Source organism: Novosphingobium profundi, assembly GCF_018491765.1.
Taxonomy (GTDB): domain Bacteria; phylum Pseudomonadota; class Alphaproteobacteria; order Sphingomonadales; family Sphingomonadaceae; genus Novosphingobium; species Novosphingobium profundi.
This window is the reverse complement of the sequence record NZ_JABWCU010000024.1, coordinates 1-54,875: the sequence shown is the minus strand read 5'-3', so window position 1 is coordinate 54,875 and position 54,875 is coordinate 1. Positions and strand designations below refer to the sequence as shown.

At 66.5% G+C, this 54,875-nt stretch carries 56 protein-coding genes and 1 tRNA gene (1 of these 57 running past the window's edge); 28 read left to right on the top strand and 29 right to left on the bottom strand.

Annotation, left to right across the window (positions count from 1 at the left end; all coding sequences use genetic code 11):
* Window positions 1–1,179: the 5' portion of an MFS transporter gene (locus HT136_RS22795; RefSeq protein WP_214202136.1), read on the bottom strand. It extends 249 nt beyond the left edge of the window; 1,179 of the gene's 1,428 nt are visible here — the first part of the coding sequence; its start codon is at window positions 1,177–1,179; its stop codon lies beyond the left edge, outside the window.
* A 155-nt stretch (window positions 1,180–1,334) separates the two neighbouring features.
* On the opposite strand from HT136_RS22795, the gene HT136_RS22790 reads away from it, so the two are divergent.
* The 3 genes from HT136_RS22790 to HT136_RS22780 all read left to right on the top strand — a co-directional run bounded on the left by HT136_RS22790 (window position 1,335) and on the right by HT136_RS22780 (window position 3,680).
* Complete coding sequence (locus HT136_RS22790) at window positions 1,335–2,270, top strand: SDR family NAD(P)-dependent oxidoreductase (RefSeq protein WP_214202135.1); 936 nt, start codon at window positions 1,335–1,337, stop codon at window positions 2,268–2,270.
* 14 nt (window positions 2,271–2,284) lie between these two features.
* Window positions 2,285–3,187, top strand: a complete 903-nt coding sequence (locus tag HT136_RS22785) for an SDR family NAD(P)-dependent oxidoreductase (protein ID WP_214202134.1) — start codon at window positions 2,285–2,287, stop codon at window positions 3,185–3,187.
* Window positions 3,188–3,356: 169 nt separating this feature from the next.
* Window positions 3,357–3,680, top strand: a complete 324-nt coding sequence (locus HT136_RS22780; RefSeq protein ID WP_214202133.1) for a hypothetical protein — start codon at window positions 3,357–3,359, stop codon at window positions 3,678–3,680.
* Between the two features lie 54 nt (window positions 3,681–3,734).
* Here the strand turns inward: HT136_RS22780 and HT136_RS22775 are convergent.
* Together HT136_RS22775 and HT136_RS22770 are read right to left on the bottom strand one after the other, a co-directional pair.
* Window positions 3,735–3,808 (bottom strand) — tRNA-Cys (locus tag HT136_RS22775).
* A gap of 82 nt (window positions 3,809–3,890) precedes the next feature.
* Window positions 3,891–5,276, bottom strand: a complete 1,386-nt coding sequence (locus HT136_RS22770; protein ID WP_214202132.1) for an RNB domain-containing ribonuclease — start codon at window positions 5,274–5,276, stop codon at window positions 3,891–3,893.
* Between the two features lie 131 nt (window positions 5,277–5,407).
* Between HT136_RS22770 and HT136_RS22765 the strand changes: the two genes are divergently transcribed.
* Window positions 5,408–5,935, top strand: a complete 528-nt coding sequence (locus HT136_RS22765; protein ID WP_214202131.1) for a molybdenum cofactor guanylyltransferase — start codon at window positions 5,408–5,410, stop codon at window positions 5,933–5,935.
* A 72-nt stretch (window positions 5,936–6,007) separates the two neighbouring features.
* Here the strand turns inward: HT136_RS22765 and HT136_RS22760 are convergent, their stop codons facing one another.
* Together HT136_RS22760 and HT136_RS22755 are read right to left on the bottom strand one after the other, a co-directional pair.
* Window positions 6,008–6,790 carry a winged helix-turn-helix domain-containing protein gene (locus tag HT136_RS22760; RefSeq protein WP_246544201.1) on the bottom strand — a complete coding sequence of 261 codons (783 nt, stop codon included), beginning with the start codon at window positions 6,788–6,790 and terminating at the stop codon, window positions 6,008–6,010.
* A 124-nt stretch (window positions 6,791–6,914) separates the two neighbouring features.
* Complete coding sequence (locus HT136_RS22755; protein ID WP_214202130.1) at window positions 6,915–8,117, bottom strand: LL-diaminopimelate aminotransferase; 1,203 nt, start codon at window positions 8,115–8,117, stop codon at window positions 6,915–6,917.
* 249 nt (window positions 8,118–8,366) lie between these two features.
* On the opposite strand from HT136_RS22755, the gene HT136_RS22750 reads away from it, so the two are divergent.
* The 5 genes from HT136_RS22750 (at window position 8,367) to lptG (ending at window position 14,529) form a co-directional block, all read left to right on the top strand.
* Complete coding sequence (locus HT136_RS22750; RefSeq protein ID WP_214202129.1) at window positions 8,367–10,244, top strand: PHA/PHB synthase family protein; 1,878 nt, start codon at window positions 8,367–8,369, stop codon at window positions 10,242–10,244.
* Window positions 10,245–10,519: 275 nt separating this feature from the next.
* A complete protein-coding gene (locus tag HT136_RS22745) occupies window positions 10,520–11,431 on the top strand; it encodes a phasin family protein (protein ID WP_214202128.1) in 912 nt (303 codons plus the stop codon).
* 166 nt (window positions 11,432–11,597) lie between these two features.
* Entirely contained in the window at window positions 11,598–11,957 is a 360-nt protein-coding gene (gene clpS, locus HT136_RS22740; RefSeq protein WP_246544198.1) for an ATP-dependent Clp protease adapter ClpS, read from the top strand.
* A gap of 234 nt (window positions 11,958–12,191) precedes the next feature.
* On the top strand, window positions 12,192–13,430 hold the full coding sequence (gene lptF / locus HT136_RS22735) for an LPS export ABC transporter permease LptF (RefSeq protein WP_214202127.1): 1,239 nt from the start codon (window positions 12,192–12,194) through the stop codon (window positions 13,428–13,430).
* A gap of 1 nt (window position 13,431) precedes the next feature.
* Window positions 13,432–14,529 carry an LPS export ABC transporter permease LptG gene (lptG, locus tag HT136_RS22730; protein WP_214202126.1) on the top strand — a complete coding sequence of 366 codons (1,098 nt, stop codon included), beginning with the start codon at window positions 13,432–13,434 and terminating at the stop codon, window positions 14,527–14,529.
* A gap of 95 nt (window positions 14,530–14,624) precedes the next feature.
* Here lptG and HT136_RS22725 read toward each other — a convergent pair whose 3' ends face one another.
* The gene (locus HT136_RS22725; RefSeq protein ID WP_214202125.1) at window positions 14,625–15,749 is read right to left on the bottom strand and encodes a fatty acid desaturase family protein; all 1,125 of its coding nucleotides are present in this window, start codon (window positions 15,747–15,749) and stop codon (window positions 14,625–14,627) included.
* A 175-nt stretch (window positions 15,750–15,924) separates the two neighbouring features.
* Here HT136_RS22725 and HT136_RS22720 point away from each other — a divergent pair, with 175 nt between their 5' ends.
* Together HT136_RS22720 and HT136_RS22715 are read left to right on the top strand one after the other, a co-directional pair.
* The gene (locus tag HT136_RS22720; protein WP_214202124.1) at window positions 15,925–17,091 is read left to right on the top strand and encodes an N-acetyltransferase; all 1,167 of its coding nucleotides are present in this window, start codon (window positions 15,925–15,927) and stop codon (window positions 17,089–17,091) included.
* Window positions 17,092–17,221: 130 nt separating this feature from the next.
* On the top strand, window positions 17,222–18,160 hold the full coding sequence (locus tag HT136_RS22715) for an HpcH/HpaI aldolase/citrate lyase family protein (protein ID WP_214202123.1): 939 nt from the start codon (window positions 17,222–17,224) through the stop codon (window positions 18,158–18,160).
* Here HT136_RS22715 and HT136_RS22710 read toward each other — a convergent pair.
* Window positions 18,141–18,464 (bottom strand): hypothetical protein, encoded by a 324-nt coding sequence (locus HT136_RS22710; protein ID WP_214202122.1) that lies wholly within the window; start codon window positions 18,462–18,464, stop codon window positions 18,141–18,143. The genes HT136_RS22715 and HT136_RS22710 overlap by 20 nt on opposite strands.
* The gene (lipB, locus tag HT136_RS22705) at window positions 18,461–19,144 is read right to left on the bottom strand and encodes a lipoyl(octanoyl) transferase LipB (protein ID WP_214202121.1); all 684 of its coding nucleotides are present in this window, start codon (window positions 19,142–19,144) and stop codon (window positions 18,461–18,463) included. Before lipB ends, HT136_RS22710 begins: the two co-directional genes overlap by 4 nt.
* A 116-nt stretch (window positions 19,145–19,260) precedes the next feature.
* On the opposite strand from lipB, the gene HT136_RS22700 reads away from it, so the two are divergent.
* Window positions 19,261–20,109: a lipoyltransferase gene (locus HT136_RS22700; protein WP_214202120.1), complete on the top strand. Its 849-nt coding sequence runs from the start codon at window positions 19,261–19,263 to the stop codon at window positions 20,107–20,109.
* Window positions 20,110–20,223: 114 nt separating this feature from the next.
* On the opposite strand, the gene HT136_RS22695 is transcribed toward HT136_RS22700, so the two are convergent.
* The 3 genes from HT136_RS22695 to HT136_RS22685 all read right to left on the bottom strand — a co-directional run bounded on the left by HT136_RS22695 (window position 20,224) and on the right by HT136_RS22685 (window position 21,914).
* Window positions 20,224–20,856 carry a class I SAM-dependent methyltransferase gene (locus HT136_RS22695; RefSeq protein WP_214202119.1) on the bottom strand — a complete coding sequence of 211 codons (633 nt, stop codon included), beginning with the start codon at window positions 20,854–20,856 and terminating at the stop codon, window positions 20,224–20,226.
* A 114-nt stretch (window positions 20,857–20,970) separates the two neighbouring features.
* Window positions 20,971–21,315: an ArsC/Spx/MgsR family protein gene (locus HT136_RS22690; RefSeq protein ID WP_214202118.1), complete on the bottom strand. Its 345-nt coding sequence runs from the start codon at window positions 21,313–21,315 to the stop codon at window positions 20,971–20,973.
* A gap of 11 nt (window positions 21,316–21,326) precedes the next feature.
* Window positions 21,327–21,914: a (2Fe-2S)-binding protein gene (locus HT136_RS22685; RefSeq protein WP_214202117.1), complete on the bottom strand. Its 588-nt coding sequence runs from the start codon at window positions 21,912–21,914 to the stop codon at window positions 21,327–21,329.
* 177 nt (window positions 21,915–22,091) lie between these two features.
* On the opposite strand from HT136_RS22685, the gene HT136_RS22680 reads away from it, so the two are divergent.
* Window positions 22,092–22,613 carry a YqgE/AlgH family protein gene (locus HT136_RS22680; RefSeq protein ID WP_214202149.1) on the top strand — a complete coding sequence of 174 codons (522 nt, stop codon included), beginning with the start codon at window positions 22,092–22,094 and terminating at the stop codon, window positions 22,611–22,613.
* Window position 22,614: 1 nt separating this feature from the next.
* Here the strand turns inward: HT136_RS22680 and HT136_RS22675 are convergent, their stop codons facing one another.
* The 5 genes from HT136_RS22675 to HT136_RS22655 form a co-directional block, all read right to left on the bottom strand.
* Entirely contained in the window at window positions 22,615–23,211 is a 597-nt protein-coding gene (locus HT136_RS22675) for a nucleotidyltransferase family protein (protein ID WP_214202116.1), read from the bottom strand.
* 5 nt (window positions 23,212–23,216) lie between these two features.
* On the bottom strand, window positions 23,217–24,266 hold the full coding sequence (locus tag HT136_RS22670; protein ID WP_246544193.1) for an XdhC family protein: 1,050 nt from the start codon (window positions 24,264–24,266) through the stop codon (window positions 23,217–23,219).
* Window positions 24,267–24,303: 37 nt separating this feature from the next.
* Complete coding sequence (locus HT136_RS22665) at window positions 24,304–24,900, bottom strand: TetR/AcrR family transcriptional regulator (protein WP_214202115.1); 597 nt, start codon at window positions 24,898–24,900, stop codon at window positions 24,304–24,306.
* A gap of 145 nt (window positions 24,901–25,045) precedes the next feature.
* Window positions 25,046–25,711, bottom strand: a complete 666-nt coding sequence (locus HT136_RS22660; RefSeq protein ID WP_214202114.1) for a murein L,D-transpeptidase catalytic domain-containing protein — start codon at window positions 25,709–25,711, stop codon at window positions 25,046–25,048.
* A gap of 127 nt (window positions 25,712–25,838) precedes the next feature.
* Window positions 25,839–27,092: a polyhydroxyalkanoate depolymerase gene (locus HT136_RS22655; RefSeq protein WP_214202113.1), complete on the bottom strand. Its 1,254-nt coding sequence runs from the start codon at window positions 27,090–27,092 to the stop codon at window positions 25,839–25,841.
* 260 nt (window positions 27,093–27,352) lie between these two features.
* Here HT136_RS22655 and HT136_RS22650 point away from each other — a divergent pair, with 260 nt between their 5' ends.
* The 8 genes from HT136_RS22650 to ribA all read left to right on the top strand — a co-directional run bounded on the left by HT136_RS22650 (window position 27,353) and on the right by ribA (window position 36,502).
* Window positions 27,353–29,176 carry an ABC transporter transmembrane domain-containing protein gene (locus tag HT136_RS22650; protein WP_214202147.1) on the top strand — a complete coding sequence of 608 codons (1,824 nt, stop codon included), beginning with the start codon at window positions 27,353–27,355 and terminating at the stop codon, window positions 29,174–29,176.
* A gap of 106 nt (window positions 29,177–29,282) precedes the next feature.
* Window positions 29,283–31,460, top strand: coding sequence for a M13 family metallopeptidase (locus HT136_RS22645; protein ID WP_214202112.1), 2,178 nt, complete (start codon window positions 29,283–29,285; stop codon window positions 31,458–31,460).
* Window positions 31,461–31,550: 90 nt separating this feature from the next.
* On the top strand, window positions 31,551–32,363 hold the full coding sequence (locus HT136_RS22640; RefSeq protein ID WP_214202111.1) for an undecaprenyl-diphosphate phosphatase: 813 nt from the start codon (window positions 31,551–31,553) through the stop codon (window positions 32,361–32,363).
* Window positions 32,363–33,151 (top strand): polyphosphate kinase 2, encoded by a 789-nt coding sequence (gene ppk2, locus HT136_RS22635; protein WP_214202110.1) that lies wholly within the window; start codon window positions 32,363–32,365, stop codon window positions 33,149–33,151. Before HT136_RS22640 ends, ppk2 begins: the two co-directional genes overlap by 1 nt.
* A gap of 144 nt (window positions 33,152–33,295) precedes the next feature.
* A complete protein-coding gene (rpmG, locus tag HT136_RS22630; protein WP_039391223.1) occupies window positions 33,296–33,463 on the top strand; it encodes a 50S ribosomal protein L33 in 168 nt (55 codons plus the stop codon).
* Window positions 33,464–33,505: 42 nt separating this feature from the next.
* Window positions 33,506–34,183 (top strand): LolA family protein, encoded by a 678-nt coding sequence (locus HT136_RS22625; protein ID WP_214202109.1) that lies wholly within the window; start codon window positions 33,506–33,508, stop codon window positions 34,181–34,183.
* A gap of 436 nt (window positions 34,184–34,619) precedes the next feature.
* Window positions 34,620–35,408, top strand: a complete 789-nt coding sequence (gene xth, locus HT136_RS22620; RefSeq protein WP_214202108.1) for an exodeoxyribonuclease III — start codon at window positions 34,620–34,622, stop codon at window positions 35,406–35,408.
* 47 nt (window positions 35,409–35,455) lie between these two features.
* Window positions 35,456–36,502, top strand: coding sequence for a GTP cyclohydrolase II (ribA, locus tag HT136_RS22615; protein ID WP_343222289.1), 1,047 nt, complete (start codon window positions 35,456–35,458; stop codon window positions 36,500–36,502).
* A gap of 97 nt (window positions 36,503–36,599) precedes the next feature.
* Here ribA and HT136_RS22610 read toward each other — a convergent pair whose 3' ends face one another.
* The 5 genes from HT136_RS22610 to HT136_RS22590 form a co-directional block, all read right to left on the bottom strand.
* Window positions 36,600–36,902 (bottom strand): hypothetical protein, encoded by a 303-nt coding sequence (locus HT136_RS22610; protein WP_214202107.1) that lies wholly within the window; start codon window positions 36,900–36,902, stop codon window positions 36,600–36,602.
* 66 nt (window positions 36,903–36,968) lie between these two features.
* Window positions 36,969–37,325: a hypothetical protein gene (locus HT136_RS22605; RefSeq protein ID WP_214202106.1), complete on the bottom strand. Its 357-nt coding sequence runs from the start codon at window positions 37,323–37,325 to the stop codon at window positions 36,969–36,971.
* An 84-nt stretch (window positions 37,326–37,409) separates the two neighbouring features.
* On the bottom strand, window positions 37,410–38,390 hold the full coding sequence (locus HT136_RS22600; protein ID WP_246544190.1) for a right-handed parallel beta-helix repeat-containing protein: 981 nt from the start codon (window positions 38,388–38,390) through the stop codon (window positions 37,410–37,412).
* 77 nt (window positions 38,391–38,467) lie between these two features.
* Window positions 38,468–38,689: a type II toxin-antitoxin system antitoxin gene (locus HT136_RS22595; protein ID WP_214202105.1), complete on the bottom strand. Its 222-nt coding sequence runs from the start codon at window positions 38,687–38,689 to the stop codon at window positions 38,468–38,470.
* A gap of 24 nt (window positions 38,690–38,713) precedes the next feature.
* The gene (locus HT136_RS22590) at window positions 38,714–39,601 is read right to left on the bottom strand and encodes an SPFH domain-containing protein (protein ID WP_425516912.1); all 888 of its coding nucleotides are present in this window, start codon (window positions 39,599–39,601) and stop codon (window positions 38,714–38,716) included.
* 373 nt (window positions 39,602–39,974) lie between these two features.
* On the opposite strand from HT136_RS22590, the gene HT136_RS22585 reads away from it, so the two are divergent.
* The gene (locus HT136_RS22585) at window positions 39,975–40,148 is read left to right on the top strand and encodes a DUF465 domain-containing protein (protein WP_214202103.1); all 174 of its coding nucleotides are present in this window, start codon (window positions 39,975–39,977) and stop codon (window positions 40,146–40,148) included.
* An 83-nt stretch (window positions 40,149–40,231) separates the two neighbouring features.
* Window positions 40,232–41,239 carry a TerC family protein gene (locus tag HT136_RS22580; RefSeq protein WP_214202102.1) on the top strand — a complete coding sequence of 336 codons (1,008 nt, stop codon included), beginning with the start codon at window positions 40,232–40,234 and terminating at the stop codon, window positions 41,237–41,239.
* Window positions 41,240–41,249: 10 nt separating this feature from the next.
* On the opposite strand, the gene HT136_RS22575 is transcribed toward HT136_RS22580, so the two are convergent.
* Entirely contained in the window at window positions 41,250–42,530 is a 1,281-nt protein-coding gene (locus tag HT136_RS22575) for a DUF2254 domain-containing protein (RefSeq protein WP_214202101.1), read from the bottom strand.
* A gap of 87 nt (window positions 42,531–42,617) precedes the next feature.
* On the opposite strand from HT136_RS22575, the gene HT136_RS22570 reads away from it, so the two are divergent.
* Together HT136_RS22570 and HT136_RS22565 are read left to right on the top strand one after the other, a co-directional pair.
* Window positions 42,618–43,160: a pseudouridine synthase gene (locus HT136_RS22570; protein WP_214202100.1), complete on the top strand. Its 543-nt coding sequence runs from the start codon at window positions 42,618–42,620 to the stop codon at window positions 43,158–43,160.
* Complete coding sequence (locus HT136_RS22565; RefSeq protein ID WP_214202099.1) at window positions 43,157–44,032, top strand: MBL fold metallo-hydrolase; 876 nt, start codon at window positions 43,157–43,159, stop codon at window positions 44,030–44,032. The genes HT136_RS22570 and HT136_RS22565 overlap by 4 nt, the downstream gene beginning before the upstream one ends.
* A 42-nt stretch (window positions 44,033–44,074) precedes the next feature.
* On the opposite strand, the gene HT136_RS22560 is transcribed toward HT136_RS22565, so the two are convergent.
* From HT136_RS22560 to HT136_RS22530, 7 genes are all read right to left on the bottom strand, one after another.
* A complete protein-coding gene (locus tag HT136_RS22560; RefSeq protein WP_214202098.1) occupies window positions 44,075–46,195 on the bottom strand; it encodes a prolyl oligopeptidase family serine peptidase in 2,121 nt (706 codons plus the stop codon).
* Between the two features lie 74 nt (window positions 46,196–46,269).
* Window positions 46,270–47,460 (bottom strand): nitrilase-related carbon-nitrogen hydrolase, encoded by a 1,191-nt coding sequence (locus HT136_RS22555; RefSeq protein ID WP_214202097.1) that lies wholly within the window; start codon window positions 47,458–47,460, stop codon window positions 46,270–46,272.
* Window positions 47,461–47,462: 2 nt separating this feature from the next.
* On the bottom strand, window positions 47,463–48,449 hold the full coding sequence (nadA, locus tag HT136_RS22550; protein ID WP_214202096.1) for a quinolinate synthase NadA: 987 nt from the start codon (window positions 48,447–48,449) through the stop codon (window positions 47,463–47,465).
* Window positions 48,450–48,620: 171 nt separating this feature from the next.
* Entirely contained in the window at window positions 48,621–49,286 is a 666-nt protein-coding gene (locus HT136_RS22545) for a hypothetical protein (RefSeq protein WP_214202095.1), read from the bottom strand.
* A 160-nt stretch (window positions 49,287–49,446) separates the two neighbouring features.
* Window positions 49,447–50,322 (bottom strand): MBL fold metallo-hydrolase, encoded by an 876-nt coding sequence (locus tag HT136_RS22540; protein WP_425516911.1) that lies wholly within the window; start codon window positions 50,320–50,322, stop codon window positions 49,447–49,449.
* A gap of 83 nt (window positions 50,323–50,405) precedes the next feature.
* The gene (locus tag HT136_RS22535; protein ID WP_214202093.1) at window positions 50,406–50,903 is read right to left on the bottom strand and encodes a DUF1465 family protein; all 498 of its coding nucleotides are present in this window, start codon (window positions 50,901–50,903) and stop codon (window positions 50,406–50,408) included.
* 216 nt (window positions 50,904–51,119) lie between these two features.
* Window positions 51,120–51,317, bottom strand: a complete 198-nt coding sequence (locus tag HT136_RS22530; RefSeq protein ID WP_214202092.1) for a YdcH family protein — start codon at window positions 51,315–51,317, stop codon at window positions 51,120–51,122.
* Between the two features lie 223 nt (window positions 51,318–51,540).
* Here HT136_RS22530 and HT136_RS22525 point away from each other — a divergent pair, with 223 nt between their 5' ends.
* From HT136_RS22525 to HT136_RS22515, 3 genes are all read left to right on the top strand, one after another.
* On the top strand, window positions 51,541–51,696 hold the full coding sequence (locus HT136_RS22525; RefSeq protein ID WP_214202091.1) for a YdcH family protein: 156 nt from the start codon (window positions 51,541–51,543) through the stop codon (window positions 51,694–51,696).
* A gap of 133 nt (window positions 51,697–51,829) precedes the next feature.
* Window positions 51,830–54,106, top strand: a complete 2,277-nt coding sequence (ptsP, locus tag HT136_RS22520) for a phosphoenolpyruvate--protein phosphotransferase (RefSeq protein ID WP_214202090.1) — start codon at window positions 51,830–51,832, stop codon at window positions 54,104–54,106.
* A 236-nt stretch (window positions 54,107–54,342) separates the two neighbouring features.
* On the top strand, window positions 54,343–54,875 hold a 533-nt coding region (locus HT136_RS22515), incomplete at its 3' end, for a helix-turn-helix domain-containing protein (RefSeq protein WP_214202089.1).

Here is a 54,875-nt window from a genome sequence, read left to right as displayed (position 1 = left end):
CTGGATCGCGGCGTTCTGGGGCACCGCGCCGGCGATCCCGAACATCGCGCCGACCGAGGCGACCGCCATCGAGGCGTAGCCGTTGGGCATGATCGGCGAGAGGATCGAACACACCGTCACCGCACAGAAGCAGATGAACGCGGCGCGCACGTTGGCGTCCTTGTAGCGCTTGGCGAGCCATTCGACGAAAGTGCCGCCCAGCACGAGGCCGAGCAACGAGGCGACAAGGATCATGCCGCCGGTGACGGCGCCGATCTGCGCCTCGCTCCAGCCGTAAGTGCGAATCATGAAGGGCACCCGCCAGAAGCCGAGCCCGGTGCTTTCGAGCGCGCTCAGCGCCAGTCCGAAGAACAGCGGATAGTAGACCTTCCCATTGGCACGGATCGCCTTGGCCGCGTCGAGCCCGGTGAAGGTGAGGATGCGGCGTCCCAGCGAGGCGCCTTCAGGCACCATGCTCTGTGCGCCCGGCACGACCTGGCGACTTGGCTCGCGGATGGTGAGGAACAGCAGCGCGAACAGAAAGGCGGGAAGGCCGGTCCAGATCAGGATCCACTGCCAGGAGAAAATCCGCAAGGGGCCGATCACGGTGGGCCCCCAGTGCGAGGTCATCGCGATCAACTGCCCTCCGATCAGCGGCCCCAGCGTCGAGCCGCCGATGAAACCCAGCTGCAGGATCGCGAAGGCGCGGGTGATCTTCTTGGGCGGGAACATGTCGGCGATCAGCGAATAGGAGGCGGGCGCATGCGCCGAGCCGCCCGCGGCGAGGAACACGCGGCTGCCCACGAATTGCACGAAGGTCTGCGCCACGCCGCCCGCCATGGTGACGAGGCCGATCACGGTGACGCCGCCTGCGAGCACGAACTTGCGCGGCCAGATGTCGGCCAGGCGCGCAAGCGGGATGCCCACGAAAAGATAGCAGATGATGCTGGCGGGCCCGGCAAGGAAGCCGAGCTGCGAGTCGGTCAGCCCGAAGTCGGCCTTGATGCGTTCGGCCATCATGCCGAACACGACCTGGTCGAAGAAGGTCAGGAAGGTGGCCAGGACGATCACCGCCAGCGTCCAGTAGGCCGCTGCAGGGCGCGGCCACTGGCGGGTTTGTGCCGCGTCGGGCCCGGCGTTGTTGCCTGCCGACACGCCGGTCGGCTCGAACGGTTCGATGCCGGCACTCGCTATTGCCATCGCGTCTCTCTTCCCATCTCTCGGGGCATCTTGTGTGGACGCCCACTTTCGTTATTGTTAGCCTTGCATACAATCTCTTGTTCCGGAAAAAAAGACAGGAGATTCGGCTCGAGGCCGAAAAAAGATACGAATACGATGGAGAGGAGTGAGGTATTATGCAGGATCTACCGGGCAAGACGGCCTTTGTTACAGGCGGCGCCAGCGGGATCGGCCTGGGAATTGCCAAGGCGCTTCTCGGCGCGGGCATGAACGTTGTCATCGCTGACATTCGCCAGGACCATCTCGACGCCGCGCGCGACGAGCTCGACGGGGGCGAACGGGTCCTTGCGCTGCAGCTCGACGTGACCGATCGCGCCGCCTTCGCCGCCGCCGCCGATGCGACCGAGGCGAAATTCGGCAAGATCCACATCTTGTGCAACAACGCAGGTGTCGCCGTCGTCGGGCCAACCGATCTGGCCACTTTCGCCGACTGGGACTGGGTCATGGGCGTCAACGTGGGCGGCACCATCAACGGCATCGTCACCATGCTCCCGCGCATGCTCGCGCACGGTGAGGGCGGTCACATCGTCAACACCGCCTCGATGTCCGCGCTCGTACCCGCACCCGGCACGACGATCTATTCCTCGGGCAAGGCGGCGGTCACCTCGATGATGGAATGCATGCGTCCCGAACTGGAATCGCGCGGGATCATCTGCTCGGCGTTCTGTCCGGGTGCGGTGCAGTCGAACATCGCCGAGGCCGGGCGCACGCGCCCTGCCGAACTCGCCGAAACCGGCTACGCCGAGGCCGACAAGGGGCGTCAGGCCGGAGGCAGCCTGTTCCATCTCTATCAGACCAAGGAGGAAGTCGGCCAGCGCGTGCTGACCGGCATTCTCAACGACGAGCTCTACATCCTCACCCACGCCGAATTCCTCGTTGGCGTGAAGGAGCGCGGCGAGGCGACCACCGCCGCGGTGCAGGTCCAGCTTCCCGAGAACGAGGAGTACAAGCAGACGTTCGCGATCCTGTTCCGCAATCCGGCGATAACCCAGGAACTCGGCCGTCAGAACGCCCTGCGCGCGGCGCAGATGGCCGAGACGGGCGTGGCCTGAGGGGAGAAGAGATCATGACCGAACTAGCCGGACGCACCGCCTTCGTGACCGGGGGCGCCAATGGCGTGGGCCTGGGAATTGCCCGTGCGCTGCTTGCCGAAGGGTGCAAGGTGGCGATCGCCGACGTGCGCGAGGATTCGATCGAGGCCGCACTCAAGCTGCTCGAGAACCAGCACGTGATGGGCGTGAAGCTCGACGTCTCCTCGCGCGAGGCCTACGCCGAGGCGGCCGACCGGGTGGAAGCCGAACTCGGTCCCGTCAGCCTGCTGTTCAACAACGCAGGCGTGAACCTCTTTCAGACCATAGACGACAGTTCCTACGACGATTGGGACTGGCTGCTGGGAGTCAACCTGCACGGGGTGATCAACGGGGTGACCACGTTCGTGCCGCGCATGAAGGCGCACGGGCTGGGCGGGCACGTGTGCAACACTGCCTCGATGGCCGCGTTCCTGTGCAACGGCGCGCCGGGGATCTACAACACCACCAAGTTCGCGGTGCGCGGTCTCAGCGAATCCTTGCGCTATAGTCTTGCGCCCCACGGGATCGGGGTCTCGATGCTCTGCCCGGGGCTGGTGAAGACCTATATCTACGCCAGCGATGCGATCCGTCCCGATGCGCTCAAGGGCACGGCGAAAGACGTGAACACCGAGTTCGTGAGCAACCTGGAAAAGCTGCACGAGGCGGGGATGGAGCCGGAAGTGATCGCGGCGCGAACGCTCGAGGCGATCAGGCAGAACCGCTTCTACATTTTCTCGCATCCCGAATTCCGCGACGAACTGCGCGAGGTCTTCGACGAGGTCCTCGACGAGTTTCGCGACTATCCCGAGGATCCGGGACTCGCCGACCGCCTCAAGATCGAGGCCGGACGGCGGGCCAGCTACAAACAGGCCCGCGAGGTCGCCCGCGCGCTCGGATAGCGGCGGGCCTGCATCCTGGACTATGACGGGGCCGGTCCCGGCTGGGGCCGGCCCTTGTCGTGAAACTCTCGCGCGGCGCGCCTTCAGTCCACGTCGAAAATGGCATGATCCGGCGTCTATGGGACTCTAAAGGGCTTTCGTGATGCGAAATATGCCGTCAGATCGCGCGATGCATAGACGATTCCTCACCGTGAGCCTTGCCTGCCTGATATCGCTGGCGACAAGCGCCTGCCTCGACAAACAGGGACGCATCGAGCAGAAATTGCTCGAATTCGGCCTCCCCGCGGCCACCGCGCAGTGCATGGCGAGACCACTCGCCTCCGATCTCTCGGTCGGCCAGCTCAAGCAGCTCGGCGCGCTGGTGAGTGCGGTCGGCAAGCGCAACGGGCCGGGCGGAATGGATGTTCTGCTGCATCAGCTGGGGCGCATGGACGACCCCGAGATACCTCTCGTCGTGGGCCGCGCGGCGCTCAAGTGCACTTTCGCGCGCTGACCCATCACGGATCTGATGACCGCGCATGCGGAAAGATGCAAAGCTGTAGGGAGATGGAGGCCCGAGCCGGAATCGAACCGGCGTAAACGGATTTGCAGTCCGGTGCGTAACCACTCCGCCATCGGGCCTTCGGTGTGGAGGAAGCGCCAGTAACAACGGATCGCGGCTTGCGCAATGGGATTCGCGCGCAAAATGGCACCTGGGGCCGATTTAATCGACAGCTTCGAATTCGAGCCGCTGTTCGAGCGGGTAGGCGGCGCGCAGGCGAACGCGCACCGGATCTCCGGGCATTGCCCCGGGCAGCGCCAGGCGCGCGATGACCGGCAAGGTGTTGAGCTGGATCTGCGCTCGCTCGCCCTGTCGGTCGGTCACGGTCGCCGCGAAGGTGCAGCCGGCGAGGGGTTCGAGCATCGTCGCTTCGGCCAGGTCGATGACCGCGCGCTCTATCTGGGCGTCGCGGGCGCCCGCGCGGGCCATGACCGGGGGGAGTGTCTCAAAGGCATCGCGCACGAAGGCAGGTATCGGCTTTCCCTGCGCGAGCGCGTGGACGGTGCGCAGAACATAGCGATCGGCGAGCCGCCGCAACGGCGCTGTCGCATGCGCATAAGGCGCGCCGATCGCCGCGTGCCAGGGCAATTCGTCGGTGTGGTAGCCGCTGTAGCTTGCGCCGTGGCCGGCGCGGCGAATTGCCATCATCAAGGCCGCGTGCGACGCATCTCGTGGATCGAGCCGGCGCTCGAGCTGGGCGAGCGGCATGGTCTCGGGCCAGGGAACGCCAAAGGCCTGGGCCGTGGCGCGCAGTTCCTGCTCGGCCTTGGCGTCGGGCGCAGGCATCGTGCGGAACAATCCGGTCTGCGCTGCGAGCATGGCCTGGGCCACGGCGAGGTTCGCGGCCAGCGAAAGCGCGGCATTGCCCTCTTCGGCGGGGCCGGAAAGGCGATATCCGAGCCGGAAGGTCCCGCTCCCGTCCTTTTCGAGCTGCTGTTCGGGCGGGTCGATGCGCGAGGCGCCGCGCGCCTGCTCGGCCTGGGTCAGGCGCCGGACGATGGCGTCGAAGCCTGGGGGCAAGTCGTCCGGGCGCACGGTTTCGTAGCCGAGCTTGGCGCGGCTGCGGATCAGTGCGCGTTCGACGCCGTCGAGGCGGCAGCGGCCATCGGGTGCGATGCGGACGCTGAGGATCAGCGCGGGCCGATCTCCGTCGGGCAGAAGGCTGGCGCAACGCTCGCTGAGCAGGGGTGGATAGAGGTTCGCCTTGCCATCGGGCAGGTAGCAGGTCGTGCCGCGTTTCCACGCTTCCTGGTCGAGCGGATCGCCGTCGGTCACGAACCAGGCGACGTCGGCTATCGCGTAGTGAAGCAACCAGTCCGAGCCGGCCGCCTCGATCGCGAAGGCCTGGTCGAGATCGGTCGAGCTCGCCGGATCGAGCGTGACGAAGGGGCGCGCGGTGCGATCGATGTGTTCGCTCGGCGCGCGGCGGGCGGCCACTTCGGCGGCCGCGAGAACCGCCTTGGGGAAGCTGGTGGGAACCGCGTATCGCTCGCGGATGATCGAAAGGCCGTTGGCGAGCCATCCCGCCGGGTCGTGCAGCGCGCGCATCGCCGGTGTGTGCCTGCAAGGCTCTGGATCGACAAGCGCTTTTACGCGAGGGGCAGGTCTTGCAGGTGCACGGTCCGTCGGGCATCGTGTCCAGCAGGTTCAGAGGGTGAAACCTGAATGGAGGCCTGACGATGATACTCGGTGCGGTTCTGGCCGGAGGCCTCTCGCAGCGCTTCGGGCGCGACAAGGCGCTCGTCGAAGTGGAGGGTCAGACGCTGCTCGCCCGTTCGGTGGACCGACTTGCCGGCTGGTGCGAGCAGGTGGTGGTGGTGGGGCGCGCCGAAGCTCCTGCGCCCACCTTGCCCGATTGGCCGCGTGAGGGGATGGGGCCGCTCGGCGGGCTGGCGGCCGCCCTAAGGCATGCGGCGGACGCAGATTTCAGCCTGGTGTTGACGATTCCGGTCGACAGCCCAAGTCTCCCCGAGGATTTGCTCGCGCGGTTGTCACCGGCCCCGGCCTTCCTGCGCGATCAGCCCGTCATCGGTCTGTGGCCGGTTTCGGCCACGGCGGCCGTCGAGGAGATCCTGCGCGAGGATACGCGCCATGCCATGCGGACCCTGACCGACCGGATTGGCGCGCGCAGCGTGGAACTGGATGGGCCCCTGGCCAACATCAACACGCCCGAGGACTGGCAAGCCTTCGTCGGCCGGGCGGATTGAGTGATCGCCAGCCGGGCGCGGAGCCCGGGGAGTGTGCGCTCCCCAGGCTCCGGCCCCGCCCCCGAATGCCTCTCAGGTCATTGGCGTAGCGGTGTGAGCTACGCTTTTGACGGTCCGGATTACCCCAGCGGGTGTTTCGGTCCGGTGCCGCGAGCGTGGGTCGTTCTGCCGGGCGCTACGCGATTCCGGCGTGCGCAGCGCATAGCCGCCCGCGGGAATCGTTTCGATCAGGTCCTTGGCTCCGACCAGATCGAGCTTGCGGCGCAGACGCGACATGTGCACCGCGATGCTGTTCGTTTCCGGAATGAAGCCCATGCGCCAGACGTCCTGGATCAGCGTAGACTTGCTGACCGGGCGATTCAGCGTCTCCGAGAGGCGCCAGATGAGCGCGAACTCGCGCGGATTGAGGTTGAGTGACCGGCTCTCGACATAGGCTTCGCGTTCGAGCAGGTCGAGCGTGAGCTGGCCGATACGGCGTACACGCGGCAGGCTTTGCAGGCCATTCATGATTTGGCGTGCGCGGGCATCGAGCTCGTCGAGGAAGATGTCGGGTGCCACCGCATCGCCGATCCCCGCGCGCAGCAATTGCGCACGTGCCCGACTGCAGGATACGTCGATCACGATCAGGGCGCGGTCGCGTTCCGCGGGATCGCAGTCGAGCCCCTCGGCCCAATGGCCCTGTTCATAGCTGGCCCGGTCAATCAGGCCGATCAGCCGGTGTATCTCGGGCATGTCCTTGTCGAAGGCGACAAGTTCCCACCCCCTCTGTCGCAGATCCAGGCTGGCCGGCAACGCCTGCGAAGCCAGCCAGCAGAAAATCGGTGCGCTGCCCCCAGCGCTGATTGCTTCCCCCATTCCCATCCCCAAGTCGTTGCCTGAAAGTGCTCTCTCGACATCGACGCTGACCGGGAATGAGGGGCGTTACAACTCCAAAAATCTTACAGGCGTTTACTTAGTATTATCTGCAAAATATTGATATTCAGGAAGAATTTCCAGTATTCACGCCCTTTGAATTAAGGAATCGCTTGATGTTGCGCGCGGCCTGGCGCAGGCGCTGTTCGTTCTCGACCATGGCGATGCGCACGAATCCCTCGCCGTCCTCGCCGTAGCCCACGCCCGGTGCCACCGCGACTTGTGCCTCGGTGAGGAGCTGCTTGGAGAATTCGAGGCTGCCCATGTCCTTGAGCGCGGGCGGCAGCGGCGCCCAGGCGAACATCGAGGCCTTGGGGCTGGGGATTTCCCATCCCGCGCGCCCGAATGCCTCCACCATCACGTCACGGCGCTTCTGGTAGAGTTCGCGATTCTTCGCGACGATGTCCTGCGGGCCGTTGAGCGCGGCGCAGGCCGCGGCCTGGATCGGAGTGAAGGCGCCGTAGTCGAGATAGGACTTCACGCGCTTCAAGGCTGCGATCAACTTGGCGTTGCCCACCGCGAAGCCGACGCGCCAGCCTGCCATCGAGAACGTCTTCGACATCGAGGTGAACTCGACCGCGACGTCCTTGGCGCCGGGCACCTCGAGGATCGAGCGGGTCGGGTTGCCGTCGAAGTAGAGTTCGGAATACGCGAGGTCGGACAGGATCCAGACCTTGTTCTCCTTCGCCCAGGCAACGAGGCGCTCGTAGAAGGCGAGGTCCACCGTCTCGGCGGTCGGGTTCGAGGGGTAGTTGACGATGAGGATCGAGGGGCGCGGTACGGTGAAGGCCATCGCCCGATCAAGCGATTCCCAGTAGCGCTCGTCGGGCGTCGTCGGTACCGAGCGGATCGTCGCGCCCGCGATGATGAAGCCGAAGGTGTGGATCGGGTAGCTGGGGTTGGGCGCAAGCACGACGTCGCCGGGCGCGGTGATCGCCGTGGCGAGGCTGGCGAGGCCTTCCTTCGAACCCATCGTCATCACCACTTCGGTCTCGGGATCTAGATCAACGTTGAAGCGGCGGCCGTAGTAGTTGGCCTGGGCGCGGCGGATGCCGGGAATGCCAGAGGAGGCCGAATAGCCGTGCGCATCTTCCTTGCGCGCGACTTCACACAGCTTGTCGATGACGTGCTGGGGCGGGGGCAGGTCGGGGTTGCCCATGCCCAGGTCGATGATGTCCTGTCCCGCTCGCCGGGCCGCGTGACGCATCGCGTTGACTTCGGCGATGACGTAGGGCGGCAGGCGCTTGATGCGGTAGAACTCGTCTTCCATGACCTATCTTCTAAATTCCATGTCTGTGCGGGGCGGAAATGCCCTCGCGCTCCTCTAGTGGATAACGAAGCTCACGCAAATGGGTGTTCTGCGCAAATTTTCTTTCGTGCAGCGCCGATCGATGGCTTGGGCGCAAGGGTGCAAAGCCCCTCGACAGGGCTCGAGCATTGGGCCAGACAAGGCGGGTCGGAGCCTTCGCGTGCCCACGGCGCGGGCGTGCGGGCGAACGAGAGGGAAGGAGTGGGCCGCATGGCGCAGGACGCCGCAGAATATCTGACCGAGATCCTCCGAGGCCAGGCCCAGGGCATGAACGAGCTGTTCGGCCGGCTCACCCCCGAGGAGGGCAGTCCCGAGGCCGAGGTCGCAGTGCACTGGGCGGAAATCGCGGGGCGCATGCATTCGATCTGGACCGACTACCAGGTCGAGCAGCTCAGCCGTGGGTCCGAGGGCAAGCCGGCGCATTTCGCCGATCCGATCAAGTGGATCGGGACGTTGGAATCGGTGCTGCGCCTGCTCCCGCTCTCGCGCCCCGAGGTGCAGCAGCGGCTTTGGAGCGAAGGGCTCGAACTGGTCCAGACCGTTCTGGGCCAATACGGTGTCGGCGAGGCCGCGACCTTCGGCACCGACGACGGGGCGGCGCCGGACCCGGTTCTGCCATTGTCGGATTCGCGCTTCGCGGCGCAGGAATGGCGTTCGACCCCGTTCTTCGCGCTGCTCCACCAGCTCTACCTGTTGTTCCGCCGCGAGGTGGTCGAGCTTGCCGAGGGCACCGAGGGGATGGAGCCGGCGCGCAAGGCGCAGTTGCTCTTCGCCACGCGCGCGCTGACCGACGCGCTCAGCCCGGCCAACTTCCCGCTGACCAATCCGGTCGCGCTGACCGAGGCGAACCGGACCGGGGGCGAGAGCCTCGTACGCGGTTTCCAGAATTTCGTGCAGGACTTGCGCAAGGGGCAGGTCACCCACACCAGCCCCGGTGCCTTCCGTCTCGGCGAGAACATCGCGGTGACGCCGGGCAAGGTGGTCTTCGAGACCCCGCTGTTTCAGCTCATCCAGTACACGCCGACCACTGACAAGGTGCTCAAGACCCCGCTGGTCATCTTCCCGCCGTGGATCAACCGCTTCTACATCCTCGATCTCAACGCCCGGAAGAGCTTCGTGCGCTGGGCGGTCGAGCAGGGTGTGAGCGTATTCATGGTCTCGTGGAAGTCGGCCGACGCGACGATGGCCGAACTGGCCTGGGACGACTACGTGGCCGCGCAAATCGAGGCGATCGAGCACGTGCGCGCCCGCCTCAAGGTGCCTTCGGTCCACACCATCGGCTATTGCGTGGCGGGAACCACGCTGGCGGCCACTCTTGCGGTCCTCGCGCGCAAGGGGCTGGCCGAGGCGGTCGCGAGCGCGACCTTCTTCACCGCGCAAGTCGATTTCGAGGAGGCGGGCGACCTCAAGAATTTCGTCGACAGCCAGCAGATCGACAATCTCGCGTTGCTCGCGCCCGAGGGCTACATCGATGGACGCTACCTCGCGGCTTCGTTCAACCTGCTGCGCGGCAACGACCTGATCTGGAATTACGTCGAGAAGAACTACCTGAAGGGCGAGGAGCATCCCGCCTTCGACCTTCTCCACTGGAACGGGGACGTCACCAACCTGCCGGCGCGCTGGCATCGCGACTATTTGCGCGACCTCTATCGCGACAACCGGCTGGTGGTGCCGGATTCGCTCAAGGCGCTGGGCGTGCCGATCGACCTGCACCGTATCGCGACGCCCTGCTACATTCAGGCCGGACGCGAGGATCATATCGCGCCGCCGCAGAGCGTGTGGAAGTTGACCCGCTATCTCGCCGGCCCCTGGACCTACCTCCTGGCGGGATCGGGGCATATCGCGGGCGTCGTCAATCCGCCGTCCACCGGCAAGTACCAGTACTGGACCAACGACGGCGATCCGCAGGACCTTGCGGCCTTCGTCGAGGGTGCGAAGGAGACCAAGGGCAGCTGGTGGCCGCATTGGGCGGATTGGCTGCGCGCGATCGACGCAGAGACGGTTTCGGCGCGCGGCAAGCGGCGACCCGGGGGGCGCGGCGATGCCGTGATCGAGGATGCGCCCGGGCGTTATGTGATGATGCGCTGAGCGCGCGGGCGCGCGGGCGCCTTTCCGACACGCGCAACGGGGCGAAGCGTGCCTTGAGCACGGTGTGCGCATTAACTTTCTGTCACATTGCGTAAAGCGTGCTGCAATGCGACGCATTCCGTCGGGTTTCGATGCAGCTGACCTTGACTTTATGCGGCACAATCCATATTGTGCACTGCAACAAAGGTTCGCTCGAGCGCCTGGGTCGGGAGAGAATTCCGAAAGGTTTGAGCACCTTCCGTAAGTGAATGCTGCAACCAAGCTGGATTCGTGGAATGGCTGACGACGAAACTCCGAAAAGTTCTGTTACGCCCAAGCCCGCGTCGCGAAAGGCGACGCGCAAGCCTGCGCTGACCAAGGCTCCGGCCAAGAAACCGGGTCCGCGCAAGGCAGCGGTTACGAAGCCTGTGGCGGCTAAGGCCGCCGTGGCCAAGCCTGCCGTGGCCAAGGTGGCCGCTCCGATCAAGGCTCCCGAGCCTGCGCCTTCCGAACCTGCTGCCGAAGCGGTCGCGTCGGCCGAGCCGGTGGCGGCGCCCGAACCCGCAGTGGAAGGCGTGGCCACCGCGATGGAAACCCCGGCTGCGCCCAGCGCACCGACACCGATTGTTACCAGGGCTGAAGAGAAGCCGGCCAAGGCCGGGGCGAGCCCGAAGGTGGCGAAACCGAAGGCGGCGCCCAAGACCGCTTCCAAACCTACTGCTCCCGCGTTTGCCGGGCTACTCACCAACTTCATGCTCGAGGATACGACAATGGACATGAGCGCTAACTTCACCAGCTTCCAGGACGCGATTGCCGAGGCACAGACCAAGGCCAAGGAAGCTTTCGAAAAGGGTACGACCATGATGGGCGAAGCTTCGGATTTCACCAAGGGTAACGTCGAGGCCATGATGGAATCGGGCAAGATCTTCGCCGAAGGCATGCAGAGCTTCGGTTCGGAACTGGTGAGCGAAGGGCGCACCGCCTTCGAAGCCATGTCGGGTGACATCAAGGAACTGGCCGCGGCCAAGTCGCCGACCGATTTCTTCAAGCTGCAGGGCGACATGGTCCGCAAGAACTTCGACAGCGCGGTCGCGACCGGCTCGAAGAACAGCGAAGCCATGCTCAAGCTCATGAGCGATGCCTTCGCGCCGCTGTCGGGCCGCGTCAGCATGGCGATGGAAAAGGCGCGCAGCGCCAGCGCGTTCTGATCGCACGAAAAAAGCGGCTCGATCGATCCGGCGGGGTGGCGCGTTGAGCCGCTTCCCCGCTCGTTTCGCCGCTTAATTCGGGATACCTTGCAAGGGAGCGTCTTGTAGAAAGGGGCTCCCTTTGCGATATTCAGAAGCTATGGCTTACCCCTTCGACGATTCCTCTATGACCCTCGTTTCCCCGTTTTTGCCACTAGGGGCGGGCGATGGCGACTCCGGCGCAGGGGACGACGACCAGCTCGGCATTGCCACGAAGACCCGCGCCAAGCCGAAGAAACCGAGCCAGTTCAAGGTGCTGATGCTCAACGACGACTACACGCCGATGGAATTCGTGGTGATGGTCCTCAAGCGCTTCTTCCACATGGATCTCGAACAGGCGACGCGGGTCATGCTGCACGTCCACCAGAAGGGCGTCGGCGTCTGTGGCATCTTTCCCTACGAAATCGCGGAAACCAAGGTGAACCAGGTGATGGACTTCGCCCGGCAGAACCAGCATCCGCTCCAGTGCACGCTCGAAAAGGCCTGACGTTTCCAGGTCGCGGGCAAGGGCGCGGGTGATCGCGGATCGGCCAGCCAAGAGGGCACTGCACGTGCGCTTGGCGCGCGCGCGCGGCTTGCCCGGCGGGCAAGGCCATGTTCTCTCTCGGACCTCGTCGACGAATGATGGCGTGCCGCCGCCGGGCGGAGCGACAATTCGCTTTGCCATGGCGCGGCGAGCCGTTAAGGCCCGATGCGAACCCGGCTCTGTGATGACGACTACGTGAAATTTTTGAACGCCATAGACCGCTATATCCTGCGCCTCGTGCTGATGCCGATGCTGGGCATTTTCGTGCTCGCGGCCTCGTTGCTCGTGCTCGACAAGATGCTTCGGCTGTTCGACTTCGTTGCGACCGAGGGCGGTCCGGTTGGCGTCGTCTTCAAGCTGCTCGCCAACATGTTGCCCGAGTACGCCAGCCTCGCCATTCCGCTCGGGCTGATGCTGGGCATTCTGCTGGCCTTCCGCAAGCTGGCGACGACGAGCGAGCTCGACGTGATGCGCGCGGTGGGCCTCAGCTACACGCGCATGCTGCGCGTGCCCTACATCATCACCTTGATTCTGGTGGGCGTGAACTTCGCGATCGTGGGCTATCTTCAGCCGCTTTCGCGCTACTACTACGAGCAGCTCAACTACGAGCTGAAGTCGGGCGCGCTGGGTGCCTCGATCAAGGTGGGCGAGTTTACCACGCTCAAGGATCGCATCGCGCTGCGCATCGACGAGAGCCAGGACGAGGGCCGCCGCCTGATCGGCATCTTCGCGCGCGTCGCCAACACCAAGGGCCAGGTGCTTTCGATTTCCGCGCGGGAGGGACGTTTCCTCGCACTCAAGGGCTCGCCCGACACGATTATCCTGCGCCTTGAGCAGGGCCAGATCATCCAGGACATGCCAGGCGATGCGCCGCGCGTGCTTTCCTTCACGCGCCACGACCTGCCGATCGAATTGCCTGCGATCGAGAAGTTCCGCCAGCGCGGCGGCGAGAGCCGCGAGTATCTCCTGCCCGAACTCATGAAGCTGGGCTGGAACAAGGACACGCCCCAGACCGCGGAAGAGCGCGCCTCGAGCCAGGCCAACTTCAACTACCGCATGGTCGAAGTGGTGATGATGCTGCTCCTGCCCTTGCTGGCGGTGGCGCTGGCGATCCCGCCCAAGCGCTCGACGTCCTCGCTCGGCCTGTTCGTCTCGATCGTGATCATCGTCGCCTACCACAAGGTCAACCAGTACGCGAACGACGTCGCTGCGCTCGGCCGGATAGATCCGATTCTGGGCCTTTGGGGACCTTTCGTGGTGCTCGCTGCCCTGATCCTGTGGATGTACTACCGCGTGGCCTACGTGCCGGGCGGCCAGGCGATCGGCTGGCTCGAGAAGGGCTTTGAGAAGGTCTCCAAGCGCTTCAAGTCGCTCTTGCGGCGTCGGCGCCGCAGCCACGGCCCGGTCCTGCCCGAGCCGCAGGACCTCATCTGATATGATCTTCGAATTCTTTCCCTCGCGCACGCTCACCGGATACCTCGCGCGCCTGTTCGTCACCCGCATCGCGGCCATGCTGATCATGCTGGTGATGGTCCTCCAGGTGCTCGATCTCCTGGGTACGAGCGGCGACATCCTCGCTTACAAGGGCAATGGCGAAGCGCAGCTTCTCTATTACGTCTCGCTGCGCATCCCGCAGCTGGTTGCGCGTTTCCTGCCCTATTCGGTGCTGCTGGCGACGATCATCACGCTGGCCACGCTCAACCAGAACAGCGAAGTGATCTCGATGAAGGCCTCGGGCCTTTCGGCGCACCAGATCCTTGCCCCGTTGCTGCTGAGCGCGACCGTGATCGCGGGCCTCAGCTTCGCGTTCAACGAACGCGTGGTGACGCGCGCTTCGGCTGCGCTCGACGCCTGGGAGGCGGTGGACTACGGGCCCGTGCCCGCGGCCTCGAGCGTGCGCAGCAACATATACCTCGCCGACGGGGCCGATCTGATGACGGCGCGCACGATGACGGGCGAGGGCGCCGGGATCGTTCTCACCGGCGTCACCTTCTACGAGCGCGACGAACACGACATGATCACCCGCCAGATCCGTTCGGACAAGGCGACGTACGCCAATCCGGGCTGGAAGCTCGCCGGGGCCACCGTGTTCGACGTGGCGGGCACCACCACCTCGAAAATTCCTTCGCTGGTCATCGCGCGGGGTGTGACACCCGCCAAGCTCAGCCTTTCCAAGGTCGATGCCGACGGCGAGGACATCGTGACGCTGGCGCACTCGATCAATGCGCTGCGCATCGCCGGGCGGCGCACGAGCACTTACGAGGCCGCCTGGTGGCACAAGATCTCGGGGCCCATGGCCTCGATCCTGATGCCGCTTTTGGGAGCGGTGGCGGGTTTCGGCCTTGCCCGCTCGGGCCAGCTGCTGATCCGCTCGATCGCAGGCATGGCGCTGGGTTTCGCGTACTTCGTGCTCGACAATGCGGCGCTCGCGATGGGCAATTTCGGCGGCTACCCTCCGCTGGTGGCGGCCTGGGCGCCGTTCGTGCTCTTTGCACTGATCGGTGAGGCGGTGCTGATCCGGACCGAGGAATAGAGCCCGCAAGTTCGCACCCTTAAAAACAGAGGCCGGGGTGGCATTCGCCACCCCGGCCTCTGTTTTTTTTTATGTCGCGTTGGGGAAGGCGGGGCTCAGCGCGCCTTGAGCGTGCCGCGCACGAGTCGTCCCAGCAGCGGAACCAGGCCGGAATAGTTGGCCCGCTCGTAAGTCGAGTCCACGCCCAGATGCGCGGCGAGGCGGCGGTGGCACTCGTTGAGCGAATGGTAGGGCATCGAGGGCAACAGGTGGTGCAGCGCGTGGTAGCGCAGGCCGACCGGGGCCCAGAGCGGCGAAAGCAGCGCCGGGGGCGGCACGTTCACCGAATCGAGGTACTGCGCGGTCAGCGTCATTTCGGCGCCGTCGTTTTCCCACAAGTGCGCGACGAGCGTGCGAACCTGGTTGAGGAAGGCGGTGAGAGAGACGATCGCGAGCGCGATCAGCAGCGGGCGCCAGCCGTAGCTGTAGCTCGCGGCGAGGACCGCGATGGCCCAAACCGAGCAACCCAGCTCCTGCCAGAACACCATGCGCGCAAAGGCACCCCTGGGCTTCTCGCGGCGGTAGCGCGGGTTGATTGCGAGCGCCGAGGCGCGCTCCCACACCAGCGTGCGCAAGGGCGGGACGATCAGGCCGAGCGGCACCAGCAGCGCCGAGCGGATCAGCAGCGCGGGCGGCAGCAGGATCGCGGTGAGCGCGAAGACCGGCAGGCTCCACGGCTTCATCAGGGCAAGCGGCAGGTACTCGGGGTCCTCGATCGTGCCATAGCGCTTGCGCGAGTGGTGTTGCGCGTGGACGCCCTCGTACATGAAGGAAGGAATCAGCATCGGGATGCCGACCAGGAGGTTCCAGGCGAAGCGGAAGCCGGGCAGCGCGTCGCGGTGCATGTGGGTCAGCTCATGGATGAACAGCAGCGCGCGGTAGAGCGCGAGCGCGGCGAACAGGCCGAGCGCCACCGCCAGCACGGTGCTGTGGACCAGGATCGCGCCCGCCACCGCGCCGTAGCCGAGCGCGGCCGAGACGAGCATGTCGGGCCAGTAGATCTCGGGCCGCGCGCGGGCGATGTCGCGGGTGAGCTTGGCGGCAGCGCGCAGCATCTCGCGATCCTCGGGGATCTGGGCGTGCCACGAAGTCGTATCGACCGGGCGCAAGGGGGTCCTTGCGGGCGACGCGGGCTGGCCCTCCACGGGCGGGTTCAGTTCGACGGCTTCTCGAGCAATCATGCAATCAATTCCAGTTCAGACCCTTGGCAGGGCATGCGATCCACGTTGGCGCAAGCAGGCGTGGCGCCTTGTCCCTTGCACAGACATGCGTTTCTCGCCGCTTGACAAAGTGCCGCTTGCGGCCGCAGTTCGCCTTCGTTCATCCGTATTCCTACTTTCAAACAAAGGCAGCATCGTGGCCAACGCCGAACTAGTCATCACTCCGGTTTCCGGCAAGGCCGACCTCGCTGCCTTTGTCGATTGCAGTTATCGGCTCAATGCGTCAGATCAAAACTGGGTGGCGAATTATCGTTCGGAAGAGATCGCCAAGTTTTCGCCGGGCAAGAACCCCTTCTTCGACCATGCCCGCCACCAGTTCTTTCTCGCCCGCCGCGAGGGCCGTGTCGTGGGTCGCATATCGGCGCATGTCGATGAACTGGCGCTGAAACAGCCGCTTGCACAGGGGATGGGGCCCGGCACCGGAAACTGGGGCGCGATCGAGGCCGAGGACGCCGAAGTCGCCAGGGCGCTGATCGCGGCCGCCGAGGACTGGCTGCGCAAGGAAGGCATGCACCGCGTGCTTGCGCCGATGAACCTCTCGGTCTGGGAAGAGCCCGGGCTGCTGGTCAAGGGCCACGATCATGCGCCGATGGTGATGATGGGGCACCATAACGCGGCCTATCAGGGCTGGATCGAGGGCGAGGGCTACGCGCCCGCCAAGACGCTCTATACCTACGATCTCGATGTGACCAAGCCGTTCCCCCCGCTCATCCAGCGCATCGTCGCCTCGGGCGAGAAGAACGCGCGCATCACCATTCGCAACGCCGACCTCAAGCACTTCGACCGCGATGCCGCGATCCTGTGCGAGATCCTCAACGATGCCTGGTCGGACAACTGGGGCTTCGTCCCCTTCACCGACGAGGAGATCGAACATACCGGCAAGGCGCTCAAGCCGCTGGTCCACCCCGAATTGATCCGATTTGCCGAATACGATGGCGAGCCGGTCGCCTTCATGATGACGCTGCCCGACCTCAACGGCATCCAGAAGCGCGTCAACGGCGCCAAGGGCAAGCCCTCGCTGATCGGCCTCGCCAAGCTGCTGTTCTGGCTCAAGCGCCCCAAGCCGGCCGACATGCGCGTGCCGCTGATGGGGGTGCGCAAGAAGCTGCAGTCCTCGCGTCTCGCCAGCCAGTTGGCCTTCATGATGATCGAGTACATTCGCCGTTCGGCGATCGCCAAGTTTGATGCCCGGCGCGCCGAGATCGGCTGGATTCTCGAGGACAACCAGGGAATGGTCGCCATCGCGGACGCCATCGACAGCAAGGTGAACCGCGAATACGTGATCTACGAAAAGGCGCTCTGACGCCCATCGAGTTTCGCGCAGGCCTGCCAAGGGCCACGAGTCGCAGATTTTCTTAACGGCCCTCGCCTAGACTGGCCCTGGGCGGGCGCGTGGTTGCGCCTTCGCCTTGGGGAACAGGGACGGAGCGTCGATGCGATCGAGATCATGGCTGATCGTGCCGGGACACGAGGAGGAGCGGCTGGGGGCCGCGATCGGGACGGGGGCGGACATCGTCGTCGTCGACCTCGAGGATACCGTGCCCCTGAGCGAAAAGCCCCGCGCCCGCGCCTTTGCCGGGCAGTGGCTTGCAGCCCATCGCCATCATGTGCTCGAACAGGAGCGGCTCGGGCGCTGGGTGCGTTTGAACAGCCTTGAATCCGGCTACACGCGCGAGGATCTGGCGGCGGTCATGGCCCACGCGCCGGACGGGTTGATCCTGCCCAAGGCCTCGGGTCCCGAAGCGGTGCGCCAGCTGGCAAGCGAAGTCTACGAGTTCGAGGAAAGGTTCGGCCTTGCGGTCCATTCCACGCGGATCGTGCCGGTTGCCGGCGAAACGCCGCGCGCGGCCTTGCACATAGCCGATTTTGCCGAGGCCGCGCACCAGCGCCTGTATGGCCTGACCTGGAGCCGTGCGTGCCTGTGCGCCTCGCTTGGCGGCCCGCAGCCTCGCCCCGTCGAAGCCGGATTGCCTGATGCCGTGCGGTTCGTGCGCGCACAGGCCCTGCTCAGCGCCCATGCCGGGGAGGTCCTGGCGATCGACGCCGCGCCGGAGGATTTCGCCGACGAGGCCGCGATGAACCGCGCCGCGCAGGCCGCACGGCGCGACGGCTTCTCGGGCATGTTCGCGCTTCATCCCGCGCAGGTGCGCGCGATCAACCTGGCCTTCACGCCCAGCGCGGAGGAACTGACCGAGGCGCGTGGCCTGGTCGAGGCTTTCGAGAGCAGCGCCCACGCCGGGTCCCTGGCCTGGGGCGGGCGGATGGTCGATCGTTCGCATCTCGCGCTGGCGCGGCGCACCCTGGCGATGTCCGAACGCGAAGCCCGGGCCAGCGCGGACCCGCGCCGCCAGACTATCCTGCGTCCGGCGTAGCGCTGGGGCTCTCGGTTGGCGCAGGCGAGGCTTCCTCGCTCGCGGAAGGTGTCTCGCTCTGCGTCGCGGAGCGCGCGCGCGGCGATGCACCGGACGAAGGTTGCTGCTCGGGTTCCATCAGCGGCGCCTTCGAGCGCTTGGTGTCGTAGGCGGGCATCGCATCGTCGACCGAGCGGGGCAGCAGCTTGGCACCCTCGGCGGCATCGGCCTTGGGCGATCCGCTCTTGTCCTGGCAAGCGGCGAGGCCCGCGGCGAGTGCGGCGCAGAGCGCGAGAGAGGCGAGCGGACGCGACAGGCGGATCATTCAGTGGTCTCCCGCGGGCACTTGGTTTCGAGGGCGGCGAGGAAGCGGGGCGCACGTGCGAGCAGCGCTGTATCCCAGACCTCGAATTGCGCATCCTTGCCGAGACGTGCGAGGCTGGTAACGCCGAATTCCTCGATCCCGCAGGGCACGATGCCGGTGAAGTGGGCGAGGTCGGGGTGGATGTTGACCGCGAAGCCGTGCATCGTCACCCACTTGCGGATGCGTACCCCGATCGCACCGATCTTGGCCTCGCGCCCGTCGACGTCCTGGGTCCAGATGCCGATGCGGCCCTCGCTGCGGAAGCCCTCGACGCCGAAATCGGTGAGCGTGTCGATTACCCAGCCTTCCAGCGCGTGGACGAAACCGCGCGCATCGCGCGCGCGCTTCTTGAGGTCGAGCAGCACGTAGACCACGCGCTGGCCGGGGCCGTGGTACGTGTAGCGGCCGCCGCGACCGGCCTCGACTACGTCGAAGCGCGGATCGAGCAGGTCGGACGTCGCGGCGCTGGTGCCGGCGGTGTAGACGGGCGGATGCTCGAGGAACCAGATCAGTTCGCGCGCTTCGCCTGCGGCAATGGCGGTGTTGCGCTCGGTCATCTCGGCCAGCGCCTCGCGGTAGGGGACGGGGCTTGCGGAGATGCGCAGCTCGATGTCCCCGGGCAGTGTCTGGGCAGTGTTCATGTCCCGCTGCGTGGCCGCTATCGGGTCGCTTATCAAGTGGATTCGCGGGACAAGTGCTCCTAAGACCGCGTTTTCGAGACGACGCGCCGAGCTTGCGGCGCGAACAGGAGATGGCAATGCGATTCGACAGCAACCTGGCCTGGACCGAGGCCGTTGCGCGGGTGCGGAGCAACCGGGACGTGCTCATGGCGCTGGCGGGCGTGTTCTTCATGCTGCCGACGCTGCTCTCCACGGTCTTCCTCGCCGACATCCAGGAGAAGATGATCGCGCTCGCCCAGAACAGCGCCGCGCTCGAGGCGCTGGTGCGCGACAATCTGGGGCTGATCCTGGGCTTCGGCATCGGCGGCGCGCTGGTGCAGTTCGTGGGCTACCTCGCCTGCACCGTGATCCTGGGCGTGGGAGGCCGGCCGAGCGTGGGCGAGGCGCTTTCGATCGCGCTTCGTGCGTTGCCCACGCTTCTGGGCGCGACGCTGCTCTATATGCTGGGGCTGCTGCTGGCCTCGTTCGTGCTGGGGCTTCCCGTCGGGCTCGGCGCGGCGCTGGCGGGCTCGGCCGGAGCTTCGATCGGCGGGCTGGTGATGGTCGTCGCGCTCGTCATGCTGGTGGTGCACACCAGCGTTGCCTTTTCGCTGCTGATCCCGGTCATCGTGCGCGAAGGGATCGCCAGCCCGGTCGCGGCCTTGCAGCGTTCCTGGCGTCTCACGCGCGGGCACGGGCCGCGTCTTCTGGGCTTCTATGCCTTGCTGGTGGTCGTCTATTTTCTCATCAGCTTCCTGATCTCGCTGCTGCTGGTCACGCCGCTGACGCTGGTGGTCGGGACAGGCGATGCGGCGAGCTTCCTGGCCGGCGTGGTCGCAGGCCTGGTGGGGGCCGTGGCCAACGTGCTGCTGATCGCGGTGCTGACCCGCATCCACGCCCAGCTTTGCGACGCGCTGCCCGAGGGGCAGGCGAACATCTTCGAATAGGCACCGCGCGCCGCTCTCGGCCCTGAAACCAAAAAAGACCCGCCGGACCGGATGGTCGGGCGGGTCTTTTTTGGTGGGCGCTCCCGAAAGGGGAAAGGGCCGTGCCGCGAAGGCTCAGTCCTCGTCCTTCCAGCCCCAGTACATGAAGCAGGGGGGAACGTTGATCATTTCCATCTTGTGGTCGATGCGCAGGAAGTGGCGCGCCATGAAGTCGCGCGCACGCGGCGTGAACTGGTAGACCAGGAACGCGCCGCCCTTGCGGATCACCCGGTAGGTGGCCGAGGCGATCGCGGGGCCCACGCCGTCGGGCAAGGTGGAGAAGGGCAGGCCCGAAAGCACGTAGTCGGCCTTTTCATGGCCGTGGGCGCGCACGATGTCTTCGACGTCGGCGGCCGAGCCGAGCACCGCGATGAAGCGGCTGTCGGTGATCGTGCGGCGCAAGTAGTCGATGAAGTCGGGGTTGGTGTCGATCACGATCAGCGTGCCGTCACGGCGCAGGCGATCGAGAACCGGCTGGCAGAACGTGCCGACGCCCGGGCCGTATTCGACGAAGAGCTTGCAGTTGTCCCAGTCGACGGGGGCAAGCATCTTGCGGATCGTGAAGCGCGAGGAAGGAACGATCGAACCCACCATGACCGGGTGGCGGATGAAGCCTTCAAGGAAGACGCCCCAAGGACCTAGGGCGTTCTTGACTTTGCGCTTGATCCTTTGGGGCAGGGCCTCCCGGGCAAGCTCAGTGCTGGACATGCTGGCGCGTAACCTCGCGGTTCTTATTGTATCATGGAAGTGCCATGCGGTGGCAGATTAGCCGATCGTTTGCAAGGCGGCGGTGGATGAAGCGTGCCGATATCCGGCGCCCATTCAAAGGATTTCGTGAACTTTTTCCTGCGGGCGGCACAGCGCCACGCCCTTGTCGGTCTCGACCAGGGGGCGCTCGATCAGAATCGGCTCTGCGGCCATCGCGGCGAGAACTTCGGCAGCATCCGCATCGGGGAGCCCGCGTTCGATCGCGTCGGTGCCGCGCGTGCGCAGGCCCGCCTGCGGCGTGATCCCGGCGTCCTTGTAGAGCTGGGCGAGCTTCTCGACGCTCGGCGGCGTCTTGAGGTATTCGATCACTTCGACCTCGAGACCGGGCGTCTCCTCGAGGATGGCGAGGGTCTTGCGCGAGGTTCCGCACTTGGGGTTGTGCCAGATGGTGGCCTTCATGATCGGTGTCCTCAGTTCTTGGGGGGCGCAGAGCCGGCGCCGGACGGCGCGGGCGCGGAAGTCGGGGCGGGGGCGAGCGCGGGGACCTTGCGGGCGGCGGCGCTGGCGGGGATGCCGGGGGCGGGTGCGGCGCTGATCGTCTCTTCGCGCCGGGCGACGCGCGCGGCGCGGTCGATCGCGCGAACGAGCCGGGGATAGACCCCGCAGCGGCACAAGTTGGGAATGGCGACCTTGATCTCGGCCTCGCCGGGCGAGGGGTTGGCCTTGAGCAGGGCGGCGGCGGCGATGACGATGCCAGGCGTGCAGAACCCGCACTGGATTGCCTGTTCGGCGACCATGGCCTGCTGCACCGGGTGCGAGCGATCGCGCGAAAGCCCCTCGATCGTGGTCACGTAGCGCCCCTCGCATTCGGCAAGCGTGATCAGGCAGGCGCGCAGCGCAGCGCCGTCGACGAGCACCATGCAGGCGCCGCAATCGCCGTTGCCGCAGCCATATTTGGTGCCGGTCAGGTTGGCGCCATCGCGCAGCGCCCACAGCAACGGGGTCTGCGGGTCCATGTCGAATTCGACCGGGCGGTCGTTGACGGTGAGGCGAGCCATGCCCGCGTTATTAGGGATGCCGGCGCGCTCTTGCCAGTGGTGCGTGTCCGCTCTGCTGCGAATTCGCGGGCAAAACTTCGCGCGCCGTGGGTTGCCGTGCCGGAGCAGTCGCGTAGAGTCGGCCTGGTGATCGAAGGCCATTATCTTTCGGGGCGCCTGCTGCTGGCGATGCCCGGCATGTTCGATGAACGCTTCGCGCGTTCGGTCAATGTGATGTGCGTGCACGACGAGAACGGCGCGCTCGCCATAAATGTCGGTGAAGTGCGCGAGGGTGTGCGTTTCCACGCGATTCTCGAGGACCTGGGCATCGACCCGGGCGACACGCCCGACTGCGCGATCCTGAACGGCGGCCCGGTCGAGCAGGGGCGCGGCTTCGTGCTTCATTCGCTCGACTGGGGCGGGGGCGATTCGATCGAGGTCCAGGCGCAGGACGGACCGCTTTGCGCGCTTTCCGCCTCGCTCGACGTGCTGCGCGCGATCGCGGCGGGCAAGGGACCCAAGCACTGGGTCATGGCGCTGGGCTACGCCGGCTGGGCGCCGGGCCAGCTCGAGGAAGAGATGCGCCACCACGGCTGGTACGCCGCGCAAGGTCGGCCCCAGGTGCTGTTCGACACCCCTCCGGCCGAGCGCTGGAAGGCCGCGTGGAAAGCCGAAGGCATCGATCCGGCGCTGCTTGCGAGCCAGACCGGGCGCGCCTGAACTAGTTCAGCCGGGGCTGGGCGATCGCGGCGAGATCGGCGGGAACGTCGACATCGAGGAGCACGGCGGGATCGTCGGTTTCGACGTGCGCGATGTCGGTCCGGTCGCGCAGCAGACCTCCCGCGCCGGCATCGCCGCGCAAATCGGCGATCATCGAAAAGGCACGGGCGGAAAGCAGCACCGGATGGCCGCTGCGTCCGGCGTGGCGGGGCAGGGCAGCGAAGTTGTCTGCGAGCGCGTGGGCAAGCTCGCCCGCGATCGTGTGGGGCACGCGCGGCATGTCGCCGAGGAACACGAAGGCGCCGCGGGCACCTCCCGCCGCCGCGATCCCGGCGCGCAGCGAGGTGGAAAGGGCATCGCTGGAAAGGCGCAGCGTCTCGACCTCGGGCGCGCCTTCGCGGGTCTCCCAGATGCCGGTGGCGAGATCCGGATGGGCGACAACGAACACGCGCGCGACCGGCGCGGCGCGCGCGGCGCGGATCGCGTGGAACACCAGCGGCTCTGCGTCGAGCGGTGCGCTCAGCTTGTCGCTTCCGAAACGGCGCGCCGACCCGGCGGCGAGGACGAGGGCGACGAAGTGGGGGCTGGGCGCCGTCATCGCGCTCAGGCGCGTTCGGCGGCGGGGTTGAGCGCTTGCATGATCTCGGCGAGAATGCCGGTCGCCACTTCCCAGGGCGACTTGCCGAGGCCGGTGATGCCCGGCGAGAGGCGCAGGCGCTCGAGTTGTTCGGGGGTGGCTCCCGCGGCGCGCAGCGCGGCGAGGCGGGCGGGGGCGCGCGACTTCGCCCCGATCATCGCGACGTAGCCGGCCTCGGCGCGCAGCGCGGCGAGGCAGCCGGGCAAATCAAGATGGTCTTCGTGCGTCGCGCCGAGAAACGCGGTCCAGCGGTCGGCCCCGAGCCGCTCGATGGTGGTGGCGGGATCCTCGCGGCGGTACTGCGAAACGGGGATGGGGGCTGCGCCGTGCGGGCCGTCGGGGCGCACCAGCACCGTCTCGAAGCGCGAGAGCGCGGCAAGCTGCGCGGCGGCGAGAGCGCCCGGGTCGCCGCCCGAGACGATCAGCCGACGCGGCGGGTCGTAGCGGCGCGCAAGGCGGAAGGGCTCGGGCGTGCAATCCAGCAGCGGCCCGTATCCGGCCTCTACGCGCCGGGTCTGCCCATCGCTGATCCAGCGGCAAACGGTGCGCGTGCGGGCGTTCTCGAGCAGCGCGGCGCTGGCCGGGCAATCGGGCGCGACGCGCTCGAGCAGGATATGGAGCGCGCCGCCGCAGCGCAGGCGAATGTCGATCCACGGGCTTCCCGCGCCGTAGTGCAAGTGGCGCGGATGTCCTTCGGCGAGGACGTGCGCGGCGTGGCGGGCGACGTCACCCTCGATGCAGTCGCCCGAGAAATAGCCTTCGGCCGCAAGCGTGCCCTCGGGGCCCGGCACGAAGAGCATCTGCGATCCCGGGCCGCGCGGAGCGCTCCCTTCCACCGCGTAGAGCGTGGCGAGGACGCAGGGCGTGTTCGCGTCGCGGGCGCGGGCAAGGCCGGCGCGTACATCGTCGATCCAGCCGAACAGCGGCCAATCGGCCTGGGCGATGTCGAAGGGCGCCATTTCCGGCGGTGGCGCCGTCTCGTCTTGTGGTTGGGCCGCGATCTCGGCAGGTGTCATCTGGTCAGTGCGCCCATAGCCATGCGGCCGCCCTGGATCAGGAAAGCTGCACGTCGATTGTCTCTTGCGTGAGCGGGGCGATTACCATGCGATGGAGGATCGTGGCAACCTGGCCGAGCGAGACGTCACCGTGGTGGCGCAGCCACCAGGTCAGCACGTCGAGCGTGGAACTGACACCATGGACGAGCGCGAGTTCGGCGGGCAGCCAATCGTTGCCGGTGTCGAGGTCGTGCGACAGGTTTCGGGCCCTCTGGATGAATTCGGCGCGGATGATGGATGCCGCGCCTCCGGTGAGCAGCGCTGACCACAAGGCCAGCTCCTCCTCGATGAGACGGCACAGCTGAAGCGGGCTGAGCGCGTCGCGGCGGCCCTCGAACAGCGGAACGATCTGCGCGGCGAGACGCTCGATCGGTTCGCTCACGAGATCGGAGAGCAGGGCCTCCTTGGTTGCGAAATGGCGGAAGAAGGTGGCGTAGCCGGTGCCAGCTCGGGCGGAGATTTCGCGAATGGTCAATTCGTCGAAAGCCCGCTCGCCAAGCAGGGCGAGAAGGGCCGAATTCAGCGCATTGCGCGAGCGTACCTGGCGCGCGTCCGTGGGCCTGTCCTGCTTGAGAGCCGTGAGATTCTTGTCCATGGACGGGGGGCGTAACATCGCCGCATCCACCTGTCCAAGAAAGGAAGGTGTTATATTTCGAAATGGCCGCTAAGCGGTTTTCAAATGTTTGCAGGGCGCGCTTTGAGAGCTAATTTGCTTGCTGAAAAGGTTGCGCAGCCGCCGTTCAGCCGTCGCCGATACGGTCGGCGTAGAGGAGGCGCCCGCCCGAGAGGTGCCACAGCGCCTGCTTGAAGTTGTCATCGCTCATTGCAAAGCAGCCTTCGCTGCGCCCGAGCTTTCCGTATTTGTCGAGCATCGCCTCGCCCACATACCAGGCCGGATGGATCACGATGAGACGCTCCAGCGCGAGCGAATTGTCGGGGTCGAGACCGACGAGGCGGATCGACGTGCCGTACTTGCCCTTGTACCACTCGCAGGTGAGAAACGCCCCACGCGACGTGGCGTAGGAGCCGGGCAGGTTCGAGAACGACTGCAACCAGCCGCTATGCTCGGGATCCGAACCGCGGCCGTGCGCCAGGAGGAACGAGCGGACGGTCCCGTCGTGCAGGTTGGCGAAGTGCATGCGCGGCTTCCACGAGGGCAGCGCGAAGTCGGCGATGCCCACGATGTCCTTGCGCCACACTGCATTGCCCACGCGCTGCGCCTGAAGCGCGGCGGATTCGAGGATACGGCGTTCGTAAGGCGTGGCGGCGGCGGGAACGGCGGGCGTCGTCAGCAGGCCGAAGGTGGTGGTGACCTCGGCGGCGAACGCGCGTGCGGGCAGCGTGAGCGCCAGCCCGGCACCCAGGCTGCCATGAAGAAAGTGTCGTCGGCCCAGCTTTGAATTCATGGCAGTATTTATATCACGATCGGCGCGCCTGCGCCAAGGGGGCGCGCACGCCGATCGGCTGATTTGACAGCCGCTCCGTCGCCGGAAGATGGCCCGGCGATGATGCGTGCGATGTCAGGTCCCGGTGTCAGGCTTGGGCGTTGCGGGCACCGTTTTCGACCCCGGGGTGCTGGCGGATCCAGTCCTCGAGCACCGGGGCGATGCGCATGCGCCACTTCGAACCGTTGAAGATGCCGTAGTGGCCGACGCGTTCGGCGAGGTAGTACTTCTTGTGCGTTTCGGGGAGGTCGTGGGCAAGGTGCAGCGCGGCACGTGTCTGGCCGATGCCCGAGATGTCGTCCTTCTCGCCCTCGACCGCCAGCAGCGCGGTGTCGCGGATGCCGCCAAGGTCGATCACTTCGCCGCGATGGACGAATTCGCCCTTGGGCAGCGAATGGCGCTGGAACACGTGCTCGACCGTCTGGAGGTAAAAGTCGGCGGTCATGTCGCAGACCGCGCGGTATTCGTCGTAGAAGGCCTTGGTCGCGCCCGCGCTCTCGCCGTCGCCTTCGACGAGGTGCTTGAACATGCCATAGTGGCTCATCATGTGATTGCCCAGGTTCATCGCCATGAAGCCCGCAAGCTGCAGGAAGCCGGGATAGACCTCGCGCCCGGCGCCGGGGTAGGTCATCGGCACCGTGGCGACCACATTGTGCTTGAACCATGAGAGCGGCTGATTCATCGCCACGTCGTTGACGCTGGTGGGCGCCTCGCGGGTGTCGATCGGTCCGCCCATCATGGTCAGCGTGGCGGGACGGCAGGGGTGCTGGTGCTTGCCCATGACCGCCGCCGCCGCGAAGGCCGGGACCGAGGGCTGGCACACCGCCAGCATATGGGTGTTGGGGCCGATGAATTCGAGGAAGCCGATCAGGTAGTCGATGTAGTCGTCGAGGTCGAAACGGCCTTCCGAAGCGGGGACCATCTTCGCGTCGGCCCAGTCGGTGATGTAGACCACGTTGGTCTCGAGCATGCGCGCCACGGTGCCGCGCAGGAGCGTGGCGTAGTGGCCGCTCATCGGCGCCGCGATCAGCAGGCGCGGGGCGTCCTCGGGCAGGCCGGGATGCTCGAAACGCAGGAGATTGCCGAAGGGGCGGTGGAGCACGATCGATTCGGTGACCGGATATTCCTCGCCCTGCGCCACCACGGTCTCGATCCCGAATTCGGGTTTTCCGCGCGGAGCGGCGGCGTGCGCGAAGACGTCGAGCGCCGAGGCCATGACCGGGCCGAAGCCCATGTAACCCATGGGAAGGGCGGGATTTGTCAGCAGCTCGGCGCTGACCGAAGCCCAGGCGGCGGCACCGCTCATCATGGTGCGCTGCAGTTCGTAAGCGTTGTAGAGCAAGGGATATCTCCTGGCCGCGCCGGGCGACCGCAATCGTTCATTAGGCGCTATCTGGTCGCTAAAGCGTGGCCGCGCAATGCGTCATTGCCGAATAGTACGAGGTGAAAGGGCGATAAGCATGATCGGAAAAGCTGCCCGGTGGGCGGGTTTTGGCCTGTTTGCATCGCCTTGCCCTTCCTTTGGTCCGGCCAAGATTGTAAGGGGCCCTCATGGAAGCCCCCGACCGCCTGGATGAAACCAGTGAGCCCCATGCCCCGGGCATGGCCCCGCCGCCTGCCGACAAGGCCGGTCAGGCCGAGGGGGAGGGCAGCGGCAAGTCGCCCCGCCGTTCACTGAAGCCGCTGGCGATGGTCTGGCGCGAACTGTTCAACTACCCCGGCCGTGTGGCGCTGGCAGGAACCGCGCTGGTGACCGCGGCGCTCGCCACGCTCGCCATTCCCTACGGCTTTCGCAGCGTGATCGACCAGGGCTTTGCGCAAGGCGCCGACCATGGGGCGATCCGCAACTGGTTCCTCATGCTGCTGGGCGTGGTGGTCGTGCTCGCGCTGTCTTCGGCCTTGCGCTTCTACAGTGTCTCGTGGCTGGGCGAGCGCGTGGTCGCCGACATTCGCCTGCGTGTGCAGCGCCACCTGCTGGCGCTTGCGCCGGGCTTCTTCGAGGAAAACAGCCCCAAGGAGATCGCCTCGCGCATGACTGCGGACACCGCGATCATCGAGCAGGTGGTGGGCACCACCGTTTCGGTGGCGCTGCGCAACCTGATCATGGCGACCGGCGGGGTGATCTTCCTGTTCATGCTGGCGCCCGGCCTGACCGCAGGACTGCTGGTCGCGATCCCGTTGGTGATCCTGCCGATCACCATCTTCGGACGACGCCTGCGCGCCGTTGCGCGCACCAGCCAGGACCGGGTCGCGGATATCGGCGCGATGACCGCCGAGGTGCTCGGCGCCTTGCGCGTGGTCCAGGCGTTCAACCAGCAGGAACGCGAGGCTGCACGGTTCAGCGGCGCGGTGGAGCGGACCTTCGAGACCGCCAAGCTGCGCATCCGCATCCGTTCGATCATGACCGGTGTGCTCATGTTCCTGATCTTCGGCGCGATCACCATCATCATGTGGCGCGGCGCGATCGGTGTCGCCGAAGGTACGATCACCGGGGGGACGATCGCGGCCTTCGTGGTGACCGCGGGTATCGTCGCGGGTGCCTTCGGCTCGCTGACCGAAGTCTACGGGGATCTCGTGCGCGGGGCGGGGGCCGCAAGCCGCCTTGCCGAACTGCTGTCCGAGGAACCGGCGATTGCCGCCCCGCCGCGCCCGCAAGCCTTGCCGGTGCCCCCGCGTGGCAAGATCGCCTTCGAGAAGGTGTCCTTCCGCTATCCCACGCGCCCCGACAGCGCGGCGCTCATCGACTTCAACCTGACCGTCGAGCCGGGCGAGACGGTGGCGATCGTCGGGCCCTCGGGTGCGGGCAAGTCGACGCTGTTCCAGCTTGCCGAACGCTTTTACGACCCGCATGGCGGCGTCATCAAGATCGACGGCGTACCACTGTCCTCGGCCGATCCATCGGACGTGCGCGCGCGCATCGCGCTGGTCCCGCAGGAGGGCGTGCTTTTCGCCGCCTCGGCGCGCGACAACTTGCGTTACGGCCGACCCGATGCCGACGACGCGGCCATCTGGGAGGCGGCGCGCGCGGCCAACGCCGAGGGTTTTCTGCGCGAGCTGCCCGAGGGTCTCGACACGTTCCTGGGCGAAGACGGCGCGCGGCTTTCGGGCGGGCAGCGCCAGCGCATCGCGATCGCGCGCGCGCTGCTGCGCGACACCCCGATCCTGCTGCTCGACGAGGCGACGAGCGCGCTCGATGCCGAAAGCGAGCGGCTCGTGCAGGACGCGCTCGAGACGCTCATGCAGAGCCGTACCACGCTTGTCATCGCGCACCGCCTCGCCACCGTGCGCGAGGCCGATCGCATCGTTGTCATGGATGGCGGGCGAATCGTCGAGGAGGGCACGCACGCCCGCCTCGCGCAGGCCGGCGGCCTTTATGCACGTCTCGCCTCGTTGCAGTTCGACGAACGGGCAACCTCGTTCGGCTAACGACATTTGGGCGCTGGCATTGCGCGCGTTTGCAATTATCGTTCACGGCAATGGTCGATCCTGCGGGGTCGACGCAACCGGGTCGAACCCAACCGAAGGGTATTGCATGCGCACGTCCAAGGGGCGCGCCCTCGCTTTTGCAGCGAGCGCGGCCGCCATTTTCTTTGCCACCACAACCTCCATCTCCGCACAGACGGCCGACGCACCGGCCGCATCGGACAAGGCGTCAGCCGCCACTGCGGCACCCGCGCTCACCCCGTCCACCGACTGGGGTTCGTTCGGCATCCAGACCCAGTGGATGGACACCTCGACCAAGCCGGGCGACGATTTCGATCGCTACGTCAATGGCAAGTGGAACGACAGCGTCGAGCTGCCCGCCGACCGCACCCGCTGGGGCTCGTTCCTCGAGCTGAACGAACTTTCGCAGCAGCGCATGCACGCGATCATGGACGACATGCTCACGTCCGACGCGCCGGCGGGCAGCGACGCGGCGCGCGTCGCGGCGGCCTACCGCGCGTTCATGGACGTCGATGCGATCAACGCGGCGGGTCTTGCGCCGATCAAGCCCTATATCGCGCAGATCTTCGCCGCGAAGACACCGCAGGATCTCGCGGTGCTCTTCGCCAAGCCCGGCTTCGCCTCGCCGATCGGGGTCTATGTCGGCGCCGACGCCAAACAGAGCGACATCTACGCGCTGCAGAGCTACGTCGCCGGGCTCGGCCTGCCCGACCGCAACTACTACCTCAAGACCGACGAGCGCTCGCAGAAGATCCGCGCGGCCTATCTCGACTACCTGACCTTCCTGCTCGGCAAGGTCGGCTACCAGGATCCGGGTGCGGCGGCCAAGGCGGTGCTCGCGCTCGAGACGCGCATTGCGCAGGCCGACTGGGACCGCGTCGCCGCGCGCAACGACGATCTCACCTACAACAAGCTCTCGCGCAGCGAATTCGACGCGCTGGGCGCGCCGGGCGTGATCGACACCTTCCTCAAGACCCTGGGCGCCGACAAGGCGCAGTACGTGATCGCGAGCGAGATCCCCGCGACGGCGGATGAACTGAAGGCTGCGCATATCGACGCCGCGCAGGCCGGGGCGCTGATGGGTGGTGGTCTGCCCGAAGTCGCCAGGCTGATCAGCGACGTGCCGGTTTCCACCTGGCAGGCCTGGCTCGCCGCGCGCTTCGTCAGCGGCCATGCCGCAATCCTGCCCAGTGACATCGACGAGGCCTCCTTCGCCTTCTACGGCACGCTGCTCTCGGGACAGCCCGAGCAGCGCCCGCGCTGGAAGCGCGGCGTCAGCGCGCTCGAGGGCATGGCCGGCGAACTCGTCGGCAAGATCTACGCCGAGCGCTACTATCCGCCCGAGCAGAAGGCCAAGATGGCCGCGCTGGTCGCCAACTTGCGCAAGGCGATGGCCGCCAACCTGCAGGACCTCGACTGGATGGGCCCGCAGACGCGCAAGGAGGCCGAGGCCAAGCTCGACGCCTTTACCCCCAAGATCGGTGCGCCCGACACGTTCAAGACTTACCAGGGTCTGGAATTCGCGGCGAATGATCCGCTCGGCAATTCTCTGGCGGCCAACGCCTGGGCCAATGGCTTCGAGATGAACCGCATCGGCCAGCCGGTCGATCGCGGGGAGTGGGGCATGCTGCCCGAGACGGTCAACGCCTACTACAATTCGACGATGAACGAGATCGTCTTTCCGGCCGCGATCCTTCAGCCCCCGTTCTTCAACCTCACCGCCGACCCGGCCGTCAACTATGGCGCGATCGGTGCGGTGATCGGTCACGAGATGGGCCACGGCTTCGACGACCAGGGCGCGAAGTCGGATGGCACGGGCAACATGCGCGACTGGTGGACCCCGGCCGACAAGGCCAACTTCCAGAAGCTGCAGGACAAGCTCGAGGCGCAGTACAACAGCTTCTGCCCGTTCGACGAGGGCAAGACCTGCGTCAACGGCAAGCTGACGATGGGCGAGAACATCGGTGACCTGGGTGGCCTGAGCGTCGCGTACCGTGCCTACAAGATGTCGCTGAACGGCAAGGAGGCCCCGGTCATCGACGGCTTCACCGGCGACCAGCGCTTCTTCATGGGCTGGGCGCAGGTCTGGCGCAGCAAGACCCGCGAGGCGCAGGCGCGCCAGCAGCTCATGACCGATCCGCACTCGCCGCCGCACTACCGGATCGACGGGATCGTGCGCAACTTCGACGAGTGGTACAAGGCCTTCGACGTGAAGCCGGGCGATGCGCTCTACCTCCCGCCCGACAAGCGCGTGCGCATCTGGTAAGAGTTCCAGGGCTTTTCATCGTTTTTCATTGCAGTGCAGCACGCAGCGGGTTGACTTGACCGGTGCGTGCTGCATGACCTTGTGTCCACGATGACCCTCACAATCACAGCCATTCTCCTCGGTATCGTCGAGGGCCTCACCGAGTTCCTCCCCGTCTCCTCGACGGGGCATCTCATCCTTGCAACCCAGCTCTTCGGCTACGATTCCGAGCTTTGGGCCACGTTCAACGTGGTCATCCAGCTCGGCGCGATCCTGGCCGTGATCGCCCACTTCTGGCGCACTTTCTGGGCGGTCGGAATGGGCCTCCTGAAGCTCAATCCCACCTCGATCCGCTTCGTGCGCAACGTGCTCGTCGCGTTCCTGCCCTCGGCGGTCCTGGGCCTGCTGCTCAACGACTGGATCGAGGAGCTGCTCGGCGATCCGGGCGTCGTGGCCTGGGCCCTGATCATCGGCGGCATCGCGATCCTGGGCATCGAGAAGGTTGCCAAGCCGGGCCCGCTGACCGGTGTCGCCGAACTGCCGATCTCCAAGTGCGTGGGCGTCGGCTTTGCCCAGTGCCTCGCCATGATCCCGGGCACGAGCCGCTCGGGCGCGACCATCATGGGCGCGCTCGCCATGGGTATCGAGCGGCGCACCGCCGCCGAGTTCAGCTTCTTCCTTGCCGTTCCCACCATGGTGGGCGCCACCGCGCTCTCGCTGGTCAAGCACCGCGAGGAACTGATGGCGGGCACGGGCCCCGTGGGCTGGGGCGAGATCGGGATCGGCTTCGCGGTCTCGTTCGTCGTCGCGCTGGTGGTGATCAAGGCGTTCATGGCCTTCGTCAGCCGCTCGGGCTTCTCGCCTTTCGCCTGGTACCGCATCGCGGCCGGCCTGCTCGCTCTCTACCTCCTCGCCGGAGCCTGATGCAGGTGGCCGAGGGGCTGAAGAAGAAGGAATACGAAGCGGCGCTCGAGCCGCTGCAGGAAGAACTGGTCGGAATGGCCCGCTGGGCCAAGGCGACGGGCGCGCGGATCGTGGTCCTGTTCGAAGGGCGCGACACCGCAGGCAAGGGCGGCGCGATCCGCGCGGTCTCCTCCTATCTCAATCCACGTCAGTGCCGCACCGTCGCGCTTGGCCCTCCGAGCGCGCGCGAGCAGGGCGAGTGGTACTTCCAGCGCTACGTCCAGCACCTGCCGAGCACGGGCGAGATCGTCCTGTTCGATCGTTCCTGGTACAACCGGGCCGGGGTCGAGAAGGTCATGGGCTATGCGAGCCCGGCGCAAGTCGAGCAGTTCCTCGCGCAAGTCCCGGCCTTCGAGCGGCTGCTCGTCAACGACGGCATCCTGCTCTTCAAGTACTGGCTCACCTGCGACCAGGAGCGACAGGAGGAGCGCCTGCGCGAGCGGCTGGAAGATCCGCTCAAGCGCTGGAAGCTGTCTCCCGTCGATCTGGCCGCGCGCGAGCAGTACGAGGCCTATACTCACGCGCGCAGGGCCATGCTCGAGGCTTCGCACACCAACCATGCGCCCTGGACGCTGGTTGACTTCAACGACCAGAAGCTCGGCCGTCTGACACTGATTCGCAATCTGCTCGACCGGCTCCCCGACACCCGAGTCGATCCGCCCGAAATCGCGATCACGCCGCTCAAGCACGCGCCCGCAGTGGAAGAATTCACGCTTCTTGCGCCGATTCCGCCCTACCCGCTGCCCTGAGGGGCTTGCCCGCCTTGACTTTTGGCCCCTCATGACGCAAGGGGCGCAACCTTGAAGGGCGGTACGCGATTACCACCCATCGCATTTTCAACGCAGATGCCGGCCTGCCAGGGCGGCTGAAACGAGAGATTACAGGAAACCGCCATGGCGAAGCCCGCAACCGTCAAGATCCGTCTGGTCTCGACCGCTGACACCGGATTTTTCTACGTCACCAAGAAGAATCCCCGGAACACGACCGAGAAGATGAACTTCCGTAAGTACGATCCCGTCGTGCGCAAGCACGTCGAGTTCAAGGAAGCCAAGATCAAGTAAGGTTCACAGTCGGTTCAAGGCTGTGGGCCCAAGGACCCAGCCATGACGAAACTGACGACGATCCTTCACGCGATTACCAGAGCGGCTGCCCCCATTGCCATGGGAGCGGCCGCTCTTGGTGTCTGCGCCACGCTGCCCGCGCTTTCGGCGAGTGCCGCGACGGGTACCAGCGATGCCGCCAAGCTTGACCAGGCGGTCAAGGCCTTGCGCGCGATCAGCACGCTCAAGGCCGACTTCGTGCAGCGCGACCGCAATGGCAGCGAGGTCACCGGCGAACTGACCCTCAAGCGCCCGGGCAAGATCCGCTTCCAGTACGCCAAGAACGTGCCCATGCTCATCGTGGGTGACGGCAAGGCGCTGACCATGATCGACTACGAGGTCAACCAGGTCCAGCGCTGGCCGATCAAGAACAGCCCGCTTGGTGCGCTGCTCGATCCCAATCGCGACGTGGCCAGGTACGGCACCGTGCGTGAGACGGGCAATCCGAACGTGATCTCGATCGAGGTGCGCGACACCAGCCATCCCGAATACGGGATCATCACGCTGATCTTCACGCGCAAGGCTTCGGCGCCCGGCGGGCTCGAACTGAGCTACTGGGTCGCGCTCGACGCGCAGAACACGCGCACCACCATCCAGCTCAGCAACCAGCGCTACGGCGTCGCGGTGGCCGACAGCGCCTTCACCTGGAAGGACCCGCGCCGCAGCGTGCGGCGCCATTGAGCGGGCTGCATGGGCGCTGAAGAATCGTGGGGGTTCGGCTGTCGCCGGGCCCCTTTTTCGATCCAGCGAGTCGCTTGGTGTCCGGCGAGTCGGTCATTCGCCAAGCCGGAATGTCATTCGTCGATGGATATGGGGTGTTTGTCGCCGAAACCCCGAAAACTGCGACAAAGCGCGACAGTTTTCGGACTCTCGTTCACTTAACAGACAGCCTCCGCGTCCTACATAGGACTAGTCAGAACGATCCGAGGCGGGTTTCCCCCCTGTTGCCCAAGCCTCAATAAAGATCGACTGACAAGCGTGACGAACGCTGACAGGACCCTCGAGCCCTTGCCCCCGGCTCGAGGGTTTTGTCGCGTCTGGGGCAGGCGCGGCGGGTGGGCGCTTGCGGATGCGCGGCCTCTGGCCTTTCGCGCGCAGGGTGCCTAAAGCGGGCGCCATGAAGATTGCCACCTGGAACATCAATTCCGTCCGCCTGCGCATCGACCAGGTCGAGCGCTTCCTGACCGAGAACGCGCCCGATGTCCTGTGCCTGCAGGAAATCAAGGTCGCCGAGCATCTTTTCCCGCACGAGATGTTCGAGCGCCTGGGCTACACGCACCGCGCGATCCACGGCCAGAAGGGCTACCACGGCGTCGCCACCGTCTCGAAGGTGCCCTTCGTCGAATTCAGCCGGCACGACTGGCAGGACAACGGCGAGGCGCGCCACGTCGGGGTGGAACTGCAGGGCGAGGGGAAGGGGATGATCCTCGAGAACGTCTATATCCCCGCGGGTGGTGACGTCGCCGATCGCGAGGTCAATCCCAAGTTCGGGCAGAAACTCGACTTCCTCGAGCGCATGACGCGCTGGGCCGACGGGATCGATCGCCCGACGCTGATCGTGGGTGATTTCAACATCGCCCCGCTCGACTGCGACGTCTACGACCACAAGGCGCTGCTCAAGGTCGTCAGCCACACGCCGATCGAGGTCGAGACGCTCAAGCGCTTCCAGGACGCACACGGTTTCGTGGACCTCGGCCGCACGTTCATCCCTGCGCCCGAGCGCAACTACTCCTGGTGGTCCTACCGCAGCTACTGGCGCCAGAAGGACCAGGGCCGACGCCTCGACCACATGTGGGCTTCGCCCGATCTCGCCGCGCAGGCGACCGGGCACCATTTCGTCGAGGAAACGCGCCGCTGGGAGCAGCCGAGCGACCACATCCCGCTCGTCACGGAGTTCGCGCTCTGAGCACTTCGCCCGATTCTCCGGGCGGCTTTTCCGCCGAGGCGCGTCGCGTGGCGCTGGCGCTTGATGCGCTGCGCCACGGCTGGCCGGTCCGCATCGGGCAAGGTCCGGCGCTGCTTCCGGCCGAAACCGGCTTTGCGCCGGGCGAGGATGGCCCCCGGACGGGCCACATGCTGATCTCTTCGGCGCGCGCGGTCACGCTCAAGCTGGCCAACCAGCGCGAGGCCGCCGTGCCCGAAGCGCCGGTGCGGATCCGCGCGGCCGAGCCCTTCACGCTCGACCTCGCGCGTGCGATCGCCGATCCCGCACTCGATCTCGAGTACCCGATGAAGGGGCCCTTTGCCGCACAGCCGCTGGAGGATCCCGAGGCGGCGCGCACGGCCATGGAACTGGCGCGCCTTGCCGGGATCCTGCCCGCCTTCCTCGTCGGCCTGGACCTCGACGAAGGCGCGGTGCAGCGCGTCGAAGTTGCTGATCTGGCGGTCTGGAAGGATACCCGGCGGCTTGCCGTGGCCTCACGCGCGCGGCTGCCGGTGGAAGTCTGCGAGAACGCCGAGATCGTCGCCTTCCGCTCGCTCGACGACATGCGCGAGCACGTCGCGCTCGTGGTCGGCACGCAAAGCGGCGAGCGCGTTCCGCTGGTACGCCTGCATTCCGAATGCCTGACGGGCGATATCCTGGGCTCGCTCAAGTGCGATTGCGGCCCGCAATTGCAGGCGGCCCTCGCCGAGATGGCCCGCGAGGCGCGCGAGGGCGGGTGGGGCGTTCTGCTCTACATGCGCCAGGAAGGGCGCGGGATCGGCCTCATCAACAAGCTGCGCGCCTATCGCCTGCAGGACCAGGGGCTCGACACGGTCGATGCCAACAACCGTCTCGGGCTGCCGACCGAGGCGCGCGACTTTCCGGTCGCCGCGCGCATGCTCGAACTGCTGGGTGTTCCCGCGATCCGGCTGATGACGAACAACCCCTCGAAGGTCGCCGCGCTGCAAGGTGTGGGCGTGGATGTCCGCGAACGGGTGCCGCACCAGCTGCCGGCCAACCCGCACAACGCGCGCTATCTCGAGACCAAGCGCGACCGCACCGGTCATATCCTCTGACGCGTCGCCTGCATCGTTCGGGCGGAAGTTGGAAAGAGTGTGAAGCCGGGGCGCGCGCGGGATGCTGGGGGGCAGGGACGCGCCCCGGCTTCGTCCGTCATGGGGCCAGGAGGGACAGGGCACCCACGACGGTTGTAACCAGTGCCAGGACGAGCACCGTGCGCACAAGACGCGGCGGTCCCGAGCGGTGAACCCTGGCAGCCCGGAACGCCTCGTAGCGTTCGGCAAGCGCGGGATCGGCGATCAAGGCGCGCACGTCGGCCGGGCTGGCGATGCGGTCGAACCAGTTGGCGACGTCGGCCTCCTCGTGCGGCGAGAGGCGCTCGGGATAGCGGCGGAGGAGATGGGCGACGTAGGCGCGCTCTTCGGCGGCGACGACACCCGCATTCTGGGTCTGCATGGCAATAGCGTCCTGAAACGGAAAGAACGGCGGACGCGCGAAGGCGCGCGCCCGGTCGGAGGCGTTTCAGGCGCGTGGGGGTGCGGTTGCGTCGGGTGGCCGCGCCGGGTGCGCGTGCGGGGGCGGGGCCTGCGCGCGCGGGAGGGCATGCGGCTCGCGGGCGAGGGCGAAGACGGCCTCGACGGGGGCGAGCGGGGATGTGCGGACAAGCCGCGGCTGGGGCAGCGGGCTGGCCTCGGAGGAGGCATCCTCGCTGCGCCGGTTGCTCAGCAGCGCGAGGTCCTTGGTGGCCGAACTCCAGGCCGAACCTTCGCTGCGTTCGAGCGGCGCACGAATGGGTTCCGCCGCCTGCAAGCCGATCGCGGCGAGCAGGAGCAGGGCCCATATGCGCATGCGCAAGAGGAGCGTCAGGCCGCCTGTCATAAAAGGGTGCTTACACAATGTTACACCGTAACGCAACGAAGCTGCGGCGAGCGGTGCGGCCCTGGCGGCCCCGGCGTGGCTGTTTCAGCGCTTCTCGAAGCGCACCAGCCCTGCGCCCAGCGTGTTGCCCTCGATCCGGATCGGTGCTCCTGACCAGTCGGCGACGAACGCGCTGCGGCGATCGAGGCCAGGTGCGAAGCGGGCGTTGTTGCCGGTGACGGAGAGGCCCGCCGAGGAATGTATGCGGTGTTCGGCGGCGACCGCGATGAAGGCCGAGTAGTTTTCCTTGTCGCGTCCCTGCACGAACCAGTTGCCCGAAATCTCGCCACTGGCGCCGTCGGGCAGGTCGATCATGTAATTGGTGGCGCGCCCGGAGGTGTCGTCGAAACTGTCGTTCAGCACCGCGATGCGCGATGCGCGGGCCTTGAGGTAATGCCCGCCGGTACCGGCTTCGAAGCGGCTACGGGTCACGGTGAGCGAACCGTAGTTGCCGATATAGAGCGAATGCGCGCAGCCCGGCCCCTCGCAGCTTCCCAGCCGCGTGAAGGTGGACTTGTCGATGGCGATGCTGCCGGCCGGATCGTCGCCCGAGAGGATGCCCTGTTCGCTGTCGCGAAACCAGCTTTGCGATACCGTGAGGTTGCCCTGTTCGAGCCTTATTCCGGCGCCGTTCTTCTCGGGAACGTGCATGTTGGCGAAGACCATCCCCTCGATGTGCGCCGCGCGTCCGCGCAGGACGAGCGCGGCCTTGCCCTCGCAGGTGACGCCGTCGAGGATCGCCTGGCCCGGAATCTCGGCCTGGTAGGTCACTTCGCCGCGGGCCTGCACGCCGCAATCGGAATAGCGCAAGGGCGCGAAGCGGATCGTGCCTTGGCCATCGCCTATCGCATCGATCGCATCCTGCAGGCGCGTGAAGCTGCGCCCGCTCTCGACTACGGTGTAGGGGGCCTCGCCGGCCTCGGCGGAACGGGCCTGGGGCAGCGCGAGGGCGGCCAGCGCCAGCGCGGAAGCGAGGACGGCGGTCGCGGGGACCTTGGCGGCGTTGGCGAGTCGGATCGGGCGCATGATGCCCCGTCTTAGGCCGTGCGCACGACCAAGGGGTAAACGCGAAACACCCCGTCCCGCTTCGGGACGCTGCGTGATCAGTTCTCGTCGTCTTCGGGCGCGGATAGGGCCGCCGGTCGGCCGCGCCGCGCGGGCTTGCTGACTTCCACCTTGATGCCGCGCCCCGCGAGGGCCTCGCGCAGGAGCACCTCGATTTCGGCGTTCACCGAGCGGAAATCGCTTGCCGCGAGACGCTCCAGCGCGGCGTGGAGCGCCGGATCGAGGCGGAGGGGAAAGGCCTTCTTGGCGGGACTCGGCATCAGTTCAGCGCGCCATCGCGCCGCTCACGTGTAGAGCGAGCCGGCGTTGACCACCGGCTGGGTGTCGCGCTCGCCGCACAGCACGACCATGAGGTTCGAGACCATCGCCGCGCGGCGCTCGTCGTCGAGTTCGACGACCTGCTTGGTCGAGAGTTCGTCGAGCGCCATCTCGACCATCGACACCGCGCCCTCGACGAGCTTGCGCCGCGCGGCGATCACCGCTTCGGCCTGCTGGCGGCGCAGCATGGCCCCGGCGATTTCGGGCGCGTAGGCAAGGTGGGTGAGGCCGCATTCGTCGACGGTGATCCCCGCGACCTTGAGTCGGTCGATCAGTTCGCGGCGCAGCTCGGTGTTCACCTCTTCGTGGCTGCCGCGCAGGGTCATGTCCTCGTCCTCGCCGTCGTAGGGGTAGCGCGAGCCGATGGTGCGCACGGCCGCCTCGACCTGCACGTCGACGAAGGCGCGGTAGTCGTCGACGTCGTAAAGCGCCTGGGCGGTGTCGGAAATGCGCCAGACGACGTTCGCGGCGATCTCGATCGGATTGCCGCGCAAGTCGTTCACCTTGAGCTTTTCCGAGACGATGTTGTTTGTGCGCACCGAAACCTTGGCCTTGCCCATCCAGGGCCAGATCCAGCGCAGCCCGGTGGCGCGGTCGGTCCCCCGGTAGCTGCCGAAGAGCGTGATCGCGCTGCCCTGGTTGGGCTGGATCATGTAGAAGCCGGACAGGATCAGCACTTCGATCACGATCGCGGGCAGCACGAAGGCGAGCGTGGCCGCCACTTCGCCGCCGCTAGGATCCGAACCGGCAAGGCTGGCGATCGCGGCGATCACGCCGAGCAGGACAACGAACCAGATCCCGAGCATGAGATAGCCGCTGGTGCTCGTGGCGGAAAATTCCTGGCTGGAATTCATGGACTGTCTTGCATCGACCATTTCGGTTTGCCCCTTAAAGTGATATCATATTAATATTGGTCAGGGCGGCTCCGTCAAGCGAAACCGGCACGGGCGCCCCGCAACGCGAGGTTGTAACAAGATCGATTCGGTCTTATATCAGATGTGCGGGCCGGGCCCCTCTGGCGCGAGTGACTGACTTCCTGTTGATTTTGCAGGGTTCACAGTTGCCGCGTGATGTCGGACCGCATCGGGTGAAGCCGATGCAGGATCCGGACTTACGTCTCAAATTCGGGTCCGACCTGTGGTTCGCGTGTAATGTTTCATTGCTCGCGAAACCGGGTGTCGTTTCGTCCGATCGAACTTCCACACGCGTTCGACAGGGAATGACCGAATGACCGAAAAGATGTTCCGCACGCTCGAGAAACTCCAGCGGATCGATTCGCGGCTGCGCCGCGCTCAGCGCGGGCGCCGCAGCGATCGAGGTGAAATCGCCCGCCTCATGGGCATCAAGAACGGGATCCGGGAGAGGCTGTCGCGGCTGTCAATCCCCCTGACGCCGGCCTGATATCGGCTTCTCCCCGCGCCGGCGCGTAGTCCCCCCTTGACGCGCCGGCGCCTCCCGTTTCCTCGAACCATGAGGCACACCCCATGGAATTCCTGAATTACAGCTGGCTGGGCACGAGTGTCTGGTTCTGGCTCTCGTTCGTGGGCATCGTCATTGCCCTCACCGCGTTCGACCTGGGCTTCCTCCACAAGGAGGACAAGGCGATGGGCATTCGCGAGTCACTCAAGCTCTCGGTGTTCTACATCGCCATTGCGCTGCTCTTCGGCGGCTGGATCTGGCTCCAGAAGGGGGCCGATGCGGGCATGGAGTACTATACCGGCTACTTCATCGAAAAGGCGCTCTCGATCGACAACGTCTTCGTGATCTCGATGATCTTCGGCTTCTTCGCGGTGGCGCCCAAGTACCAGTACCGCGCGCTCCTGTGGGGCATCCTGGCGGTGATCGTGTTGCGCGGGTTGATGATTGCGGGCGGCGCGGCGATGATCGAGCGGGCCTACTGGGTGATGTACCTGTTCGCCGCCTTCCTCGTCTTTACCGGCGTGAAGATGCTGTTTACCGGCGAAAGCGAGCCCGACATCGGCAACAACCGGGTGGTGCGCTGGATTTCGCGGCACATGCGCGTCACCAAGGAGCACCACGGCGAGCATTTCTTCGTCAAGGTTCCGGCGCAAGCCGGAGCCACGACGGGCGCCGCGAAAATGGTCTGGGCGGCAACCCCGCTGTTCCTCGCGCTGGTGGTGATCAACCTGGCCGATCTCGTCTTCGCGGTCGATTCGGTGCCCGCGATCTTCACGATCACGCGCGACACCTTCATCGTCTACACCTCGAACATCATGGCAATCCTGGGCCTGCGCGCGCTCTATTTCGCGCTGGCCGCGATGGTGCACCGCTTCCACTACCTGCAATATGCGCTGGCGCTCGTGCTGGTGTTCATCGGGGGCAAGATCTTCGTCTCCGACTTCCTGATGGACGGTGCCAAGTTCCCGCCGCTGCTCAGCCTGGGGGTGACGCTGTCGCTGATCGCGGGCGGGGTGGTCTGGTCGCTGGTCCGCACGCGCGGGGAGGAGCCGCCGCCGCATCCCGCGCCCTGATCGCGCGGGGTCAGGCGCGCAGGACGCGGTGGCGTTCGCGCACGCTCGCAAGATCGGGGCCGCACAGGTGTTCTTTGGCCTGAGCGAGGAGCTGGTCCATCTCTTCGTGCAAGGCGCGCCGGCGTGGCCCCTCGCTTACCTGCCGGGCGGCGGTGTCGAGCGCGTCGAGCGCGACGATCGCGGCGAGCCGGTTGGTGGCGAGCGCGCTGCGCATGGCGACAAAGCCGCGATCGAGGAAATGCGCAAAATCGCTGTGCAGGCGGGCAAGCGGGCAGCTGGGATCGCCCCGGTTCCACTTCTCGTGCGCGAGGTCGCGCTGGCCGAAGGCAGCGGTTGCCGCGCCCACCCAGTGGACCGCGGTGATCGCGGTGAAGGGATCGTTGATCGCGGGCGAAAGCGCGCGCAGGGCGATCTCCACCAGTTCGTCGATCGAGAACTCGATGTCCTGTTCGGCGGTGCGCGAGGCGCCGAGCGCCAGGCAGTCGCGCAGCGCGCAGGCGAGATCCTCGTCGAGCTGGCGTGCGTCGGTCTCGGCCAGCACCACGCCCGGATAGACGAAATCGCCCGTGCGCACGGCGAGGGTGACGAGCAGGCCTTCGCGCTCTGCCAGCTCGCACAGCGCGGCAAGCTCGATCACGCGCACGTAGCCGGTGGCGCAGGCGCGCACGGGGGCCCCATGCAATGTGGGCCGCGCGGCCGGATCGCGCGCGCCCTGGTGGGGATAGCGCTCGTCGATCTGGTCGAGCAGGCGGCGCCCGATGCTCTCGAGCACGGTGTTGATGCGGATGCTGGCGGGAATGTGGTGGAGGAAATAGACCAGAACGCCGGTGGTGATCACCAGCAGGAGGAAGGCAACCAGCAGCGAGACCTGCGGGACGAAGGCGGGCGCCGTGCCGCTGCCCGAACGCATCGCGCGCATGACGGTGAGGCCATAGACGAACGTACCGATGAAAGTCGCAAGGCTGAGCTGGTTGCCCTTGTCTTCCATGAAGTTGGTGAGCAGACGCGGGCCGTAGTTGCCGCTGGCGTAGGCGACTGCGGCAATGGTGATCGAGAACACGGTGCCCGCCACCCCCAGCATCGACCCGGTCGCCACGCTCAGCAGGCTGCTGGCGCCATCGATGCGCACCGGTTCCAGCCAGTCCGAGCGCAGCACCCAGCGCACCGCGTCGGAGTGGTCGAGCTCGACCATCGCCACCCCCAGCAGCGCGGCGAGCACCGCGAAAAGCGCAGGGTAGAACCAGTAGCTGGCGCGCAGGGAATACCAGGTCGAATGCAGGCGGGCGATCATTGACGTTTTCCTTCCAAGCGGGGAAAGTGCACGAGAGCACACGCTTGTTCCCCCTTTTTCCTTCCCGCCCGGAGATATCCCCCCGCGATGGCGCGCCTGATCCTGTTCAACAAACCCTTCGACGTGCTCTCGCAGTTCACCGATGCCGGCTCTCCTACCCCGCGCGCGACGCTCTCGGACTACATCGACGTTCCCGGCGTCTATCCCGCGGGCCGCCTCGACCGCGACAGCGAGGGGCTGATGCTCCTGACCGACGACGGCCGGCTCCAGGCGCGTATCGCGGACCCGAAGTTCAAGATGGGCAAGACCTACCTTGCGCAAGTGGAAGGCGATGTCGACGAAGCGGCGATCACGGCGCTCGCGAAAGGGGTCATGCTCAAGGACGGGATGACGCGTCCCGCGCTCGCCCGGCGCATCGATCCGCCCGAACTGTGGGACCGCGTGCCGCCGGTGCGCTACCGCAAGTCGGTGCCCGACAGCTGGATCGAACTGACCATCCACGAGGGCCGCAACCGACAGGTGCGGCGCATGACCGCTGCGGTCGGTTTTCCGACCTTGCGTCTCGTGCGCTGGCGCATCGGCGACTGGAGCCTCGAGGGCATTGCGCCGGGGACATGGAGCGAAGGATGAGCGTGATGCACAAGGGCTTGGCCGCACTGGGCCTGGTGATGCTGGCTACCCCGGCATTGGCGGCGGACGATCCGCTGACCGCGCCCGTCGCGGCGAAGTACGCGGGGGCCTTTGGCGAGCCAGCACCGCCGCGGCTTCTTTACGGCAACACCTGGGCGCTGGGCTCGCCCACGCTCAGCGTGACCGTGGTCGACAGCGGGGAGGGGCTCGTCCTCATCGACGCAGGGCTCGCCCAATGGGCGCCGGTGCTCGAGGCGCACCTTGCCCAGATCGGCCATTCGATCCGCGAGGTGAAGCTGATCGTCAGCACCGAGCCGCACTACGACCACGCGAGCGGTATCGCGGCCCTTGCACGCGACAGCGGGGCACGCGTGGTGGCAAGCGAAGCGGGGGCACAGGTCCTGCGCGCCGGCCACAGCGGTCGCAGCGACCCGCAATTCACCGAGCTTTTCGCCTATCCCCCGGTGCCGGTGGTCGAGGTGGTGCGCGACGGCGAGACACTTCGGGTGGGTTCGCTCGAGCTGACCGCGCACGCGACACCGGGCCATACGCCGGGCAGCATGAGCTGGTCGTGGAAAAGCTGCGCGCACACCGGTGGCTGCCAGGCCTTCGTCGCCACCGCCAGCCTGAGCGCGCTGACGGATGAGGTCTACCGCTATTCGGATCCCGCGAACGCGCAGGCGCTGGCTGCGTTTCGGGGCAGTTTCACGCGCTTGCGCGCGCTGCCGTGCGAGCGCGTGATCGCGTCGCACCCCCAGCATGCGCAGGCGGCCGGCGCGACGGGCGCTGCCGTCGAGGCGCCCTGCCGCGCGCTTGCGGATCATTTCGAGGGCGAGCTCGCCAAGGTACTGGCGCGCGAAGCCGCCGGCTGACCTCCCCCGCCTCGGGGGCGGGAGAGGGGGCATCGCCGACGATCAGGGCCTGGGCGTCACACCCATGAGCTCGCGCTGGAGATAGGCGTGGAGCAGGGCGGCGCGCACCGCGTCCTCGGCCGGGTCGGCGCCGACCGAGTGGCCGCCCTCGCGGTATTCGTGGAAGTAGAAGCGGTCGCCCAGGGCTTCCAGTTTTCCGGCAAACTTGCGCGCGTGGCCGGGATGGACGCGGTCGTCCTCGGTTGAAAGGTAAAGGAACGGTGCGGGGTATTTCACCCCCTTCGTCAGCGCCTGGTAGGGCGAATATTTCGAAATGAAGGCCCAGTCGGCCGGCACGTCGGGATTGCCGTATTCGGCCATCCACGAGGCGCCCGCCGACAGGTGCGAGTAGCGCTTCATGTCAAGCAGCGGCGAGCCGATGATCGCCGCACCGAAGAGGTCGGGGCGCTGGGTCATGGCGACGCCCGCCATCAGGCCGCCGTTCGAGCGGCCCGAGACCGCGATCCTGCCCTTGGCGCTGATCCCGCGCGCGACGAGGTCCTCGGCGATGGCGTAGAGATCGTCATAGGCGTTCTGGCGCTTTTCGCGCAGCGCCGCGTCGTGCCAACGCGGGCCGTATTCGCCGCCGCCGCGGATGTTGGCGAGGACATAGGCATTGCCTTCCTCGGCCCAGAACATCGCGAGCGGGCCCGCGCGGTAGGGTTCGGTGGCGAGGTAGGTCGGCGTCTGGGGCAGGCGGAAGCCGCCATAGGCGTGGATCAACGCGGGGACCGGCCCCTTCACGCCCTTGCGGATGGCGAGGAAGTAGGGAACGCGCGTGCCGTCCTTCGAGGTGGCGAAGTGCTGTTCGACGGTGAACTGCGCGGCGTCGAACTTGGCCGGAAGCGACTGGATCGCGCTGCTCGTGCCCTTGGCATCGATGGCGTAGAGCGTGGGCGGCGTCAGGAACGACTGGACGGTGGCGAAGGCCATGTCCTGGCTGTCCGCACCCGCCTCGAGGCTGACGGTGGCCTTGTCGGGCAGGCTGGCGAGGGTCTGCGACCACGAGCCGTCCGCTTCGGGCGCAAGGGCGAGGAGCTTGCCCGAGACGTCGTCGAGCAGCTTGATCCAGAGGCGATGGTCGGTGGTGGCCACGCTCTCGATCGCCTGGCTTGCGCTGGGCGCGAAGACCAGCGAGGGCTGGGGCGTCTTTCCGGCGAGAACCTGGTCAAGCGGCCAGCTGATCAGCGAGCCGGCGGCGTAGGCCCCCATCGGTTTTTGCAGGAGCGCGATCAGGCGGCCTGCGAGAACGCCCTCGATGTCGGCGCTTTCGGGCACGGGCAGCTTGACCAGCGCGCGATCCTTGCCCAGCATCCAGCTGTCATGCGTGTAGAAGCTGGTGTTGAGCGTCACCACCACGTGGCGCGTGGGCCCGTCGGTCAGCGCCTGCGAGCCGATCGCCATGTCGGTGACCTTGCCCTCCTTGAGCGTGGTCGCGCTCGACAGCGGGGTGCCGCGCGACCACAGCTTCACTACGCGGGCATAGCCGCTGGTCGTCAGCGAACCTTCGCCGAAGTCGGTGTTGACGAGCAGGGTGTCGGCATCGACCCAGGTCGCCCCGCTCTTGGCCTCGGGCAGCGTGAAGCCGCCCTTCACGAACTGGCGGGTGGTGCGGTCCCACTCGCGCACGACATCGGCATCGCTGCCGCCCGGGCTGAGCGAAACGAGGCAGCGGGTATAGGTGGGCGCGAGGCAGTCGGCGCCATGCCAGACCCAGGACTTGCCTTCTTGCTTGCCGAGTGCATCGACGTCGATCAGCGTCTGCCAGGCGGGCTTGCCCGCGAGGTAGGAGGCAAGGCTCGCCTGGCGCCACAGGCCGCGCGGGTGGTCCTTGTCGCGCCACAGGTTGGTGACGACGTCGCCCAGTACGTGCGCGGGCTCGGCGATCTTGCTGTCGTCCTCGAGGATGGCGAGGGCGCGGGCGTGGTCGCTCTCGTAGGAGGGCATGGCCTCGAGTGCCTTTTCGGTCGCCGCGTTCCAGCTCTCGACTTGCGCGAGTGCGCGCGCGCCGTGGATGTCCTCGAGCCAGAGAAGGGGGTCGGTGGCCGCGGCGGCGGTGGCGGCGATCAGCAGCGGCGTCGCGGCGATGCCGGCGAGACGCGCAATTTTCGAAATGGAGGGCATGATGAAGCGACCTTTGCGCCGAAGTTTTATTCTGCGCACAGTGCTAACCGGGCGGGCAGGCAAAGGAAAGGGCCTCAGCCAATTCCCTTGGCCGGTGCGCGCAGGATACCGCGCGCGAGGAGGTCGCGGATCTCGGCGCGCTGGTGGGCCGCGTGATCCGGGAAAGGGCCGGTATCGGCTCCGGCATGCGCGTCGAAGCGGGCCTTGGCATAACCGGGCGCGTGGAGGCTGGTCTGGAGCTGGAGCAGCGTGTTCGCCGGTCCCGGGGTGCAGCGCGCGGTGCGCAGGGCCTCGATGTCGAGCGTGGCGGTGATCGTCTCGACGCCGCCGCCCGTGGACGCGGCCAGCACGTTGCCGTGGAAGTCGACGATCTCGCTCGGCTGCATGATGCCCGGCGCGGGAGCCGGGCCGGAGGGCCCCAGGTTCGCGGTCAGCGTATAGGCGATGTTCTCGTAGGCGCGTACCCGCCGCGCCATGACGGCGATGGCCGGATCGCCCACATCGGGGGCATCGGGCGCGCGCCGTCCGGGTGAACTGGGAGCGACATTGGGCGAGCCCAGGCAGGTCGCGATCACTTCGGCGCCGTTGAAGACGAGACTGCGCACCATCTCGGGCCAGACCGGGTCGGCGCCCACGGTCAGCGCGATCCGGCCGAGCGGGGTGTCGGCGACGGGGAAGAGTGAATCGGTTCCGAAGCGGTCGATCCAGGTAGGCAGCACGTCACTCGGGCGGGTCTTGTCGGTCAGGTCGTAGAGCTTGCGGTAGGCCAGCTCGACCTTTCCGGCGGGCGAGATCAGCAGGCCGGTGAGGAAATAGCGGCCGGGAAAGTCGGCGAGGGCCTCGATCGGGTTGACCACCACCCAAGTGCCGGAGCGGCGCGCGGCCTCGCCGATGCGCGCAATCTCGGGGCCGTCGATGGCGATGGCACCGGCCGCCCATTGCGCGGTGGTGAGCCGCGAGACGGGCAGTTGCAGGCAGAATTCGGAAAAGACCAGCAGCCGGGCCCCGGTTTCGCCGCCGGTGCGCACGATCGCGTTGCAAACGGTATCGACATTGGTCGCGAGCGCCTCGGGCAAGGGCGTGCCGCTTGCCGACCAGGTCGGTCGCACGAAGGTCTGGAGGCAGGCGGCCCGATAGGGCGCGATCGGTACCGCGGGCCTGGCGTGCGGATCGGGCGCACCGGATGGCGCGGCCGAAGCACGGTGCGCCGCGAGGCCTGTCGTAAGGGCTACCCCTGCGTGCAGGACGTCGCGGCGCGTGGTCATTGTCAGCGGTTGCCGAGGTCGCCCTTGCCGACCGAGCCCGAGGCCATCTCGAGCATGGCATCGAGGCTTTTCTTGGCGCCGAGGCGCAAGGTTTCGTCGATCTCGATGCGCGGCTCCAGGTCGCGCAGCGCGAGGTAGAGCTTCTCCATGGTGTTGAGCGCCATGTAGGGGCAGATGTTGCAGTTGCAGTTGCCGTCCGCGCCCGGCGCGCCGATGAAGGTCTTGCTGGGCAGCGCGCGCTCCATCTGGTGGATGATGTGCGGCTCGGTGGCGACGATCAGCGTATCGCCTTCCATCGCCTTGGCGTAATTGAGAATGCCGCTCGTCGAGCCGACGTAGTCGGCGTGGTCGACGATCGTGGGCGGGCACTCGGGGTGCGCGGCGATCGGGGCGCCGGGGTGCTGCGCCTTGAGTTTCAGGAGTTCGGTCTCGCTGAAGGCCTCGTGGACGATGCACACGCCGGGCCAGAGCAGCATGTCGCGGTTGAACTTGCGGCTGAGGTAGCCGCCCAGGTGCCGGTCGGGGCCGAAGATGATCTTCTGGTCGGCCGGAATCTGCTGAAGGATCGTCTCCGCGCTCGAGCTGGTGACGATCACGTCGGAGAGCGCCTTCACCTCGGTCGAGCAGTTGATGTAGGTGAGCGCGATGTGGTCGGGATGCGCCTCACGGAACGCCTTGAATTTCTCGGGCGGGCAGGAATCTTCGAGGCTGCAGCCCGCTTCCATGTCGGGCAGGATCACGATCTTTTCGGGAGAAAGGATCTTGGCGACTTCGGCCATGAACTTCACCCCGCAAAAGGCGATCACGTCGGCGTCGGTCTCGGCTGCCTTGCGGCTGAGCTCGAGGCTGTCGCCCACGAAGTCGGCGAGGTCCTGGAGTTCGGGCTTCTGGTAGTAGTGCGCGAGGATGACGGCGTTGCGCTCCTTGCGCAGCCGCTCGATCTCGGCGCGCAGATCCAGCCCCTTCAGATCGGCAGGCATGGCGGTCATGGTCGGATTTCCCTTCGGTCCTGTGCATGGGCTTGCCGGTCTTGGCCGCGTCTGGCCGGTCCTCGCCGGAGCAATGCCCTTTGGCCGCCTACTTAGGGGCGGCCCTGTCAGGACCCAAGGGAAAAATGCCGCTTGCGCGCCGGGCCTGCCCGGCGCGCGCAAGGGGATCGGTCAGCCGAGCGCGATTGCTTCGGCCAGGCGTTGCGCGGCGGGCAGGTGCCCGGTCATCTCGATCAGCGAATGCGAGAAGGCGACGACGCCCATCCCGGCCAGAGTGGCGCGGTGGATGCGCCCCAGCGAGACGAGGTCGTGGCGCGCCATCACCGCCAGCACGCCCAGCTGGATGACCATGACGCTGAATTCGCCCCAGGGCTGGATCAGCGGGAAAGGCAACAGCCGTCCGAGCGCGGGCTCGAGGATGAGCACGTTGGCCGCTACGATCAGGCGCGGATGCGAACTGGGGTCATGGCGCGAGGCATGGATCGCCGCGACCACCAGGCCGGCGAACGCGACGAGGTTGATCAAGGTGAGCATGAGGAAGTAGGGCGCGGCGAAGAAACCGGGCACATGGTGCGTGCGCAAGGTCATGACCGCCGAATAGCCGCCCAGGATAACCACCGCTGCGGCCAAGGCGACCGCGAGCAGGCCGACCTGGCGGTGGCGCACGACATCGCCCTTGCGGATAAGCGTGGGCTGGACGACGAAGAGCGCCAGCCAGCCGATCATGACCAGGGCGTGCAGATGGATCCAGGGTGGGACACTCGTCAGGTTCACGAATCCGCGTGCGGTGAACTGCACGAAGGCAAAAAGATCGAACAGGGCAATGCCCAGTGTCATTTTTTGCCAGAAAGTCAGAGATTTGCTTTGAGCCGGTGCTAGGCTTGCCATCAATCTTCCCCCAATCTTCTCGATTTTTATGGGGGCAGCCTAAGTCAAAAGATGCAAAAAGCGAAACGATAGTTCACATTTTGGCAATTCGCGCGAAAAGGGGATGCGCTCAGCTCGCCGCGACGAGACGCCACTCCTCGCCCGCGCGAAGAACCAGCGCGCGCCGTTCGAGGTCGATCAGGTGGGCGAGGACCGAGCGGCCAGCCGCCGGCCACAGCCGCTCGTCGACGCCCTTGTACATGGCCGGAACCATGGTTTCGACGCGGGTATTGCCCGCTTCGATCTGGCGCTGGATCTGCCGCTCGCGGCTGCGGCGGTGACCGAGCATGCCGCGCACCAGCTGGTGGGGGTTCTCGACCGCCGGGCCGTGGGCGGGGAAATAGATCGTATCCTGCTTGCGCTCGTAAAGTCGGATGAGGCTTTCGAGATAGGCGCTCATGTCGCCGTCCGGAGGCGAGACGACGCTCGTCGACCAGCCCATCACGTGGTCGCCGGTGAACAGCGCGCCGGTCTCCTCGAGCGCAAAGCAGAGGTGGTTCGAGGTGTGGCCGGGGGTGGCGAGCGCGGTGAGCGTCCAGCCATCACCCCTGAGGCTTTCGCCGTCGGCCAACACGCGGTCGGGGCGGTAGTCGGGATCGAACGCGGCGTCGGCGCGCGGGCCGTCGTCTTCGAGCGTGAGCGGCGCGCAGCCGATGACGGGCGCGCCCGTGCGCGCGGCGAGCGGCGCAGCGGCGGGCGAATGGTCGCGGTGGGTGTGCGTGCAGCAGATCGCGGCGAGGCGCGCCGCGCCGAGCGCTGCAACAATGGCCTCCAGATGCTCGGCCTCCGCGGGGCCGGGGTCGATCACGGCCACGTCGCGCCCGTCGCCCACGAGGTAGGTCTGCGTGCCAGTATACGTGAAAGGCGAAGGATTGCGGGCCAGTACCCGGCGTACTTTGGGTGCGATCGCTTCGGCCACTGCATAAGGCCGCTCGGACGGTGCCATGGTCTCCATGGGCGCGCTATGCGCCCTGGGACGGCGCGTGTCGAGCGTGCGGACGCAAGCCGCGGCCTGTGCGCTGCGCGCAATCAACTGGCGATGCGGCTCTCGATGCGCTTGCGCAGACGCTGGATCGCGCTGGGCGAGGGGTGATCCGACTGCGAGAGATTCCAGCGCTCGTCAAGCCGCAGCAGGCGGTCGTAGAAAGCCTCTGTTCGCTCGACGAGGTCGCGCGTCGGCTCGCACAGTTCGGCCTCTGCCGCATCGGGCGTGTCGAGCAGGTCGAGCGCGAGGTGTCCGTGGCGGCGCAACTGCGTCGCGCTGATCTCGCTCATGAAGAAGGCGCGGTGGTTCAGCAGCCAGGCGATCGCGTGCATCATGCGCGTGGTGGTGCGAAGCCCGGTGCGCGAATAGGCGATGCGCACGCGCTCGTGGGCGGCGTTCTCGCCGGTACGCGCGCCACTTTGCGGACGCGCTTCGAGCTGTCCGGAGAGCGAAAAGCGCGCGCGCACGTCCTCCGACAGCGCCAGGGCCTCGCGGTAGAGGCCTTCCACGATATGCGGACTGATGGCGAGCGTCTTGGACATCGACGCAAGCTATTTCGCAACGACGAATCAGGGGCAATGGGGGAAGGCGCGAATTCGGCGGGCCAATTTTCATCCGTCCCTGAATGGAACAGATATTAGTTGATGCGGCTTAACTTTTACGCGGCATTTTCCCCCAGGGTCGGGGCTTTCGACATGGTTTGGTGTCATTTTCCGCGGGTGCAGGATGTCGCCGAATCGGAGGGGAAGCGGGCCTCGTCAGGCGATGATGTCGGGGATCAGGTAATCCTCGATGTGGCTGATCTGGTCCTTGAGGCCCAGCTTGCGCTTCTTGAGGCGTGCGATCTGCATCTGGTCGCCCGCATTCGCGGCCATCAGCGCGTCGATTGCGGCGTCGAGATCGCGGTGCTCGATGCGCAGCATTTCCAGCCGTTTACGCATTTCCTCTTCGGTCACGGCGGGTTCCTCGATTGGCCAGAGTGGGGACTGTGTGCAAGCGAAATGGTGAATCCGGCCTGACGCAGGTTTCACGCAGCTCACCGATATGTAGCAATCCCGGACTTCGCAAGATGGCGCGAATGTGGTTCCATCCTCTCGCGCCGGTTCCGAGCAACCGAGTCGCCAATCCGGGTGTACCGGAAACGGGACCCGCGCATCCACGAAAGAGGAGACACCATTCATGGAAAGTTCTCACGTCAGCGCCTTGCAGCTCAAGCACGCCGGCATCGATCGCCAGCTTCACGATGAATTGAGCCGCCCGATGCCTGATGCCGTGGTGATCCAGGCCCTGAAGAAGCGAAAGCTCAGGCTGAAGGAGGAAATCAGCCGAAACTGAGCGCCGCGCCGCGCGTTCGCGGCAGGGTTCCGGCAGGCCTCTTTGCGAAAATGACGCCATATGCCGAAAATTGGGTCGATTAGAGCGCTCCACCGCGTTTCCAAACGCAGACGTTTCGGGTACTCCGAAACGCATGAGCAATGGAGCCACCGACGCCGCACGGAATATCCTCACGGGCCTTCACGAGGTGATGGCTTCGCGCCAGCACGCGCAAGCCAAGCTCAATACGGTCGTCGAGGTAATCGGGGAAAGCCTTCATAGCGAGGTCTGCTCGATCTACCTCCTGCGTGAGGGAATGCTGGAACTCTTCGCGACGCGCGGCCTCGCCCAGGAGGCTGTCCACGTCACCCGCCTTGCCATCGGCGAGGGTCTGGTCGGTACGATCGCCGAGCGCATCGAGACCTTGAACCTCGCCGAGGCGGCGGCGCATCCCGACTTTTCCTATCGACCCGAAACGGGTGAGGAAAAATTCCATTCCTTCGCGGGCGTGCCGATCGTGCGCCGCGAGCGGGCCGTGGGCGTGCTGTGCGTGCAGCACGTCGAGCGGCGCCGGTACGAGGAAGTGGAAATCGAGGCGCTGCAGACGGTGGCGATGGTCCTTTCCGAACTCATCACCAACGCGGATCTCATCGACGACGAGGATACCCGCTTCCTCGATCCTACGCAGAACGCGCCCGAGCAACTGCACGGGCTCGCGCTGGTCAAGGGGCTGGCGCTGGGTACCGCGGTTTACCATCAGCCGCGCGTGAACATCGAGCACGTCGTGGCCGAGGACACCGAGGCCGAGCGCGAGCGCGTGATCCTCGCCTTCGACAAGATGCGCGAGCAGATCGACCGCATGGCGGGCCAGGCCGAATTCGGCGTCGGCGGCGAGCACGAGGAAGTCCTCGAGACCTACCGCATGTTCGCCTACGATGAAGGCTGGACGCGCCGCATCAATGAAGCGATCGATTCCGGGCTTACCGCCGAGGCGGCGATCGAGCGCGTGCAGCAGCGCACGCGCATGCGCATGCGCCAGATCGACGACGCGCTGCTTGCCGATCGCATGCACGACCTCGAGGATCTTGCGAACCGCCTCCTGCGCATCGTCTCGGGCCAGATCGGCACCGCGGCCTCGCTGGGGCTTCGCAACGACGCGATCCTGATCGCGCGCAATCTCGGACCGGCCGAACTCCTGGAATACGACAAGCGGCGCCTCAAGGGCGTGGTGCTCGAGGAAGGCTCGCTCACCAGCCACGTGGTGATCGTGGCGCGCGCGATGGGCATTCCGGTGCTGGGTCGGGTGCGGGGGCTGCGCGGCACCGTGCGCGAAGGCGACATGCTGCTGCTCGACGCCGAGCAGGGTGTGGTCGCGGTGCGCCCCTCGCCGGGCGCTCTGGAAGCCTTCGAGGCGCGTTTCGCCAAGAACCGGGAAAAGCAGGCGGTCTATGCCGCGATGCGCGACGTCACGCCGGTTTCGCGCGATGGTACGCGCATCCAGGTGCGCATCAACGCGGGCCTGCGCGACGACATCGCCAACCTGAGCCTAACGGGCGCCGACGGCATCGGCCTGTTCCGCACCGAATTCCAGTTCCTGGTTTCGGCCACCTTGCCCGCGCGCGAGCGCCAGACCCGGCTCTATCGCGACGTTCTCGACGCTGCGGGCAGCAAGCCGGTGGTGTTTCGCACCGTTGATATCGGCGGGGACAAGACCTTGCCCTACTTGCGCCACGACGACGGCGAGGGCGAGGAGAACCCGGCGATGGGCTGGCGCGCCTTGCGCGTCGCGCTCGAACGCGAGGGGCTGCTCAAGGTCCAGGCGCGCGCGCTGCTGGAGGCGGCGGCGGGGCGCGAACTCAACGTGATGTTCCCGCTCGTCGCCGAGCCTTGGGAGTTCGACGAGGCCAAGGCCGTGTTCGAGGGCCAGCTCGCCTATCTGCGCAAGACCAAGCGCCTGCTTCCCGAAGCGATCCGCTACGGCGTCATGCTCGAGGTTCCCGCGCTTGCCGAGCAGCTCGACCTGCTCGCCCCCAAGATCTCGTTTCTCTCGATCGGCACCAACGATCTGACCCAGTTCCTGTTCGCGGCGGACCGTTCCAACCCCAAGCTGGCCGAGCGCTACGACTGGCTGAGTCCGGCGATCCTGCGCTTCCTGCGCCGTGTGGTGCGTTCACTCGAAGGCAGCAGCGTCGACATCGGCGTGTGCGGCGAGATGGGCGGGCGGAGGCTCGAGGCGCTCGCCTTGCTGGGGCTGGGCATCCACCGGCTTTCGATCACCCCGGCTTCGGTCGGGCGGATCAAGGACCTCGTGGGCAAGACCGATCTGCGCGAGATCGAGGCGGCGATGCAGGGCTGGCTCGACAATCCGCCGGCCGACATGCGCCAGGCGATGCACGCCTGGGCTTCCGAACGCGGCCTGCTGACCGACTGAAATCGCTTGCGCGTCAGGGTGGCAGCCCCGGCGCGCCGACGTCGTGTTCCCTGCCCGGTCATGGTGCAGGCGCACAAATTGCACGGCCTGGCGTAGGGCGCGCGATTTATTCCAAAACTTTTTCGGGACAACGCGGCAGATCGATTGACTTTGAAGCTTCGTGATTGTTGGTTAGCGAGCGGTTTCAGTCAGCCCCCCTGATCACCGCAAATGCCCCTCGGAGCTCAATGGAAAACGTGGAAACACCCGAAACGCCCTCGCAGCCGCGTACTGCGGGCCAGATCTTGCTAAAGGCCCGCCAGGATGCGGGCCTCAGCCGCGCCGACATTGCGGCGCGTACGAAGGTCGCCGAACGCCACATCCTCTCGATCGAAGAAGATCGCTTCGAGGACCTGGCGGCGCGGACCTATGCGGTCGGGTTTTCGCGCGCCTATGCCCGTGCTTTGGGCCTCGACGAAAAATACATTGCCGACATCGTGCGCGGCCAGCTTGACGCCAACGTTCCCTATACGCCCACCGTCCAGCCCAGCTTCGAACCGGGTGACCCGGCGCGCCTGCCCTCGAGCGGCCTCGTCTGGATCGCGGCGGGTGCGGTGGTGCTGGTGATCGGCCTCGTCTTCTATTTCTGGAGCAGCGTCTTCTCGCCGGAGGCCGAGATGCCCTCGCTGCTGAGCGACGATACGCCGAGCGAAGCTGCGCCTTCGCAGGCGGTCGCCACCGCCGCGCCAAGCGCGGCGGGCGGCGCCTCGGGCCCCGGGGTGCTGACCTC

Coding starts and splice junctions, on each gene's coding strand:
- HT136_RS22790 (WP_214202135.1), top strand. CDS start 1,335: ATGCAGGATCTACCGGGCAAGACGGCCTTTGTTACAGGCGGCGCCAGC.
- HT136_RS22785 (WP_214202134.1), top strand. CDS start 2,285: ATGACCGAACTAGCCGGACGCACCGCCTTCGTGACCGGGGGCGCCAAT.
- HT136_RS22780 (WP_214202133.1), top strand. CDS start 3,357: ATGCATAGACGATTCCTCACCGTGAGCCTTGCCTGCCTGATATCGCTG.
- HT136_RS22770 (WP_214202132.1), bottom strand. CDS start 5,276: ATGCGCGCGCTGCACGACCCGGCGGGATGGCTCGCCAACGGCCTTTCG.
- HT136_RS22765 (WP_214202131.1), top strand. CDS start 5,408: ATGATACTCGGTGCGGTTCTGGCCGGAGGCCTCTCGCAGCGCTTCGGG.
- HT136_RS22760 (WP_246544201.1), bottom strand. CDS start 6,790: ATGGGGGAAGCAATCAGCGCTGGGGGCAGCGCACCGATTTTCTGCTGG.
- HT136_RS22755 (WP_214202130.1), bottom strand. CDS start 8,117: ATGGAAGACGAGTTCTACCGCATCAAGCGCCTGCCGCCCTACGTCATC.
- HT136_RS22750 (WP_214202129.1), top strand. CDS start 8,367: ATGGCGCAGGACGCCGCAGAATATCTGACCGAGATCCTCCGAGGCCAG.
- HT136_RS22745 (WP_214202128.1), top strand. CDS start 10,520: ATGGCTGACGACGAAACTCCGAAAAGTTCTGTTACGCCCAAGCCCGCG.
- clpS (WP_246544198.1), top strand. CDS start 11,598: ATGACCCTCGTTTCCCCGTTTTTGCCACTAGGGGCGGGCGATGGCGAC.
- lptG (WP_214202126.1), top strand. CDS start 13,432: ATGATCTTCGAATTCTTTCCCTCGCGCACGCTCACCGGATACCTCGCG.
- HT136_RS22725 (WP_214202125.1), bottom strand. CDS start 15,749: ATGATTGCTCGAGAAGCCGTCGAACTGAACCCGCCCGTGGAGGGCCAG.
- HT136_RS22715 (WP_214202123.1), top strand. CDS start 17,222: ATGCGATCGAGATCATGGCTGATCGTGCCGGGACACGAGGAGGAGCGG.
- HT136_RS22710 (WP_214202122.1), bottom strand. CDS start 18,464: ATGATCCGCCTGTCGCGTCCGCTCGCCTCTCTCGCGCTCTGCGCCGCA.
- lipB (WP_214202121.1), bottom strand. CDS start 19,144: ATGAACACTGCCCAGACACTGCCCGGGGACATCGAGCTGCGCATCTCC.
- HT136_RS22700 (WP_214202120.1), top strand. CDS start 19,261: ATGCGATTCGACAGCAACCTGGCCTGGACCGAGGCCGTTGCGCGGGTG.
- HT136_RS22695 (WP_214202119.1), bottom strand. CDS start 20,856: ATGTCCAGCACTGAGCTTGCCCGGGAGGCCCTGCCCCAAAGGATCAAG.
- HT136_RS22690 (WP_214202118.1), bottom strand. CDS start 21,315: ATGAAGGCCACCATCTGGCACAACCCCAAGTGCGGAACCTCGCGCAAG.
- HT136_RS22685 (WP_214202117.1), bottom strand. CDS start 21,914: ATGGCTCGCCTCACCGTCAACGACCGCCCGGTCGAATTCGACATGGAC.
- HT136_RS22680 (WP_214202149.1), top strand. CDS start 22,092: ATGTTCGATGAACGCTTCGCGCGTTCGGTCAATGTGATGTGCGTGCAC.
- HT136_RS22675 (WP_214202116.1), bottom strand. CDS start 23,211: ATGACGGCGCCCAGCCCCCACTTCGTCGCCCTCGTCCTCGCCGCCGGG.
- HT136_RS22670 (WP_246544193.1), bottom strand. CDS start 24,266: ATGACACCTGCCGAGATCGCGGCCCAACCACAAGACGAGACGGCGCCA.
- HT136_RS22665 (WP_214202115.1), bottom strand. CDS start 24,900: ATGGACAAGAATCTCACGGCTCTCAAGCAGGACAGGCCCACGGACGCG.
- HT136_RS22660 (WP_214202114.1), bottom strand. CDS start 25,711: ATGAATTCAAAGCTGGGCCGACGACACTTTCTTCATGGCAGCCTGGGT.
- HT136_RS22650 (WP_214202147.1), top strand. CDS start 27,353: ATGGCCCCGCCGCCTGCCGACAAGGCCGGTCAGGCCGAGGGGGAGGGC.
- HT136_RS22645 (WP_214202112.1), top strand. CDS start 29,283: ATGCGCACGTCCAAGGGGCGCGCCCTCGCTTTTGCAGCGAGCGCGGCC.
- HT136_RS22640 (WP_214202111.1), top strand. CDS start 31,551: ATGACCCTCACAATCACAGCCATTCTCCTCGGTATCGTCGAGGGCCTC.
- ppk2 (WP_214202110.1), top strand. CDS start 32,363: ATGCAGGTGGCCGAGGGGCTGAAGAAGAAGGAATACGAAGCGGCGCTC.
- rpmG (WP_039391223.1), top strand. CDS start 33,296: ATGGCGAAGCCCGCAACCGTCAAGATCCGTCTGGTCTCGACCGCTGAC.
- HT136_RS22625 (WP_214202109.1), top strand. CDS start 33,506: ATGACGAAACTGACGACGATCCTTCACGCGATTACCAGAGCGGCTGCC.
- xth (WP_214202108.1), top strand. CDS start 34,620: ATGAAGATTGCCACCTGGAACATCAATTCCGTCCGCCTGCGCATCGAC.
- HT136_RS22610 (WP_214202107.1), bottom strand. CDS start 36,902: ATGCAGACCCAGAATGCGGGTGTCGTCGCCGCCGAAGAGCGCGCCTAC.
- HT136_RS22605 (WP_214202106.1), bottom strand. CDS start 37,325: ATGACAGGCGGCCTGACGCTCCTCTTGCGCATGCGCATATGGGCCCTG.
- HT136_RS22600 (WP_246544190.1), bottom strand. CDS start 38,390: ATGCGCCCGATCCGACTCGCCAACGCCGCCAAGGTCCCCGCGACCGCC.
- HT136_RS22595 (WP_214202105.1), bottom strand. CDS start 38,689: ATGCCGAGTCCCGCCAAGAAGGCCTTTCCCCTCCGCCTCGATCCGGCG.
- HT136_RS22590 (WP_425516912.1), bottom strand. CDS start 39,601: ATGAATTCCAGCCAGGAATTTTCCGCCACGAGCACCAGCGGCTATCTC.
- HT136_RS22585 (WP_214202103.1), top strand. CDS start 39,975: ATGACCGAAAAGATGTTCCGCACGCTCGAGAAACTCCAGCGGATCGAT.
- HT136_RS22580 (WP_214202102.1), top strand. CDS start 40,232: ATGGAATTCCTGAATTACAGCTGGCTGGGCACGAGTGTCTGGTTCTGG.
- HT136_RS22575 (WP_214202101.1), bottom strand. CDS start 42,530: ATGATCGCCCGCCTGCATTCGACCTGGTATTCCCTGCGCGCCAGCTAC.
- HT136_RS22570 (WP_214202100.1), top strand. CDS start 42,618: ATGGCGCGCCTGATCCTGTTCAACAAACCCTTCGACGTGCTCTCGCAG.
- HT136_RS22565 (WP_214202099.1), top strand. CDS start 43,157: ATGAGCGTGATGCACAAGGGCTTGGCCGCACTGGGCCTGGTGATGCTG.
- HT136_RS22560 (WP_214202098.1), bottom strand. CDS start 46,195: ATGCCCTCCATTTCGAAAATTGCGCGTCTCGCCGGCATCGCCGCGACG.
- HT136_RS22555 (WP_214202097.1), bottom strand. CDS start 47,460: ATGACCACGCGCCGCGACGTCCTGCACGCAGGGGTAGCCCTTACGACA.
- nadA (WP_214202096.1), bottom strand. CDS start 48,449: ATGACCGCCATGCCTGCCGATCTGAAGGGGCTGGATCTGCGCGCCGAG.
- HT136_RS22545 (WP_214202095.1), bottom strand. CDS start 49,286: ATGACACTGGGCATTGCCCTGTTCGATCTTTTTGCCTTCGTGCAGTTC.
- HT136_RS22540 (WP_425516911.1), bottom strand. CDS start 50,322: ATGGCACCGTCCGAGCGGCCTTATGCAGTGGCCGAAGCGATCGCACCC.
- HT136_RS22535 (WP_214202093.1), bottom strand. CDS start 50,903: ATGTCCAAGACGCTCGCCATCAGTCCGCATATCGTGGAAGGCCTCTAC.
- HT136_RS22525 (WP_214202091.1), top strand. CDS start 51,541: ATGGAAAGTTCTCACGTCAGCGCCTTGCAGCTCAAGCACGCCGGCATC.
- ptsP (WP_214202090.1), top strand. CDS start 51,830: ATGAGCAATGGAGCCACCGACGCCGCACGGAATATCCTCACGGGCCTT.